The organism is Salinisphaera sp. RV14 (assembly GCF_052044135.1).
Lineage (GTDB): Bacteria > Pseudomonadota > Gammaproteobacteria > Nevskiales > Salinisphaeraceae > Salinisphaera.
Genome location: NZ_JBQDYF010000021.1, coordinates 1 through 54,945 on the forward strand (window position 1 = coordinate 1; position 54,945 = coordinate 54,945).

Annotated in this window: 56 protein-coding genes (1 of these 56 only partly in view); 35 read left to right on the plus strand and 21 right to left on the minus strand. The window is 66.1% G+C overall.

Going from position 1 to position 54,945, the window contains the following annotated elements; genetic code table 11:
- Positions 1-242 precede the first annotated feature (242 nt).
- Positions 243-1,109 carry a LysR family transcriptional regulator gene (locus ACS8Y6_RS15690; protein ID WP_440850876.1) on the minus strand — a complete coding sequence of 289 codons (867 nt, stop codon included), beginning with the start codon at positions 1,107-1,109 and terminating at the stop codon, positions 243-245.
- 189 nt (positions 1,110-1,298) lie between these two features.
- Here ACS8Y6_RS15690 and ACS8Y6_RS15695 point away from each other — a divergent pair, with 189 nt between their 5' ends.
- The 3 genes from ACS8Y6_RS15695 (at position 1,299) to ACS8Y6_RS15705 (ending at position 3,515) form a co-directional block, all read left to right on the plus strand.
- Positions 1,299-1,826, plus strand: a complete 528-nt coding sequence (locus ACS8Y6_RS15695) for a cysteine hydrolase family protein (protein WP_440850929.1) — start codon at positions 1,299-1,301, stop codon at positions 1,824-1,826.
- Between the two features lie 327 nt (positions 1,827-2,153).
- Positions 2,154-2,360 (plus strand): hypothetical protein, encoded by a 207-nt coding sequence (locus ACS8Y6_RS15700; RefSeq protein WP_440855970.1) that lies wholly within the window; start codon positions 2,154-2,156, stop codon positions 2,358-2,360.
- 489 nt (positions 2,361-2,849) lie between these two features.
- The gene (locus ACS8Y6_RS15705) at positions 2,850-3,515 is read left to right on the plus strand and encodes a VC0807 family protein (RefSeq protein ID WP_440855971.1); all 666 of its coding nucleotides are present in this window, start codon (positions 2,850-2,852) and stop codon (positions 3,513-3,515) included.
- A 118-nt stretch (positions 3,516-3,633) separates the two neighbouring features.
- Here the strand turns inward: ACS8Y6_RS15705 and ACS8Y6_RS15710 are convergent, their stop codons facing one another.
- Both ACS8Y6_RS15710 and ACS8Y6_RS15715 read right to left on the minus strand, forming a co-directional pair.
- Positions 3,634-4,074, minus strand: a complete 441-nt coding sequence (locus ACS8Y6_RS15710; RefSeq protein ID WP_440850879.1) for a hypothetical protein — start codon at positions 4,072-4,074, stop codon at positions 3,634-3,636.
- A gap of 150 nt (positions 4,075-4,224) precedes the next feature.
- Positions 4,225-4,680 (minus strand): hypothetical protein, encoded by a 456-nt coding sequence (locus ACS8Y6_RS15715; protein WP_440855972.1) that lies wholly within the window; start codon positions 4,678-4,680, stop codon positions 4,225-4,227.
- Here ACS8Y6_RS15715 and ACS8Y6_RS15720 point away from each other — a divergent pair.
- The 7 genes from ACS8Y6_RS15720 (at position 4,679) to ACS8Y6_RS15750 (ending at position 13,652) form a co-directional block, all read left to right on the plus strand.
- Entirely contained in the window at positions 4,679-5,200 is a 522-nt protein-coding gene (locus ACS8Y6_RS15720; RefSeq protein ID WP_440855973.1) for a hypothetical protein, read from the plus strand. The genes ACS8Y6_RS15715 and ACS8Y6_RS15720 overlap by 2 nt on opposite strands.
- 535 nt (positions 5,201-5,735) lie before the next feature.
- On the plus strand, positions 5,736-6,359 hold the full coding sequence (locus ACS8Y6_RS15725; protein WP_440850882.1) for a PEP-CTERM sorting domain-containing protein: 624 nt from the start codon (positions 5,736-5,738) through the stop codon (positions 6,357-6,359).
- 419 nt (positions 6,360-6,778) lie between these two features.
- Positions 6,779-7,807, plus strand: coding sequence for an L-glyceraldehyde 3-phosphate reductase (mgrA, locus tag ACS8Y6_RS15730; RefSeq protein WP_440850883.1), 1,029 nt, complete (start codon positions 6,779-6,781; stop codon positions 7,805-7,807).
- 576 nt (positions 7,808-8,383) lie between these two features.
- Entirely contained in the window at positions 8,384-10,153 is a 1,770-nt protein-coding gene (locus ACS8Y6_RS15735; protein ID WP_440850884.1) for a methyl-accepting chemotaxis protein, read from the plus strand.
- A 308-nt stretch (positions 10,154-10,461) separates the two neighbouring features.
- Positions 10,462-11,382 carry an oxygenase MpaB family protein gene (locus ACS8Y6_RS15740; RefSeq protein WP_440850885.1) on the plus strand — a complete coding sequence of 307 codons (921 nt, stop codon included), beginning with the start codon at positions 10,462-10,464 and terminating at the stop codon, positions 11,380-11,382.
- A 203-nt stretch (positions 11,383-11,585) separates the two neighbouring features.
- The gene (locus ACS8Y6_RS15745) at positions 11,586-13,007 is read left to right on the plus strand and encodes an amidase (protein ID WP_440850886.1); all 1,422 of its coding nucleotides are present in this window, start codon (positions 11,586-11,588) and stop codon (positions 13,005-13,007) included.
- A 159-nt stretch (positions 13,008-13,166) separates the two neighbouring features.
- Positions 13,167-13,652, plus strand: a complete 486-nt coding sequence (locus tag ACS8Y6_RS15750) for an N-acetyltransferase family protein (protein WP_440850887.1) — start codon at positions 13,167-13,169, stop codon at positions 13,650-13,652.
- 7 nt (positions 13,653-13,659) lie between these two features.
- Here the strand turns inward: ACS8Y6_RS15750 and ACS8Y6_RS15755 are convergent, their stop codons facing one another.
- The 3 genes from ACS8Y6_RS15755 to ACS8Y6_RS15765 form a co-directional block, all read right to left on the minus strand.
- Positions 13,660-14,229 (minus strand): cysteine hydrolase family protein, encoded by a 570-nt coding sequence (locus ACS8Y6_RS15755; protein WP_440855974.1) that lies wholly within the window; start codon positions 14,227-14,229, stop codon positions 13,660-13,662.
- A complete protein-coding gene (locus ACS8Y6_RS15760; protein WP_440850889.1) occupies positions 14,219-15,568 on the minus strand; it encodes an arylsulfotransferase family protein in 1,350 nt (449 codons plus the stop codon). The genes ACS8Y6_RS15755 and ACS8Y6_RS15760 overlap by 11 nt, the downstream gene beginning before the upstream one ends.
- A gap of 171 nt (positions 15,569-15,739) precedes the next feature.
- Positions 15,740-16,642 carry an EamA family transporter gene (locus ACS8Y6_RS15765; protein WP_440855975.1) on the minus strand — a complete coding sequence of 301 codons (903 nt, stop codon included), beginning with the start codon at positions 16,640-16,642 and terminating at the stop codon, positions 15,740-15,742.
- Positions 16,643-16,737: 95 nt separating this feature from the next.
- Between ACS8Y6_RS15765 and ACS8Y6_RS15770 the strand changes: the two genes are divergently transcribed.
- The 6 genes from ACS8Y6_RS15770 to ACS8Y6_RS15795 all read left to right on the plus strand — a co-directional run bounded on the left by ACS8Y6_RS15770 (position 16,738) and on the right by ACS8Y6_RS15795 (position 20,725).
- Positions 16,738-17,310 (plus strand): helix-turn-helix domain-containing protein, encoded by a 573-nt coding sequence (locus tag ACS8Y6_RS15770; RefSeq protein ID WP_440850891.1) that lies wholly within the window; start codon positions 16,738-16,740, stop codon positions 17,308-17,310.
- Positions 17,311-17,358: 48 nt separating this feature from the next.
- The gene (gene cytX, locus ACS8Y6_RS15775; RefSeq protein ID WP_440855976.1) at positions 17,359-18,549 is read left to right on the plus strand and encodes a putative hydroxymethylpyrimidine transporter CytX; all 1,191 of its coding nucleotides are present in this window, start codon (positions 17,359-17,361) and stop codon (positions 18,547-18,549) included.
- Positions 18,550-18,673: 124 nt separating this feature from the next.
- A complete protein-coding gene (locus tag ACS8Y6_RS15780) occupies positions 18,674-19,309 on the plus strand; it encodes a hypothetical protein (RefSeq protein WP_440855977.1) in 636 nt (211 codons plus the stop codon).
- Positions 19,310-19,315: 6 nt separating this feature from the next.
- Positions 19,316-19,960, plus strand: coding sequence for a LysE family translocator (locus ACS8Y6_RS15785; protein ID WP_440855978.1), 645 nt, complete (start codon positions 19,316-19,318; stop codon positions 19,958-19,960).
- A 10-nt stretch (positions 19,961-19,970) separates the two neighbouring features.
- The gene (locus ACS8Y6_RS15790; RefSeq protein WP_440855979.1) at positions 19,971-20,378 is read left to right on the plus strand and encodes a GFA family protein; all 408 of its coding nucleotides are present in this window, start codon (positions 19,971-19,973) and stop codon (positions 20,376-20,378) included.
- On the plus strand, positions 20,375-20,725 hold the full coding sequence (locus ACS8Y6_RS15795; protein WP_440850896.1) for a GFA family protein: 351 nt from the start codon (positions 20,375-20,377) through the stop codon (positions 20,723-20,725). The genes ACS8Y6_RS15790 and ACS8Y6_RS15795 overlap by 4 nt, the downstream gene beginning before the upstream one ends.
- A 385-nt stretch (positions 20,726-21,110) precedes the next feature.
- Here ACS8Y6_RS15795 and ACS8Y6_RS15800 read toward each other — a convergent pair whose 3' ends face one another.
- From ACS8Y6_RS15800 to ACS8Y6_RS15810, 3 genes are read right to left on the minus strand one after another with little or no spacing between them, the layout of a single operon-like run.
- Positions 21,111-22,583, minus strand: coding sequence for an AMP nucleosidase (locus ACS8Y6_RS15800; protein WP_440850897.1), 1,473 nt, complete (start codon positions 22,581-22,583; stop codon positions 21,111-21,113).
- Between the two features lie 59 nt (positions 22,584-22,642).
- A complete protein-coding gene (locus ACS8Y6_RS15805) occupies positions 22,643-23,128 on the minus strand; it encodes a GNAT family N-acetyltransferase (protein ID WP_440855980.1) in 486 nt (161 codons plus the stop codon).
- On the minus strand, positions 23,125-24,837 hold the full coding sequence (locus tag ACS8Y6_RS15810; RefSeq protein ID WP_440850899.1) for a thiamine pyrophosphate-dependent enzyme: 1,713 nt from the start codon (positions 24,835-24,837) through the stop codon (positions 23,125-23,127). The genes ACS8Y6_RS15805 and ACS8Y6_RS15810 overlap by 4 nt, the downstream gene beginning before the upstream one ends.
- 206 nt (positions 24,838-25,043) lie before the next feature.
- Here ACS8Y6_RS15810 and ACS8Y6_RS15815 point away from each other — a divergent pair, with 206 nt between their 5' ends.
- Positions 25,044-25,502, plus strand: a complete 459-nt coding sequence (locus tag ACS8Y6_RS15815) for a hypothetical protein (RefSeq protein ID WP_440855981.1) — start codon at positions 25,044-25,046, stop codon at positions 25,500-25,502.
- Positions 25,503-25,527: 25 nt separating this feature from the next.
- On the opposite strand, the gene ACS8Y6_RS15820 is transcribed toward ACS8Y6_RS15815, so the two are convergent.
- Positions 25,528-26,982, minus strand: coding sequence for an aminoacyl-histidine dipeptidase (locus ACS8Y6_RS15820; protein WP_440850901.1), 1,455 nt, complete (start codon positions 26,980-26,982; stop codon positions 25,528-25,530).
- 146 nt (positions 26,983-27,128) lie between these two features.
- A complete protein-coding gene (locus ACS8Y6_RS15825; protein ID WP_440850902.1) occupies positions 27,129-28,037 on the minus strand; it encodes a LysR substrate-binding domain-containing protein in 909 nt (302 codons plus the stop codon).
- A 101-nt stretch (positions 28,038-28,138) separates the two neighbouring features.
- Here ACS8Y6_RS15825 and ACS8Y6_RS15830 point away from each other — a divergent pair, with 101 nt between their 5' ends.
- On the plus strand, positions 28,139-29,119 hold the full coding sequence (locus ACS8Y6_RS15830; RefSeq protein ID WP_440850903.1) for a DMT family transporter: 981 nt from the start codon (positions 28,139-28,141) through the stop codon (positions 29,117-29,119).
- Between the two features lie 96 nt (positions 29,120-29,215).
- On the opposite strand, the gene ACS8Y6_RS15835 is transcribed toward ACS8Y6_RS15830, so the two are convergent.
- The 3 genes from ACS8Y6_RS15835 to dsbG all read right to left on the minus strand — a co-directional run bounded on the left by ACS8Y6_RS15835 (position 29,216) and on the right by dsbG (position 32,983).
- Positions 29,216-30,331: a Rieske 2Fe-2S domain-containing protein gene (locus ACS8Y6_RS15835; RefSeq protein ID WP_440855982.1), complete on the minus strand. Its 1,116-nt coding sequence runs from the start codon at positions 30,329-30,331 to the stop codon at positions 29,216-29,218.
- A gap of 84 nt (positions 30,332-30,415) precedes the next feature.
- The gene (gene lnt / locus ACS8Y6_RS15840; RefSeq protein WP_440855983.1) at positions 30,416-31,927 is read right to left on the minus strand and encodes an apolipoprotein N-acyltransferase; all 1,512 of its coding nucleotides are present in this window, start codon (positions 31,925-31,927) and stop codon (positions 30,416-30,418) included.
- Between the two features lie 246 nt (positions 31,928-32,173).
- Entirely contained in the window at positions 32,174-32,983 is an 810-nt protein-coding gene (gene dsbG, locus ACS8Y6_RS15845; RefSeq protein ID WP_440855984.1) for a thiol:disulfide interchange protein DsbG, read from the minus strand.
- A 392-nt stretch (positions 32,984-33,375) separates the two neighbouring features.
- Here dsbG and ubiE point away from each other — a divergent pair, with 392 nt between their 5' ends.
- The 3 genes from ubiE to ubiB are packed head-to-tail and all read left to right on the plus strand — an operon-like array spanning position 33,376 to position 36,409.
- On the plus strand, positions 33,376-34,149 hold the full coding sequence (gene ubiE, locus ACS8Y6_RS15850) for a bifunctional demethylmenaquinone methyltransferase/2-methoxy-6-polyprenyl-1,4-benzoquinol methylase UbiE (protein WP_109993415.1): 774 nt from the start codon (positions 33,376-33,378) through the stop codon (positions 34,147-34,149).
- Positions 34,146-34,772, plus strand: a complete 627-nt coding sequence (locus tag ACS8Y6_RS15855) for a ubiquinone biosynthesis accessory factor UbiJ (RefSeq protein WP_440855985.1) — start codon at positions 34,146-34,148, stop codon at positions 34,770-34,772. The genes ubiE and ACS8Y6_RS15855 overlap by 4 nt, the downstream gene beginning before the upstream one ends.
- Complete coding sequence (gene ubiB / locus ACS8Y6_RS15860) at positions 34,772-36,409, plus strand: ubiquinone biosynthesis regulatory protein kinase UbiB (RefSeq protein WP_440855986.1); 1,638 nt, start codon at positions 34,772-34,774, stop codon at positions 36,407-36,409. The genes ACS8Y6_RS15855 and ubiB overlap by 1 nt, the downstream gene beginning before the upstream one ends.
- 49 nt (positions 36,410-36,458) lie before the next feature.
- Here ubiB and ACS8Y6_RS15865 read toward each other — a convergent pair whose 3' ends face one another.
- A complete protein-coding gene (locus ACS8Y6_RS15865) occupies positions 36,459-38,081 on the minus strand; it encodes a S41 family peptidase (protein WP_440855987.1) in 1,623 nt (540 codons plus the stop codon).
- A 150-nt stretch (positions 38,082-38,231) separates the two neighbouring features.
- On the minus strand, positions 38,232-39,392 hold the full coding sequence (locus ACS8Y6_RS15870) for a murein hydrolase activator EnvC family protein (protein ID WP_440855988.1): 1,161 nt from the start codon (positions 39,390-39,392) through the stop codon (positions 38,232-38,234).
- A gap of 158 nt (positions 39,393-39,550) precedes the next feature.
- On the opposite strand from ACS8Y6_RS15870, the gene ACS8Y6_RS15875 reads away from it, so the two are divergent.
- The 5 genes from ACS8Y6_RS15875 to ACS8Y6_RS15895 all read left to right on the plus strand — a co-directional run bounded on the left by ACS8Y6_RS15875 (position 39,551) and on the right by ACS8Y6_RS15895 (position 43,115).
- A complete protein-coding gene (locus ACS8Y6_RS15875; protein WP_440850912.1) occupies positions 39,551-39,976 on the plus strand; it encodes a rhodanese-like domain-containing protein in 426 nt (141 codons plus the stop codon).
- Between the two features lie 32 nt (positions 39,977-40,008).
- Positions 40,009-40,503, plus strand: coding sequence for a protein-export chaperone SecB (gene secB / locus ACS8Y6_RS15880; protein WP_440850913.1), 495 nt, complete (start codon positions 40,009-40,011; stop codon positions 40,501-40,503).
- Positions 40,504-40,523: 20 nt separating this feature from the next.
- Positions 40,524-41,537, plus strand: coding sequence for an NAD(P)H-dependent glycerol-3-phosphate dehydrogenase (locus ACS8Y6_RS15885; protein WP_440850914.1), 1,014 nt, complete (start codon positions 40,524-40,526; stop codon positions 41,535-41,537).
- A 305-nt stretch (positions 41,538-41,842) separates the two neighbouring features.
- Positions 41,843-42,457, plus strand: coding sequence for a CDP-alcohol phosphatidyltransferase family protein (locus ACS8Y6_RS15890; RefSeq protein WP_158590681.1), 615 nt, complete (start codon positions 41,843-41,845; stop codon positions 42,455-42,457).
- A 1-nt stretch (position 42,458) separates the two neighbouring features.
- A complete protein-coding gene (locus tag ACS8Y6_RS15895) occupies positions 42,459-43,115 on the plus strand; it encodes an HAD family hydrolase (protein ID WP_440855989.1) in 657 nt (218 codons plus the stop codon).
- Positions 43,116-43,126: 11 nt separating this feature from the next.
- On the opposite strand, the gene ACS8Y6_RS15900 is transcribed toward ACS8Y6_RS15895, so the two are convergent.
- The gene (locus tag ACS8Y6_RS15900; RefSeq protein ID WP_440850916.1) at positions 43,127-43,573 is read right to left on the minus strand and encodes a tRNA (cytidine(34)-2'-O)-methyltransferase; all 447 of its coding nucleotides are present in this window, start codon (positions 43,571-43,573) and stop codon (positions 43,127-43,129) included.
- On the minus strand, positions 43,564-43,890 hold the full coding sequence (locus ACS8Y6_RS15905) for a putative signal transducing protein (RefSeq protein WP_440855990.1): 327 nt from the start codon (positions 43,888-43,890) through the stop codon (positions 43,564-43,566). Before ACS8Y6_RS15905 ends, ACS8Y6_RS15900 begins: the two co-directional genes overlap by 10 nt.
- Before the next feature lie 93 nt (positions 43,891-43,983).
- On the opposite strand from ACS8Y6_RS15905, the gene ACS8Y6_RS15910 reads away from it, so the two are divergent.
- The 5 genes from ACS8Y6_RS15910 (at position 43,984) to ACS8Y6_RS15930 (ending at position 48,794) form a co-directional block, all read left to right on the plus strand.
- Complete coding sequence (locus ACS8Y6_RS15910; protein ID WP_440850918.1) at positions 43,984-44,307, plus strand: hypothetical protein; 324 nt, start codon at positions 43,984-43,986, stop codon at positions 44,305-44,307.
- 205 nt (positions 44,308-44,512) lie between these two features.
- Positions 44,513-46,441, plus strand: a complete 1,929-nt coding sequence (locus ACS8Y6_RS15915; RefSeq protein ID WP_440855991.1) for an Lnb N-terminal periplasmic domain-containing protein — start codon at positions 44,513-44,515, stop codon at positions 46,439-46,441.
- Entirely contained in the window at positions 46,441-47,019 is a 579-nt protein-coding gene (gene ampD, locus ACS8Y6_RS15920; protein ID WP_440855992.1) for a 1,6-anhydro-N-acetylmuramyl-L-alanine amidase AmpD, read from the plus strand. Before ACS8Y6_RS15915 ends, ampD begins: the two co-directional genes overlap by 1 nt.
- The gene (ampE, locus tag ACS8Y6_RS15925) at positions 47,010-47,897 is read left to right on the plus strand and encodes a regulatory signaling modulator protein AmpE (RefSeq protein WP_440850921.1); all 888 of its coding nucleotides are present in this window, start codon (positions 47,010-47,012) and stop codon (positions 47,895-47,897) included. The genes ampD and ampE overlap by 10 nt, the downstream gene beginning before the upstream one ends.
- A gap of 87 nt (positions 47,898-47,984) precedes the next feature.
- Entirely contained in the window at positions 47,985-48,794 is an 810-nt protein-coding gene (locus tag ACS8Y6_RS15930; RefSeq protein WP_440850922.1) for an inositol monophosphatase family protein, read from the plus strand.
- A gap of 21 nt (positions 48,795-48,815) precedes the next feature.
- Here ACS8Y6_RS15930 and ACS8Y6_RS15935 read toward each other — a convergent pair whose 3' ends face one another.
- Entirely contained in the window at positions 48,816-49,493 is a 678-nt protein-coding gene (locus ACS8Y6_RS15935; protein WP_440855993.1) for an HAD family hydrolase, read from the minus strand.
- 195 nt (positions 49,494-49,688) lie between these two features.
- On the opposite strand from ACS8Y6_RS15935, the gene ACS8Y6_RS15940 reads away from it, so the two are divergent.
- From ACS8Y6_RS15940 to bfr, 3 genes are all read left to right on the plus strand, one after another.
- Entirely contained in the window at positions 49,689-50,174 is a 486-nt protein-coding gene (locus ACS8Y6_RS15940; protein WP_440850924.1) for an RNA pyrophosphohydrolase, read from the plus strand.
- 125 nt (positions 50,175-50,299) lie between these two features.
- Entirely contained in the window at positions 50,300-50,521 is a 222-nt protein-coding gene (locus tag ACS8Y6_RS15945) for a (2Fe-2S)-binding protein (protein WP_440850925.1), read from the plus strand.
- Between the two features lie 137 nt (positions 50,522-50,658).
- A complete protein-coding gene (bfr, locus tag ACS8Y6_RS15950; RefSeq protein WP_440850926.1) occupies positions 50,659-51,156 on the plus strand; it encodes a bacterioferritin in 498 nt (165 codons plus the stop codon).
- 82 nt (positions 51,157-51,238) lie between these two features.
- Here bfr and ACS8Y6_RS15955 read toward each other — a convergent pair whose 3' ends face one another.
- Together ACS8Y6_RS15955 and ACS8Y6_RS15960 are read right to left on the minus strand one after the other, a co-directional pair.
- Positions 51,239-51,667: a CopD family protein gene (locus ACS8Y6_RS15955; protein WP_440850927.1), complete on the minus strand. Its 429-nt coding sequence runs from the start codon at positions 51,665-51,667 to the stop codon at positions 51,239-51,241.
- A 93-nt stretch (positions 51,668-51,760) separates the two neighbouring features.
- The gene (locus ACS8Y6_RS15960; RefSeq protein ID WP_440855994.1) at positions 51,761-53,422 is read right to left on the minus strand and encodes a chloride channel protein; all 1,662 of its coding nucleotides are present in this window, start codon (positions 53,420-53,422) and stop codon (positions 51,761-51,763) included.
- A gap of 486 nt (positions 53,423-53,908) precedes the next feature.
- Between ACS8Y6_RS15960 and argC the strand changes: the two genes are divergently transcribed.
- Positions 53,909-54,945, plus strand: partial view of an N-acetyl-gamma-glutamyl-phosphate reductase gene (gene argC / locus ACS8Y6_RS15965; RefSeq protein ID WP_440855995.1) — the 5' portion only. It continues 4 nt past the right edge of the window; 1,037 of the gene's 1,041 nt are visible here — the first part of the coding sequence; its start codon is at positions 53,909-53,911; the stop codon falls past the right edge of the window.

The following is a 54,945-nucleotide window of genomic DNA, read 5'->3' on the forward strand; positions in this document are numbered from 1 at the left end:
GCCGGCAGATGAAATGGCCCGCTTGCTGGCAGCCAAGGTGGGCGGCTCTGTTTAGAGCCCGGTGCCGCTTTACGCACGCATGTCAAGAAGGCCTTGTGACATGCGCATGCGTGCGGGCGGGCTCGGTTATCTTGGCGATCGCGGATGCTGCGGTGGTTGGCTTGTCGGTGCCTCGGCGTTTGATGTTCGGGCTGTGATCGCGCGCGCAGTAACGCGAACGCGCCCCGGGCATGAAGGCATCATCAAGCAGGCGTCACGGTCACGCCGTCGCACAACGTGGCGGCCAGCCAATCGGCCACCACGCGGACGCGGGGCAGATGGGCCATGTCCTGATGGGTCAGTAGCCAGAGTTCGCGTCCGGCCGGTGTCATGTCGAGCCGACTCAAGCCTGCGACATGATCGCCAATACAGCGCGGCATCAAACAACAGGCGCCGGTCGCCAGGGCCAATTGCACCATGATGCCGCCGCGGTTGGCGCGTGCGATGGTTCGCCGATCGGGAAAATGCGCCGCCAGCCATTGTTGCTCGGGCTTGTCGATGAATTGCTCATTCAGATCCACCCAGGGTGCGCTGTCGGGGTCTGTGTCCGTGGCGGTGGCATAGACGCCGTAGGCGAGATCGCCGAGTCGTCGGGCATGAAAGACGCCGCTTGTCGGGCGTGCCAGGCGCAGGGCGATATCGGCCTCGCGTTGCGCGACACGAAAATTACGATTCCCGCCGACCAAGTCGAGCCGTAGACGCGGATGGGCCGACAGCAGGCTGTCGACCCTGGGCCCGACGGCGTATTCGAGCACACCATCCACCCCGGTCACGCGGACCACGCCGGCGATCCGTTCGCGCCGCGGTTCCGTCTGTGTCTGAATCAGGGTGGCGGCAAGTCGATCTTCCATTGCCCGGGCGGTCTGCAGCAGGGGTTCGGCGCGCAGCGTGGCGCGCAAGCGCTGACCGTCGCGGCGTAGCAGGGGGTACCCCAGCTGTGCCTCGAGTCGCTGCAGGCGGCGTGCCACGGTGGTCTGGTTGACGCCGATCTCACGGGCGGCGGCGCTCATCGTGCCGCCGCGACAAACCAGCGCCAGGGTTTTCAGTCCTTCCCAATCCAATGTGCTCATCGCGGTTCGTCTGGTCTAGCATCTGCGTGTACGCAGAGCATGCCTGCAAACGAACGGATTTGAATTGCCAATCAGCCGGATCATGATGTGCGCTCGCAATCAAGGAGACGAGACATGGCCACACACACAATGCTTGAGATTGCCGGCGCAAGCCTGCCTGTCGGTACGCCGGCAACCGCCGCGTTGATCGTGATCGATGCACAGGAGGAATACCGCAAAGGCGCGTTGCCGTTATCCGGTCTCGCCCCGGCGCTCGAGCACATCGCAGGGCTGATCGCGCATTGGCGCGCTCATGGCGGGACGCTGATCCATATCGCGCATCATGGGGAGGCCGGAGGCCCCATGTTCGATCCCGAGGGGCCGTACGTTTCGATCATGCCGGAAGTCGCGCCGCACGGCGAGGAGCCGGTTGTGATCAAGCGTGTGCCGAGCGCCTTCGGTGGCACCGATCTTCAGGCGCGCCTGCAAGAGCGCGGCGTCGGTCAGGTGGTGCTGGCCGGGTTCATGACGCATGTCTGCGTGTCGACCACGGCGCGGGTGGCAAACGAGTTGGGCTATCCGGTCACGATCGCGGAAGATGCCGTGGCGACCCGTGATCTGCCGCGTGCTGACGGTGACGGGATCTTGCCGGCCGCCGAGCTGCAGCGCGCCGAACTGGCGATGTTGTCGGACATCTTCGCCCGGGTGGTCGCTGTTGACGCGATAATCGCCGCTTAAATTAACCCGGCATGAAAATAGCTTCATGCCGGGTTAATAACGCGAGTATGGGCAAGCATTCTCGCCGCGGCCATCAGCCGTGAAGCCTTTGAAAATAAAAGACGGACAGGCACCGGCTTTTATTTTTGAAGGCGTTGAAAACAGCTGATGAAGTCAGCTGTTTTGATGCCGGATAAATAGTCGGGCTGTGCCCCGGTAACTGCCCCGGCGCATCGCCGTATGCCCAGGGGTGTGGCGCCCCGTGTCGTGCCGGCCGCCCGTTGCGTGCGTCGCGCCTCGAGTGGCGGGGCAGGTGGCCCTGAGTGCACAACCAACGCCGGCGAGGCGTTGAAAAAGATCGCCGGCGCGGGGTTTATTTCAAACGGGGGCGACGCGAAGGTCTATGTGACCGGGGCCGGGTTTGCGGCTGACGGGGGCTATCGCGGCGAAGACACGCTTAAAAGCCTCGAAGATTTCTGGCGGGCTTATTTCCAGCGCTCGCATGCCCGACTCGCGGGTTGGGGGCAGCCGGAGCTGATGACCGGCCTGCAGTAGTGTCGAAAGCGGCGTAGCGGCACCGGCGTCGGGGCAGCCACGGCCCGTCGTACGGCCGGCGCGGCATTGAGCAACCCGCGCCAGCGCATGTGGCCCACTCGGACGTGGCGACAGGCGAGGTGCCGTCTGCTCGGGGCGCGCCGGATATGCCGGCTCCATTCCCGGCCAGGCGCGGCCGGTCCGCTAAGGAGTGGTCTTGATTATGTGCGACACGCAGCTGGCTGAATACGCCAGGGCATCTTGTCCGCAAATGCACGCGAATGAGCGCAAACAAGAAGTGAAGTCAGCGCATTGCTGCTTCACATGCGCGAGCAAGCGCGTCGTCTAGCCTTTGACTGAACTTTATACATAATCAAGCGGGCGGTTGTCCGGGCGGCCGGCGGCGGTCGACGCGCTTCACCTGGCCGGGTCTGTATGGCAGCGTGGGTTGGGCGTACCATCGATCGGGGACTCGCCATTGATGGCGTGGCCGACGCGGGGCCAATGCTCATGAGCCGTTTCATCCATCCATTTTGGCATCACGGTGCGCGCCTCGCCGCGGAGCTCGGCGTCAATTGTGTGCTGCCGCTTTTGATCTACGATCAGCTGGCGCCGACCCTGGGGGATGTGCGGGCGCTGATGGCATCATCGGTGCCGCCGATGCTGTGGGCCATCATCGAGTTCGTGCGGCGACGACGGCTGGATGCCGTTTCCGTCATGGTGCTCGGGGGTATCGCGCTGTCGCTGCTTGCGATGATCGGCTCGGGGTCGGCGCGGTTTCTTCAGCTGCGCGAGAATCTGGTGACCGCACTGATCGGTATGGTTTTTCTCGGCTCGGTGCTGGTCCGGAGGCCGCTGATCTATTATCTCGCCCGGGCCGGCATCGAGCGCAGCGCTCCGGATCAGGCCGCCGTGTTCGAAGCGCTTCGCCACCAGCCGCATTTTCATCGAGCGATGACGGTCATGACACTCACCTGGGGCGTGGGCCTGCTGTTGTCGACCGCCGCGGCATGCGTGCTGGTTTTCTCGGTCAGCATCCACGAATACCTGATCGTCCAGCCCTTCATCGGTTACGGCACCATGGGTTTGCTGGTGCTCTGGACGCTCGGATACCGGCGCTATCTGCAAAAACGCGCCGACTGGGCCGCCGTGCTTGAAAGCGCGCAGGAGCCGTAGCCACGGGCCGGGGCAGATCGGCCGCCACGCTGCCCGGGCGTGAGTGATCGGCCGGCGTGAGCCGCATGTCGGTGCGGCGCCGGTTGCCGGGCGTGTCGTGGCGCTGCAGCTGGGCGCCTTATTGGCGCGGCTCCCGCTCGAATTCCTGCAGTGCACTCATCAGGTCGTCGAGCTCGCCGTCGTGTTCGGCCGCTGAATCGGCCATGGCATCGAGATCGTCGGTCGGGATATTTTCGGTACGGGGCGGCGCCGGCGCGTCGTCTTCGCGGGCTGGCGACGTTCCGGGGGCGCCCGCTCGGGACGGGCCGTTTTGGGCCGCAGGCTGGGTCTTCCCGGGCTGCGATGCCGCGGAGGGCTTGCTGTTCTCGCTGGCCGTTTCGCAGATGCAGGTCTGGTCGTCGGTCCACACGACCTGCGTGATCTCGGCGCGCCACTGCTTGTTGGCGCGTGTGACGATGCGCACGGTGTCGCCCACCTGGACCGGCTGCTGGGTCTTGCAGCCCCAGTTGCCATTGCGCAGTTTGCAGGGGCTGGCTTCGACGAGGTCGTTTTCACTCATGGGTCTTTTACGGCTCGGGCGTTGGTCTGCGATGGATCGGAAGCAACGCTATGGGCATGGGCGGGAAAATTCCAGTCGCGCCCCCGGCGTGCGCGGATCCACGGCTGCGAGCCGCGGAATCGAGGGGTGGCGCGCGGTGGGTTCGCCGCCTCAATGGTCGGCCACATCCCGGCGGGTCCAGTAGCGTTGCATTGCGAGGAAAAGAAACGACGCGCCGAATATGCCGAGCACGATACGCAAGCGATGCCGGACCGGCAGCCGCGGCAAGAGGAGTGTCATGTGATAGCGCAATTCGTAGTGGATACCCCTGACGAGGGTGACCACGACGATAATGCCGAGCACGGCAACCGGCCACAGCGCCTTGTCACGGTTATTCTGCCGTATTCGGCATGCCGGTGCGCGCTGGGTACAGGGGACGACGGCGGCGCCCGCCCTCGCAAGCGGTGCGCGGTCAGCGGCGCATGGCGTGCCGCGCCGCCCGGATATTGCCACCGCGCTCAATGCGGCGTATTCGTTGTTATCGAACGAGGCGGGGTGTTGAACGATTGCGTTGAGCGAGGCCCAACCGATGAAAGCGCCGTTCCCGATAAACGAGCTCGATCGCATGCTCCAGGCCTGTATCGATTTTACCGATCAGCACGAGCCGTACTTCTACTGGGCCCACATTGCCGACCGTTGCGGCATGGGTGACAACGGCGAAGGGGTCCAGCGCATGATCGCCTGGCTGGCCCGGGTTGATCCGGGGCTTTTGGAGGACTGCGGCCACGCGGAGGATAATATCCGCTACTTTCGCCTGGGCGTGGAGGCCAGGCGGGTGATGCGCACGGGCGGGCTCGGGCCGTATTTTCGCAAGAAGTCGCGCGCCGAGTCCGAGGAGAGGGTCCGCAACTGGACGCATATCGGTATCTCCACGCTGGCCGTGGTCGTGTCGCTGTTCGCGCTGAACAAGCCGGCGGCCAATTCGGCCGAGGTCGGACGCTTGCGTATCCAGGTTGCCGACCTGCAAAGCCACCAGGCTCGACTGGAAGCCGCGGTCAGGCAGCTGGCGGCCACGCCCGGCTCGGTGCCGCGGCACGACCGGTCGCCTCCGGCCGCGGGCAGGGCCGCGCCCGGCAGGGTTCTGTAACAAGCCGACGGCCGCCGGATCGGCACGGCATTGCGGCCCGATCCAATGGCATCATCGGCGGCGGGCGCCGCGCCTGTGGTGTCGGCTCGGCTGTCATGTGGCCCGTCAGCTCGATACGTTGGACCATGCCGGTGCCGGATTGTCGGGCGGCCAATAATTCGTTTTGGCTTCGAGGGTTGGCCCGCCCACTCGCCCGACTGAAGGCCGTAATCCGATCAGTACGGCCCGGCCGGGCCGATTCGGGTGATGCCCCGGGCGTCGGGTCATCTTACAGCGTCGTGCTGTGGTGGCGTGGGTTTGCCCTGTCCGCGGTTCGCCCATTCGGGAAAACAAGAGATCGATGCATCGCGCAACCTTATATCATGCTTATATCATATTGTTTTGTTTGTATATTTTCGGGGCGCTTGATTCCGGTCTCCGTCGATACCGATGCCGCACATAAAGTGATCGGTGTTTGGCACATTGCTTGCTCTACGCCCGGGAATGGCGCGCGGTATGCTGCCGCTTCAGCGCCGAAAATTCACGAGGGTTAAGCATGAAAATGTTGCAGTGGGGCGCGCTTGCGTTGTTAGTTCTGGTGTCGGTCAGCGCGAATGCGACGATGATCTCGTCGTCCTATAGCGTTACCGCCAATTCCTCCTATCCGGGGCTTGCGATTCATACGCAGGATTATTCGCACAACCCGTTCAGCTATGACTTGAACGTCGGACAGTCCAAAACGTTCGGTCTGTTCGATATCTGGACAAATGAATACAGCCTGTTGCAGGGGTTCACGTCTGAGCCGATCAGCGTGCAGTTTGGCTTCACGTCGCCGACGAGCGGTCAGGGTACGATCAACGGCCAAACCTACGGCACCTTCACTGGCTTCCTCGACTGGTATCAAGAGGGCGTCGTGCACTGGAATAACCCGCTGAACTTCGCCTTCGGCCCCAACGGCGACGGCCTGATCCAGGTCAGCTTGTCGGACGAGACGTTCAACCGCGGCCTTTGGGGGCTCGACAGTGGCCCCTGCGACGGCGCCACCGTCAAGGCGACGCTGAAGTATGTCTCTGACCCGAGCCCCGCCGATGTGCCGGAGCCCGGCAACTTCGCGCTGTTCGCTCTCGCCTTGGGCCTGCTCGGCTTCGCCGCCTATCGGCGCCGTTCGTTGTCCGAGTAGTACTGCTGCGCAGGCTGCGAATCGGCCGGTGCCCCCTCGGGCGCCGGCCGATTTGTTTTATTAATCCGGCATCAAAACAGCTGGCTTCATCAGCTGTTTTCAACGCCTTCAAAAATAAAAGCCGGCGCCTGTCCGTTTTTTATTTTCAAAGGCTTCGCGGCCAATGGCCGCGGCGAGCATGCGGTCGCATACTCGCGCTATTAACCCGAAAAATCATCTGTTTTTGTGCCGGGTTAATAGCGCATGGCCTGCCTCGGCCGCCGATGCGATCGCCTTCGCTTTGCGTGCGCCGCGCTGGAGGATCGTCGGTGATAGAGTCACCCGACCAATCCTGCATGTAGCGTGCGACCGGCAGCCGCAAGCGTTGGCGAAGATCGATCGGTCGCACGGTGCCTGTGTCGCGAACAGGAGAGCACGCGATGTCCTATACCCCGTCGGAGAGCCGCTACGAGTCCATGGTCTATCGCCGCTGTGGGCGCTCCGGGCTGAAGCTGCCCGTGGTATCGCTCGGGCTGTGGCACAACTTCGGTGAAGACACGCCGCACGAAACCAAGCGGGCGATCTGTCGCACGGCGTTTGATCACGGCATCACGCACTTCGATCTGGCCAATAACTATGGCCCGCCGCCGGGCTCGGCCGAGCGCGCCTTCGGCCAGATCCTGAAGACCGACTTCGCCGGCTATCGCGACGAATTGATCATCTCGTCCAAGGCCGGCTACGACATGTGGCCCGGCCCCTACGGCAACTGGGGCAGCCGTAAGTACCTGATCGCCTCCTGCGATCAATCGCTCCAGCGGCTGGGCGTGGATTATGTCGACATCTTCTATTCGCACCGGGTCGACCCGGAGACGCCGCTGGAAGAGACGATGGGCGCGCTCGACAGCCTGGTGAAACAGGGCAAGGCGCTGTACGTGGGCATTTCGTCCTACAACGCGGAGCGCACGCGCGAGGCCGCGGCGCTACTCGCCGAGATGGGTACGCCGTGCCTGATCCACCAGCCGAGCTACAACATGCTCAATCGCTGGGTGGAGCGCGACGGGCTGGCCGATACCCTGGCCGAAATCGGCATGGGCGCGATCGCGTTCACACCGCTGGCCCAGGGCATGCTCACCTCGAAATATCTCGGCGGTATCCCGCAAGGCTCGCGTGCCACGCAGGGCAAATCGCTGGATCCGGACATGCTCTCGGAGCGGGCAGTGTCGCATCTCAACAAGCTCAACGACATCGCCGGGCGCCGCGGGCAGACACTGGCCCAGATGGCGATTGCCTGGGTGCTGCGCGACGAGCGGATCACCTCGGCGTTGATTGGCGCCTCGCGGCCCGAGCAGGTCGAGGACTGCGCCCGGGCCGCCGACAATCTGTCGTTTACCGCGGCCGAGCTGGACGAAATCGACAACTATGCCACGGACGAGGACATCAATCTCTGGGCGGCGTCCAGCAACGCCTGATACGCCCGGTGTGCGCCGCGCCCGACCCGGGTCTTTAATGGTCCGCAGGCGCGGCGCCGTTATCCCGAATCGATTGCAGACGTCACGAAGCCGAATCTGGCCGACTGGCAATCGCTCGAGCGCGCTGCCGAGCGACATCTACGAAATCAGGGGCCGTGAAGGCCACAGTGGCTGGGAAGTCGAAGTCCGCTTCGATAACGGCACGTCGCCGAAGCACCCGGAGCGCAAGACGCCGAGCCGCGAAGAAGCGGTCCGGGTCGGACGCGAAATCGCCACCATGCGCGACTCCCGATGGTCTCGGGCCGCCCGTTCCCGGCATCGGGGGCGGCGCGGTCTGTTCTTCAGCGTCGGTCTTGATGGTGTCCGATACGCGGCGGGCTGAACAAGCCCGGGCATTGGTCCAACAATGCATGCGAATGAGCGCAAACAAGAAGGAAGATCAAGGCGCTGCTTCAGGCGCACGAGCAGTCGAGACGCTCAAGAAAAAAGCCCGTCCGCCGATACGCGACATATCGGGCAGGCCACCCGGACAAGGTTGTGCCTGTTCTGAACGCGAAGGGAGGAGCTGTGCAATTCTTGTCGAGTGTCAAAGCTAAAATCACCTGGGCCTTCGGGAGCACTATTCTGGCGTGGGTGGTGCTCTGCGCGCTGTCGCTCTATGCGGTGGCACAGCTCAATGCGAAAAACGACGCGTTGTATTCCACGAATCTGCGGGGCGTGAGTGCGCTGGCCGAGACCAGCCAGACCTACGCGACCATGCTGCAGAACGTCCGCGGCCGTCTGCATGCCGGCCAGCCTGGCGACATCAAGGCCCTGGCCGATGAATTGAAGGACGCGCGCCAGACGCTGCAGACTCACTGGAGCGATTATTACCCGGCGCGTGTTTCGTCGCCTGCCGAGCGCAAGCAGGCCGACAAGCTGCAGAAGACGTTCGACAAGCTCAATCCGAAGCTGGACAAGTTCGCGAAAGTGCTGCGCCAGGGCAAGACCTTTCTGGCCAAAGCCTATTACAACGCCCGGCTGTCGCTGCCGCTGACCATCGCCGCGCGCAAGCTCTACGATTTGCGCGATAGCGAAATGGCCGCCGCCAAGCGTGTACACGCCAGAAGCGGGCAGATTGCCCAATGGCTGTCGTTGCTGATCGCGGGCACGTGTGCGGGTGCGCTCCTGGCGGGCGTGATCGTGGCCGTGATCCTGGTGCGTCTGGTGACGCGGCCGCTGGCCCAGGCTCGGCGGTTGGCCGAATCGATCGGCGATGGTCACCTGGATAACGAGATCGCCCATTCGCGCCGCGACGAGTTCGGCGCCATGCTGACCGCCCTCGGCGGGATGCAGCAGCGCCTGGTCGATACCGTGAGCGACGTCCGGAGCAGTTCGGAGTCGGTCGGCGCCAGCGCGTCCCAGATTGCCAGTGGCAGCGAGGAACTCAATGCCCGGACCCAGCGCCAGGCGGCCAGTCTCGAGCAGACCGCGGCGTCCATGGAGCAGATGACGGCCACCGTGAAGCAGAACGCCGATAACGCGGTCGAGGCGGAAACACTGGCGCGTGATGTGCAGACCCGGTCCGACGACGGCAGTTCGGTGGCGCGCAGCGCCGTGGCGGCCATGGGCGAGATCGACGCCTCCAGCCGCCAGATCACCGACATTGTAAGCCTGATTGAAGATATCGCCTTTCAGACCAATCTGTTGGCGCTCAATGCCTCGGTCGAGGCGGCCCGGGCCGGCGAGCAGGGACGGGGCTTTGCCGTGGTGGCCAGCGAAGTGCGCAACCTGGCCAATCGCAGTGCCAGCGCGGTCGACGATATCAAGGCGCTTGTGGCCGACAGTGCCTCGAAAGTCGCGGATGGCTCCAAGCAGGTCAGCCTGTGCGGCGAAGCGCTGGAGACCATTAATACGCGCATCCACAAGGTGAGCGCGCTGATCGCCGAGATCGCCTCGGCCAGTCGCGAACAGGCCGGGGGCATCGAGCAGGTCAATCTGGCGATCGCCGACATGGATTCGAGCACGCAGGAGAACGCGGCGCTGGTCGAGCAATCCGCCGCGGCGAGCCACGATCTGCAAAGCCGTGCGCAGGAACTGTTCACCAAGATGTCGGTTTTCCACCTGGGGCAGCATGCGCCGACGACCCGCCAGGAACAGCTATCGGACGAGTCGGCCGATGCCGCCCCGGTGCACGAGGACAGGCAGGCTGGGGCCCCGCCTGCGGCGTCTTCCGAGTCTTCGGCGGCGTCCGAGGCGTCCGAGCAGCCCGAGACCCGGCGGGCGCCGACTCGAGCGCGCGAGTCCGCGCAGACACCGGCGGCCGCCGAGCCGGCCGCCGAAGCCGACGAGTGGGCGACGTTTTAGCGCGTTGTCCTCACGGGTATCGATCCATGCTCGTTCCGTCCACCAACGTTAAAGCAAGGCCCTGGCACTCCGCGTGTAATCCGGCGCGCAATGCGCGAGGTCGCGGTTCGTCGACTGTCGGCTTGCGCTGCAACAGGCCCTCGTATCTTGCCGCAGCTGACTGATTCGCGACCCGTCCGCGGTGCTCGGCCGGGTGAGCATCCTGCACAGCCCCCAGGGCGGTAGGGGCGCCCCGGCGAAAGGGACGGTGGGTTATAGTCATTGCCGGATTTTTCTTTCAGTGCGGAGAAACAGGCTTGCGCTCCGGAGTGCCTTGGCTACCTCGTGGCTGGCTCGACCCCATACACGAGCGCGTGCGGGGCTGGATCATCGATACCGTGGCCACGCACGACAAGTTCGGCATCGACTACGATGCGCCGGTCGGCGACCGCGGGCTGTTCGGCCCGGATTCGGTGACATGGAAGATCCATGCCGACTTCCCGGGCATGATGGCCGGCGGTATCGCCGCGCTCATGCTGCAGACGCTGCACCCCCGCGCGCTGGCCGGCGTGTGGGATCATTCACGTTTTCGCGAGGACCCGCTCGGCCGGCTGCGCAACACCACCACCTTCGTGGCCGCGACCAGCTACGCGCCGATGGCCGACGCCGAGCGCCTGATCGATATCGTGGATCGCATGCATGCCCGCGTGGTGGGCGAGACGCCGGAAGGCGAGCCCTACGACGCGCGCGATCCGGAATTGCTGACCTGGGTGCACTGCACCGAGATGGCGATGTTCATCGAAGGCTACAAGCGTTATCGCCGCGCCGCTCTGCCGGCCGGTGCGGAGGATCGTTATTTCGACGAGACGCGCCGCATCGCCGAACGCCTCGGGGCGCGTAACGTGCCGGCTTCGAAAGCCGAAATGACCGATTATTTCGCGGCCATCCAGTCCCAGCTGCGCTTCGACGAACGTTCGCGCGCCACATTGGCGGTGCTCGAGGCGATGGAACTGCCGGTGCCGGTGGCCGGCGTATCGCGCCGGACCTTTCTCGGCGCCGGGGGCGCCTTGTTGCCGGAATGGGCGCGGGTCCACATGGGGCGGACACGGCGCGAGCGGGTGCTCGACCGGGCCGCGGCGGCCGCGCTCGGGCGGGTTGCACCACTGATCCGGGCCGCCATGAGCGAAGGCGTGGCCATGCGTTCGGCGCGGCGCTGCGGCGCCGGTCGCGAGGCGCTGGTCTTCGACTAAGCGCCGATTGGAACAGGTACTACCCGTTCCCGGCGGTCAGTTGTACGGCCGGCTCGGCATGGGCCGGGTGAACGCGGTCGGCGCCGCGTCAGCGGACCACAGGCGCCTGTGTTGTCAAAGGGTTGCGTACCAATACGGATAGCCGGGTTGACATCCGGGCGTTACGGTCAGAATTGATCATTCGACCCGTCGAGCACGACACCATGAGCGATCACGATACCGATCTCGGCCTGATGGACGCCGGCCAGCTGTCCGAACTGTTTGCCTCCGGCGAGGCTTCACCCCTGGAGGCCACCCGCGCCGCGCTCGATCGTATCGATCGCTTCAATGACGACGTCAACGCCTATGTCTACGTCGACCGCGAAGGCGCGGAACAAGCCGCCGCCGAGTCGGCGCGGCGTTGGGGGCAGGGCACGCAACGCTCGGACATCGACGGTGTGCCGGTCTCACTCAAGGATCTGACCGAGGTCGCCGGCATGCCGGCTCGTGAGGGCTCGGCGACGACCGGTACGGCGCTGTGCGAGACCGATGCCCCGCCGGCTGCGCGCCTGCGCGAGGCCGGCGCCGTATTGCTGGGCAAGACCAACACACCCGAGTTCGGCTGGAAGGCGGTGACCGACAACCGTGTGTTCGGCGCCACCTGCAATCCGTGGGACACGCGTCTCACGCCCGGCGGCTCCTCCGGCGGGGCTGCTGCCGCCGCCGCGCTCAATATGGGCGTGCTGCATCAAGGCGGCGATTCCGGCGGTTCGATCCGTATCCCGGCGGCGTTCACCGGCGTGTTCGGTCTCAAGCCGAGCTTCGGCTGGGTTCCCCAGTGGCCGCCGTCGAAGATGGCCACCCTGTCACACATCGGCCCGATCACCCGGCATCCACGTGACGCGGCCCGTATGCTGAACGTGATCGGCCGCTACGATTTTCGCGACCCTTATGCCAAGCGTGGCCAGCCCAATGATTGGGGCGAGGATCTGGCATGTGATCTGCGCGGTCTGCGCATCGCCTATTCGAAAGATCTGGGCTATGCCCAGGTCGACCCGCAGATCGCCGCACGGGTCGCCGAAGCGGCCGAAAAACTGGAAGCTCTCGGCGCCGAGATCGTCGAAATTCACCCGGGTTTTTCGTCGCCGATCGAGGTGTTCCGTCGGCTCTGGTTCACTGCCTCGCTCGCGGTCTGGGCGCAATGCGACGAAGCGACCAGGCAGTTGCTGGATCCGGGCCTGGTGCGCAATGCCCGGAAGGCCGAGCGTTGGAGCGCGCTCGATCTGTTCCAAGCGTTCGACCAACGCGCCAAGCTGACCCAGCAATTGGAACATTTCAACCAGGACTATCATCTGCTGATGACGCCGTCGGTACCGATCGAGCCGTTCGAGATCAATCACGAAGTGCCGCCGGGCAGCGATATGACCGACTGGGAAGAATGGGCGCCATTCTCCTATCCATTCAATATCAGCCAGCAACCAGCGGCCTCTATCCCCTGCGGTTTCACGGATTCGGGGCTGCCCGTGGGCTTCCAGCTCGCCGGCGGCATGTTCGATGACATTCGCGTGCTGCGCGCGGCCAATGCCTACCTCGATGCGTATCCCGCGCGTTTGCCGCGCGTACCGGATCCGGCGCTTGACGGCTGATCGAACCGCTTGGCCGGGAGCGGAGAGTCTGGTCGCGCGCCGGCAGTGATGATCGACGTCACCTGCCGTGGCGTATACCACGCGATGCCTCCGGCTCGCGCTTTTGTCCGGTTTCCGGATAATGGGGCGCCTGATTGTCTGTTTCCGAGTCCCGCAACGATGTCTGAACTTGTGATTCGTCCCGCCGAACCCGCCGACGCCGAGCGTATTCTCGGCTTCATACGGGAACTGGCGATCTACGAAAAAGCCGAGCGTGAAGTCGTGGCCACGGTCGACGATATCCGCGAGCGTCTGTTCGGTACGGGTGCCACCGTGCATGCCCTGATGGCCGAGGTCCAAGGCGAGCCGGTTGGCTTTGCGGTGTATTTTCTCAACTTTTCGACCTGGCTCGGGCGCCACGGGATCTTTCTGGAAGATCTCTATATCACGCCCTCGGCGCGCGGCCAGGGCCATGCCACCCGGCTGTTGCGCCATCTCGCGCGCATGGCGGTCGAGTACGGCTATGGCCGCTTCGAGTGGAACGTGCTCGACTGGAACGCGCCGGCGATCGCTTTCTATGAGTCGATTGGCGCTACCCCGCAGAGCGAGTGGATCGGTTATCGGCTGGAAGGTGAGCGTTTGAAGGCGTTCGCCAGCGGCGCCTGACCGACTGTCACGACGCCTGGCCGGTCATCGAGTCGAGGATCGCGGCGGTACTGCGTACGCGACAGAACTCGCCATCGAGGCTGGCCAAGTGGACGCGTTGCACCGTGTCGGCATCGATCCGGGTGGGGTCGGCCGCCCGGCGTTCGAAGGTCGCGCTCGCATCGCCGGCCAGCACGACCTCGAAGCCGAGATTGCCCGCCATGCGAACGGTGGTCGAGACACAATGGTCGGTGGTCAGGCCGGCAACGACCAGGGATCGGCTGCCCAGGCGTTCGAGTTCGGCTTCGAGGTCGGTGCCGATGAATGCACTGTTGACGCGCCTGGTGAGCCACAGTTCGCCCGGCGCCGGGTCGAAACCGGCTTTGAACGCATGCCCGGGTCGGTTCGGGGCCAGCGCCGAGCCGGCTTCGGTGGAGCTGTGCTGGATATGCACCACCGTCGCGCCGGTGGTGCGCCAGAACGCGAGCAATGCGAGCGCGTTGTCTTCGGCCCGCGGATTGCTGCGCGGGCCGAGCCCGGGCGCGTCGAAGGCCCGCTGAAAATCCACCAGCAGCAGTGCCGTCGCGTTATTTGGCATGGGCCTGGATCTGTTTTTCCCGGGTTGCCAGCCGTTGGCGGAACGCCGGGTCCAGCGAGGCCGGATCGATGCGATACCCGCCGGAGAGCACCGGGATGAACTGGTTATGATCGCCGGCCCGGATCGGACTGACGTATTCCCACACGATCTGCCCGGCCTTGGTGACTTCGAGCATCCGGCCGCCGTCGGATTCAGTGATCAGCGTGTCGCCGTTGGCCAGGCGTTGGTCGGTGGAACGGATGCGGCTGTCCAGCGGCTGACCCGGGCTACCATCGTAGGACCACACGATCTTGTCGTTGCGCGGATTGAATTCGATCACGCGCGACGGGTTGTGCGGCTTCATGTTACCGAGGTTGTCGAACATCAGGATATTGCCGTTGGCCAGCACGTGCGGGTCGTGCGGCGCCAGCCAGTTACCGTGCATGGCCCAGACGATGCGTTGGGCCTCGGGATCGACCAGCGCCAGCAGGTTGATCTGGCGGAACATGACGAGTACGTCGCCGGGTTTGCCGAAACCGAGGGCGGCGATGTCCTTCGGGCCGAGCCAGTCGACCGTATTCACGTGCAGCGGGTCGAAATCGGCGAACCAGGGCTCGCCGCGACGCAGCGATATGCCGTAGGGCGAGCGTGCCAGCATACGGGTGAGCGACAGCTTTGACAGCTGTTTGCCGTTCGGTGACAGGGTGACCAGGAAATCCTCAAGATAAGGCGTGGGCACGAAGCGGTAGCCCGACAACGGTTGATCGGTGAAGTCGTGGGTCAGCGTAACGATGCGGCCATCGTTGGTGACATCCAGATCGTGATGCACATGCGCGAGATAGCGCCAGACGATGTGGGAATCGGCGTCGAGCTCGACCAGGCCATAACCCCAGGGCGTATCGTTGCCCGAGATATAGATCGCCAGCAGATGCCCGTTGGGCAGCAGCTTGGCCCGGCGCATGTAGATCAGGTCATCCTTCTGCGGATGCTGAACGGCGGCGTTTTTCGTCCACACCCTGGAAAACGGCATCTTCCATTCATGGACGACGCGGCCGTCGGCATCGATCAGGCGCGCGACGTTGCCGTCACCCGAGGTGAACAGCGTATAGCCCGGCTGCATCTTCGCGGCGTCGTGCACGGTGACACCGCGGGCATTGGTGCGCGCACGACGCCATAGATCGGTGGCCAGCGGGTTGACCGCGGTCTGCGACTGCGACCATTCGGCCATCCCGGCCTTGTAGGCATCGTGAAACAGCGGATAGGGCCAGACCTGGGTCAGACTGACGGCGATGCCGGCCGCGAAAGCCAGAAACAGGACCGCCAGGACATGCAATGCGTTTGCGAGATAGCTCAGTTTCATGATCCGCCGGGCTTGGCGTCATGAACCCGGGATCATGACGCGAAAACTAGCCAAAGAGTCTAGGGCCTGTGGCCGTTTCACGCGACGCCGCGGTGCCGTGTGAAGCGGCTACAGGCCCTGGCAAACCCCTGCACCGTCACCGCGACCGTCCGTCGCGGCGGGCGATCCGGGTCAGTCCGGCCGCGGCGGTTCCTCGACATGCGGCTCGGTTTCGGCGCCCGGTGTGAGCGTGGTGCCGATGGAAGCACACATCACCGCGCCGATCGCCAGCCATTGCCATAGATCCAGTTCCTGGCCGAGAAACAATAAGCCGGACAGGGCGCCAACCGCAGGCTCCAGGCTCATCAAGGTGCCGAACATGGCGGTGGGCAGCCTTGGCAGTGCGATCATCTCGAGCGTATAGGGTAGCGCGGTCGACAGAATCGCCACCCCGGCGCCCATCGCCAGGACATGCGGCGTGAGCAGGGTCGCGCCGGCCTGCCAGATGCCGATCGGGGCGACCACGATCGCCGCGATGGTCACGCCGAGTACCGCGCTGTGCATGCCGTGAACCGCGCCGGCCTTCTGCCCGAACAGGATATACAGCGCCCAGCAGGCGCCGGCCCCGAGCGCGCAGGCGGCCCCGGGCCAGTTGACCGCGCCCGTGGTGTCGGAGCCCGGCCACAGCAGCACGGCGAGCCCGGCGATGGCCAGCATGACCCAGAGCAGGTCGAATACCCGGCGCGAGGAGGCCACGGCCACGGTGAGCGGGCCGGTGAACTCGAAGGCCACCGCGATGCCGAGCGGAATCCGGTCCAGCGCCTGGTAGAACAGGAAGTTCATGGCACCGAGCGCGACGCCGTAGACCGCGATCGCCTTCCAGGCCTCGGCGGAGATGGTCTTGCGCCACGGGCGCAGCACGGCCAGTAGCAGTAGCGACGCGATGATCAGGCGCACCGATGTGGTACCGGCCGCGCCCGCGACCGGGAACAGCATCTTCGCCAGCGAGGCGCCGCTCTGGATCGCGCTCATGGCGATCAGAAGCAGCGCTACGGGCCAGCTCCGGGCAATGAGGGCACGATGATGGGCTTGCATGAGCGGTTCGACACCACGTCGTATCGCCGGCGCGCGGTGGCGCCGGAACCTCGATCCGGCTTGGCCGGTGGCGCATGATGGCGCAAAATAACGCGATGAGCAATATATTGCACAGTCCTGGTGAGCGGCCCGATGTGCTCGTGCATGTCGCGGCCAACGTGCGTCGCCTGCGCGCGGCCGCCGGCTTGAGCCAGGCGGCCCTTGCCGAAGCCGCCGGGCTGAGCCGGCGCATGCTGGTCAACATCGAAAAAGGCGACGTCAACGTCAGCCTCAATACCCTCGATCGGTTGGCGGAGGCGTTGGGCGTGGCGTTCTATGCGCTGGTGGCGCCGCCGGAAACCCCCGACGCGACCCGGATCGACGAGGTCGCCTGGGCGGGCGCGAGCGCCGACAGCCAGGCCCGGCTGCTCGCCAGCAAGACGGCGCGCGAACAAGTGGAGCTGTGGTCCTGGTCGATGGCGCCCGGCGAGGTTTATGCCTCGGCTGCCGATCCGGCGGGCTGGGCCAACATGATCGTGGTGCTGACCGGCGAACTGACGGTCACGCTCGGCGACGAGCACTTCGTGATCGTGGCGGGCGATTTCCGGGTCTTTCCCAGCGATCGGCCGCATCGTTATGCCAACGGGGGCGATATGCTGTTGCGTTTCGTGCGCAACGTCGTCTATTGATCTGGCCGACAGGCCGGCCCGGCCTGAAACTGTCTGGAGAGCATGCCCATGCGCGGGTTTCGCGACATTCCGTTCTTTTTCCTCTGGTTCGGCGCCGCTGTGTCGTTGTCGGAGATGCTCGCCGGCACGCTGCTCGCGCCGCTGGGGGTGGGCCGTGCGCTGGTCGCGATCGTGCTCGGCCATGTCATCGGCACCACGCTGCTGGTGGCCGCCGGACTGATCGGCAGCCGCGAAAACCAGAGCGCGATGGGTACGGCGGGCGCGGCCTTCGGGTCGGCCGGGCGGCGCCTGTTCGCGGCCCTCAATGTGCTGCAACTGGTCGGCTGGACGGCAATCATGCTGGCCACCGGCGCGCGCCAGTTCGCGAGCCTGGCCGGGCACCTCGGGGCGGTCGGGCCGATCGGTCTGTGGATCGGCGTGCTGGGGCTGCTGGTCGCCGGCTGGGCGGCTTTCGCCCGGGCCGGTATCGGTCGGCTCAACACGCTGGCCGTGGTGTTGTTGATCGGGCTGCTGCTGGCCGTGTTCGTGCGCCTGTTCTTCGTGGCCGGCGCCGCCCCGGCGCCGATGGCGACGTCGATGCGCTTCGGTGCGGCGCTGGAACTGGTGGTGGTCATGCCGTTGTCCTGGCTGCCGCTGGTGGCCGACTACAACCGCCACGCGACAAGCGGCGGCGCCGCGGCCGTGTTCACCTGGCTGGGGTACGCGATCGGCAGCGCGTGGATGTATGCGATCGGCCTGCTCATGGCGCTGCATTTCGGTGGGCTGGATCTCGGCGCGCTGGTCTCGGGCGCGCCGGCGCTCGTGGCGGCCCTGGCGGTGATCGTGCTCTCGACCGTCACCACGACCTTCATGGACACCTATTCGGCGGGCGTGAGCCTGCGCCATGTCGCGCCGGTCGCCTCGCCGCGCGTACTGGCGCTCGCGATGACGGCGATCGGCACCGTGATTGCGTTGGTGGCGCCGAACTCGGCCTACGAAGGATTTCTCTATACCATCGGCGCGCTGTTCTCGCCGCTGTATGCCGTGGTGCTGGCGCGCTATTTCGCGCTCGGCGAGCGCGTCGACGAGCCCGGCGTGCTGGCCTGGCCGGCGCTGGGCGTGTGGGCCATGGGTGTCGCGAGCTATTACGGTTTTCTGGCGCTGGATACGCCGATCGGCGCGACCTTGCCTTCGTTCGCGGTCACCGCGCTGCTCTACGTGCTCAGCCGCCGCGCCCGGGCCATCGCGCACGCGGTCTGACGCGTGTCGGGGGCCCGGTCGTGCGCGGCGGGCTGTTGTCGCGGACGATGAAGCCGCGCGCCAATACACGTCGCCGCACAGGCGGTAGGCTGGGCATCAGCCCCTGCGTTGATGTGGCCTCGCCATGAAACAAAGCGAATTGATCGACGCGCTGTTGGCCGAGCATGGCCGTACCTTCGCCGCCGAACTGGGCGCGCCGATCGCGAAGAACACACCGTCGCCGCTGTTTCGGCTGCTGTGCCTGGCGCTGTTGACCAGCGCGCCCGTGCAGGCCGACATTGCAATGCGTGCGGCACAGGCGATGGCCGCGGCCGGCTGGACCACGCCGGACAAGCTGGCGGCCAGCACGTGGCGCCAGCGCGTTGACGTATTCAACGGCGCCGGCTATGCCCGGGTGGACGAGAAGACCTCGACCCAGATCATGGATTTTAACGATCACCTGCGCGAGGCCTACGCCGGCGATCTGCGCCGGCTGCGCACGGAGGCCGATGGCGATATCGACGCTGCGAAGCGTGCATTGAAGCGCTTCAAGGGCATCGGCAATACCGGCGCGGCGATCTTTCTGCGCGAGGTGCAGGCGGTCTGGGGCGAGTTCTATCCCTTCGCCGACAAGGCGAGCCTGACGACCGCCGACAAGCTCGGTCTGCCGGCCGACGCGGCGAAGCTGGCGCGGCTGATCGGGCGGGATGATTTCCCGCGGCTGGTTGCGGCCCTGGTTCGAGTTAAACTCACTGGCGACATCGATCGCTTTCAGGATTGAAAAGCCATGTTCGATTACTCGCTGGCCCACTGGCTGACGTTCTTCGGCGCGGCGTTCGCGCTCGAGATCGCGCCGGGGCCGGACCTGCTGTTCATTGCTGCCCAGACCGGGCGGCACGGGCGTGGCCATGGCTTTGCGGCCATGTTCGGCGTATGGACCGGCGCGCTCGTGCATGTCGCGGCCACGGTGCTCGGCCTGGCCGCGATCCTCGCGCGTTCGGCGATGGCGTTCTCGATCATCAAGTATGTCGGGGCCGCCTATCTGGTCTGGCTGGGCCTTCAGTCACTGGTCTCGGCCCGGCGCGACGCCGACGCCGCCGACACGCCCTCGGCGCTGGCCGCGCCCAGCCGCCGGGCCGCCTATAGACAGGGCATTCTGGTCGATCTGCTCAATCCCAAGGTCGCGTTGTTCTTCCTGGCCTTCATCCCGCAGTTCGTGGTCGACGGCGCCGGGCCGGTAACGGCACAGCTGGCCTTGCACGGGCTGTTGTTGTTCGTGGTGGCGGGCATCATCGAACCGGCGCTGATCGTGGTCGGTGATCGGCTGATTCGATTTCTCAAGGGGCGGCGGCGTCTGGCGGCCTGGGCCGAGCGCGGCGTGGGCGTGATTTTCATCGGGCTCGGCGCGCGTCTGGCCGCCGCGCATCGCTGAGGCGGGCGCCATGAGCGAACATGAACACGCCGGCCGCTGCGCCTGTGGCGCCGTACGTTTCCGTCTGGTCGGCCGGCCGACCGACGTCATCGCCTGCCACTGCCAGACCTGCCGGCGCTGGTCGGGGTATTACTGGGCGGCCACCCATGTGCCGCGCGATGCCTTGATCATCGATGCCGAGGCCGAGCTCGCCTGGTGGGCCTCGTCGGAGTTCGCCGAACGCGGTTTCTGCAGCCACTGTGGGTCGAGCCTGTTCTATCGGCGGCACGACGCCGATCGTGTGTCGGTGGCGCCGGGCGCGCTCGACGCGCCCACGCATCTCGCCACCACGGCCCATATCTGTGTCGCCGAGGCCGGCGATTATTATGCGATCGACCCGAACACGCCGCGGTTTTCCGGTCCGGACATGGACTCGTGACGCATGCGGGCGGCTGTGCCTGTGGCGGCGTGCGTTTTGTGGTGCACGGCGATCTGGCGCCGGTCGGCGCCTGCCATTGTGAAAGCTGTCGGCGCTGGTCGGGCTACTACTGGGCCGCAATGGAAATCCCGCGCGGGCGATTCGAACTGACCGCGGCGGGCGCATTGGCCTGGTGGCGATCCTCGGCAGCGGCGGCGCGTGGCTTTTGCAGCCGTTGCGGCTCGAGTCTGTTGTTCGACGAGACGGACAGCCCGTGGATCGAAATCAGCCCCGGCGCCTTCGACGAGCCTACCGGCGAGACAACCACGACCCATATCTTCTGTGCCGAAGCGGGCGATTATTATTAATCCGGCATGAAAATACCTTCATGCCGGATTAATAACGCGAGTATGCGCAAGCACCCTCGCCGCGGCCATCGGCCGCGAAGCCGACACAAACAAAAGACGGACAGGCGTCGTCTTTGGCTTTGTCGGCGTTGAAAAACAGCTGATTTTCAGCTGTTTTTGTGCCAGGTTTTATTATCGTTTGGACGATGGCGCGCCGCATTATCCGGGGTTCGAACCGCGGGGCTGAAGGGCCCCGGACATTCGTGGCGCGCAGGCCCCGGGAGCTTCCATGGGGCCTGTTGGCCGGGCCGAGCGCCATCAACGACGGGCTACACGGCCGCGGAGGCGGCCCAATGGCCGGGCGCGCGCCCACGGCCTATGGCGTGGGCCCGAGGCTGGCGGCGGGTCAGCGAAACGCTGGCTCGTCGAACGAGCGCAGCTTGCGTGAATGCAGGGCTTCGACGCCCGACTCACGAATCAGCTTGAGTGTTTCCAGGCCGATGGTCAGATGCTGCTGGACCTGGCTCTGGTAGAAGGCATTGGCCATGCTGCGCAGCTTGAGTTCGCCGTGCATCGGCTTGTCGGACACGCACAGCAGGGTGCCGTAGGGTACGCGCAGGCGAAAGCCGTTGGCGGCGATGGTCGCGCTTTCCATGTCGATGGCGATGGCGCGCGACTGGGAGAAGCGCTCGTAGAGTTCGTCGTAGCGGAATTCCCAGTTGCGGTTGTCGGTGCTGGCGACGGTGCCGGTGCGCAGCCGGTTCTTGAGATCGCGCTTGGACAGCCCGGTCACGCCGGACACGGCCTGCTCGAGCGCGATCTGCATTTCGGCGATCGGCGGGATCGGCACCCACGGCGGCAGGTCCTGATCGAGGACATGATCCTCGCGCACGTAGGCATGGGCGAGCACGTAGTCGCCCAGCTGCTGGGAGCGGCGCAGGCCGCCGCAGTGGCCGATCATCAGCCAGCAATGCGGGCGCAGTACGGCCACATGATCGGTGATGGTCTTGGCATTCGCCGGGCCCATGCCGATGTTGATCAGCGTGACGCCGAGGCCGTCCTCGCGGGTCAGGTGGTAGGCCGGCATCGGCGGCAGATGCTTCGGCGTCTCGCCGCCGGCACTCAGATGATCGAAGCGGGGGTTGGGCTCGACCACGTCGCCCGGCGAGATGAAGCCGGTGTACTCGTCGTGGTGGGCGATCTGTTCATGGGCATAGGTGGCGAAATCGTCGACATAGCGCTGGTAGTTGGTCAGCAGCACGAAACCCTGGAAATACGACGGGTCGGTGCCGGTGTAGTGCGCCAGGCGCTGCAGGGCCAGATCGGTGCGCTGGGCATCGAACAGCGCCAGCGGGAACGGCTGGCCGGGCTGGGTGCGATGCGTACTGTTGGGAATCGCGTCGTTCATGTTGGCCAGATCCGGCAGATCGAAGGCCCGTTCCATCGCCCGTACCGCCGCCGGGGTGAGATTGGCCGTGGCCTGTTCGATCATGAACGGCAACGGGATCGGCTGATCCGACAGGCCGACCTGGATCGGCGCGCCGTGGTTTTCGATCAGCAACGACAGCTGCTCCAGCAGATAGTCGTGGAACAGATCCGGCCGGGTGACGGTGGTGCCGTGCACACCGCCCTTGCGCAGCGAGCCGTAGGTCGGCCGTACCGAGCTGACCAGTCGATCCGGCGTGGTTTCGATCCCGACGTAGGGGTAGTAGGCCGCCGGCAGGGGTTCCGGCGCGTGCTCACCGGCCACGAACCGACGATGCCGGTCGGCCATCTGCGCATGCGCGGCGGCATACAGCGATTCGATCCGGGCGAGGGCGGCCTCGGCGGTGTCGAAGGATTGCAGGTCGCGGGCGTTGCCATGTGCGGTGCCGGGCATTTCGTGGTGGTCCTTGTGCGTCGGTTCCGTTGTCGGGGCGAGATTAGCAGCTCGCGGCGTCAGTCGAACGGCTCTCGCTGCAAGGTCATGATGTCGTCGCCAACCGTCCCCCGGCAGATGCCAAAACCGAGCCGCTTGTATGCGCGGACTGCATGCGCATTGTCGGCAAACACGGCCAGTTCGAGCGTGTCGGACGCGCGATGCCGGTCGGCCTCTGCGGCAAGCCGGAAAATCAGTGTATCTATGATGCGCTGGCCACGCCGGGCCGGGTTCACGATCAGGCGGGCGAAGCGCACGATGGCGGGCGGCTTGAAATGGTATTCGCCGAAGGCGATCAAGCTGCCGGTTTCGTCGACCAACACGTGGGGGCAGGCTTGTTCGCGATACAACGCGAGCGCCAGGCCCGGACCGTCCAGCGGCCAGGGCGTATTCGGACCGGCCCAACGCTGCGCGGCATGGACATCCGGGATCCAGCCGGCCAGTTGCGCGTAGTCGCCGGGTTCGGGCTTGCGCTGCGCAAGCCCGGCGTCGGCGGTCGGGGTCATCGCGTCCAGAAGTTGTTGCGTACCAGATCAACCACTTCGCCCATGCGCCCGGACAGCACGGCCTTGGTCGAATACAGTGCGGTGGAGGCGACCTGGCCGAACTCGATGTGCGGCGGCATCACCAGTTCCATGCGATTGACCTTCACATCGAGAATGCCGGGCCCGTTGTGGGCGAGCAGTTCGGCCACGGCGCCGTCGAGCTCGTGCTTGGCCTCGACCTTGCGGCCCCACAGGCCGATGGCATGCGCCAGCGCGCCGAAATCCGGGTTCTTGAGTTCGGTATACGCATCCAGCAGGCCGTCGACCTTCTGTTCCAGTTCCACGAACCCGAGCGAGCTGTTGTTGAAGATCACGATCTTGAGCGGGATCTCGAACTGGGCCAGCGTGAGCAGATCGCCCATGAGCATGGACAGCCCGCCGTCGCCGCACATGGCGATCACCTGCCGGCCCGGATACGCCTGGCTGATGCCGAGCGCCTGCGGATAGGCATTGGCCATGGTGCCGTGGACCAGGCTCGGCAGGGTCCGGCGCTTGCCGTTGGCCTTGATATGACGCAGACACCACACCATCGGGCTGCCGCCGTCGGCGGTGAACACGGCATCGTCGGCCCCGTGTCGATCCAGCGCGAGTGTGAGTTCCTGGGGATGGATCAATCCGTCGTCGTCCGATTCGACCGCTGCCTCGTCGAGTGACTCGAGATAGGTCTGGCGGCAGGCGTTGACCCAGTCGCGGTCGTCGTGGGGCTGGATACGTTCGACGAGGGCGGCGCAGGTATCGCGCACCGAGCCGATCACGCCGATATCCACCGGATGGCGCAGACCGATCTGGCCGGCGGCGATATCGACCTGGATGAGGGTCGCGTCCTCGGGGTAGAACTGGGCCCAGGCGAAACTGCAGCCGAGCAGCAGCAGGGTGTCGCATTCGGAGACCGCACGATAACCGCCGGCCAGGCCGAACACGCCGGTCATGCCCACTTCCAGTTCGTTGTCGTATTCGATGAAATCCTTGGCGCGCGAGGTCCAGGCGATGGGCGCGCCGAGCTTGTCGGCCAGCGCGATCACTTCGTCATGCGCGTCGGCGCAGCCGTAGCCGGCATAGATGGAGACTTTCCTGCCCGCGTCGAGCGCGGCGACCACGGTGTCCAGTTCGGATTCCGACGGGCGGATGACCGGATCGAAGCGCATCGTGCGCCACGGCAGAGAGTTCTCCGGCTTGGCGGTGAAGATATCGCCCGGCACGATCAACACGGCGACGCCGCCTTCGTTGAGCGCCTTCTGCGCGGCGATCGCGGTCAGGCGTCTGGCGTTCTCGGGGCTGGCGACGTATTCGCAGAACACGCTGTACTGCGCGTACAGCGGACGCTGGTCCACGTCCTGCGGAAAGCCGACACCCATCTCGGCGGTCGCCACCTGCGAGGCGATGAACACCACTGGCGCGCCGTTGCGGTGCGATTCCAGCAAGCCGTTGATGAAATGGGTGCTGCCGGGCCCGCAGGTGCCCGCACAGCAGGCCAGCTCGCCGGTCATGTAGGCCTCGCCGCCGGCCGCGAAGCCGCCGACTTCCTCGTGGCGAACGTGGACCCAGTCCATTGCCGAGCGGCGGATGGCATCGGTGAGGTGGTTGATGGTGTCGCCGACCACGCCATAGCAGCGCTTGGCGCCCGCTTCAAGCAGGGTGGCGACCATGATTTCTGCGACGTTCTGACTCATTGCGCGGCTCGGGTCCGGGAATTTCTCGATCGCTCGATCATACAACCTGGGTCGGGCCCGGGTGCTATCCGTGGTGTTACGCGGCCCGGGCTGACGAGGCCTGCGCAGCCGTTGGCGGAATGCCGTTGATCTGGATCAAATAGCCCCGGACGGCGATCGGACAGGCTGTGCTGGACGTCCTTCCGGACACGATGGAGAGTAAGGCGATGGATATTGTCGACACCTTGCGTGCCGATCATGGCTATCTCACGAGTCTGGCGCGCCGGATCGTGGATGAGTTGCCGCGCTACGTGCGCGCCCGTCCGCATTCGGCGGCACGGCTTCGCATGCTGGTGGCCGGCTATGTCGCGTATGAACAGCGCGTGCACGAGCCGCGCGAGGCCTGGCTGCGCGCCTATCTGGCAGCGCGCGACGGGGTCGAGGTGCCGCCCGGGTTCGGCGAGCCGGCCCACGACTGGACCACGATCCGCGCATGGCTGGTGTCGGCCACCGGGGGCGCGGCCCGGTTGGATCTGCGCCATCAACTCACGGCCGCCCTGCGCGACGGCGCGGAATCGATGCAGCACGAGGAAACGGATCTGCTCGCCCGGGCCCGGCGGTGCCTGTCCGCGGTCGAACGGCATGCCCTGGCGTTGCGCACGATGGCCCGGGGCGCCCCGGTGTGAGAACCGGGCGCGCCGAACCCTTGTTTCAGTCCCGGGCCAGTTCGGTGAGGGTTGCGCGCAGGATCTCGTGGAAATTGGCGACCGCGGCGATATCCACCCGCTCCGCGGGCGAGTGTGCGCCGCGAATGGTCGGCCCGAACGAGATCATGTCCATCTTCGGGTAACGCGCTCCGATCAGCCCGCATTCCAGCCCGGCGTGGATGACCTTGACCTGCGGTTTTTGCCCGGTCACGCGCTCATGCACGGCCACGAAGCGCGCCAGCAGTGACGACTTCGGGTTCGGCGCCCAGCCGGGGTAGCCGCGTTCGCGCGTCACCGGAAAGCCGGCCAGCTCGAACATCGTCGCAATCCGGTCGGCCAGCGAGTCGCGCGCGGAATCCATCAGCGAGCGCACCATGAGCTGGGCGGTGAACACCCCATCGGCGACCTGCACTACGCCGATATTGTTGGAGGTTTCGACCACGCCGGGGGCCGCCAGGCTCATGCGCTCCACGCCATAGGGCAGGGCATAGAGCAGGCGCACCAGGCGCTTGGTGTCGCTGGCCGACAAGGCCTTGTCGGCGTCGGCGCGATCCTGGTCGACGCTGACATGGCCATCCACGCCGGCCAGTTCCTTCTTGAATACCGCTTCCAGCTCCACCAGTTCCGCCGTGGCTTCATCGAAGGCGGCATCCGGCAGCGCCACGGTCGCCCAGGCCGCCCGGGTGATGGCGTTGTCCATGCGCCCGCCGTCGTAGTCGACCAGGCGCAGGCCGAGCGGGAGCAGTTGATGCAGCGCACGCGCCAGCAGGCGGTTCGCACTGGCGCGTCCGGTGTGGATGTCCATGCCCGAGTGCCCCCCGGTCAGGCCGCGCACGCCGACCTTGAACACGGTGAGGTTACCTTCCAGCGGGTGCTCGGCCAGCTCGGTTTCGGTGGTGACGTTGGCGCCGCCGGCACAGCCGATACAGACCTCGCCTTCCTCCTCCGTGTCCAGGTTGAGCAGCAGGCGACCGTCGAGCCAGTGGGGCGCGAGGTTGGCCGCGCCCACCAGCGAGACTTCCTCGGCCACCGTCAGCAACACCTCGATGGGGCCATGTTCGAGTGTGTCGTCGTCCAGGATGGCCAGAGCCGCGGCGGCGCCGATGCCATTGTCGGCGCCGAGCGTGGTGCCGCGCGCCTTCAGCCAGCCGTCCTCGACGAAGGTTTCGATCGGATCCCTCTGGAAATCGTGGTCCACGCCGGCATCGGTTTCGGCGACCATGTCGACATGGCCTTGCAGCACCACACCCGGCGCGTTCTCGCGGCCCGGCGTAGCGGGCTTGACGATACGCAGGTTATTGGCTTCGTCGCGTTCATGCGCGAAGCCGCGATCATCCGCCCAGGCTTCGATCTTCGACAGGATCGCGTCCTCGTGCCAGGACGGGCGCGGGGTGTCGCAGAAGGTACGGAAATGCTGCCATAGCAGCGTCGGTTCGAGTTGCTCGAGGTGCGCGTTCACGGCGTCGTGGTTCCTTGATCAATACGATAGCGGCAGAGCATAGGCAATCGTTGGCCGCGAGGCCATGCTACGACGCTGTCATCACTTTGTCGGACCCGGGCGTCGGTTGCACGCCGCAAGCGCGGATCGAGCGCTGAACCGCCGCCTCAGGCCGTGGCCGCGGTCAGCGCATCGGACAGCCAGTCGACCACGGTCGCGGTGCGGGCCTCGTCGGCGTGGCCGGCCGCGGCATAGACCGACAGTCCGCGCGGCAGGGTCAGCGACGCCCGCATCGGGCGCACGAGTTGTCCGCGCGCCAACAGATGTTCGAGCCCGCGGCCCCAGCCGAGCCCGACGCCCTGGCCCATGACGGCGGCCTGCAGGACCACCGGGTAGCTGTCGAACATCACGCCCTCGGGCAGAGTGACGTGGAGCCCGACCGCCGACAGCCAGTCCGCCCAGCTCAGCCAGCCGTCCCGCGGGTCGTCCCGGCAATGCAGAATGCGATGCGCGCGCAGATCGGCCGCCGTCAACGAGTCCGCCTCGGCCACGCTCGGCGCGCACACCGGGAAGACCTCGTCGGGCACGGAAAACAGCGGTGTCAGCGCACCCGCGGGCCGGGTGCTGCACTGCAGGGCGAGATCGAAGGATTCCTCGGCATGGGTAAGCGGCTGGGTGGAGGCGTTCACCCGCAGGCGGATATCCGGGTGCGTGGCCTGAAAGGCCGGCAGGCGCGGAATGAGCCAGTACATCGCGACGTACATTTCCGCCAGCAGAACGATGTCGTCGCTTTCGCGTCGCGATCGCAGCCGTTCGGCGGTAGTCGCGATCGTTTCCAGGCCGTGGCCGATGGCGCGGGCCAGTTCGGCGCCGGCATCGGTAAGCGCGACCGAGCGATGCCCGCGCGTGAACAAGGCAAGCCCGAGGTCGTCTTCCAGCGCGCGAATCTGGCGACTGACCGCGGCCTGGGTCAGGTGCAGTTCGTGCGCGGCCCGGGTGAAGCTTTCCAGCCGCGCGGCCGCTTCGAAGGGCAGCAGCGTCGCCAGCGGCGGCAGGGTGTGGCGCAGTCGGCTCATGTCGTCACATTACCGCAGATTATGGCAGTCGGCGTATTCATCGCGTGACGACGCATCGGCACTGACCGAGTATCGGCTCTCCGTGTCGTGCAGGTGATGTCATGTCTTGGACTGGAATGCGTTCGTCGCCCGCGGCCGGCGGTGTCGGCTGTATTGTCCTGGCCGCGGTTATTCTGGCGCTGGGCGACGGTCTGGTAAAGATCGCCTCGGCCGAGATCAGTGTATGGCAACTGGTCTTTCTGCGCGCGTTGGTGGCGTTGCCGCTGATCGCCATCGTGATGGCATCGGGCGCAAGCCGGGGCGGGGTCTGGCCCAAACGTGTGTCATGGGTGGCGCTGCGCAGCCTGTTGCTGGTTTTGATGTGGCTGTTGGTCTATCTGGCGCTGACCCGGTTGCCGCTGCCGGTCGTCTCCGCCGGGCTCTATAGTTCGCCGATTATCATCGCGCTGATGGTGGCCGTGCGCCCCGGCCGGTCATTGTCGAGGCGGGAAACCGTGGGCGTGACACTCGGCTTCGCCGGTGTATTGATTCTGCTGCGTCCCGGCGGGGCGGCGTTCTCGCCGATGCTGCTGCTGCCGCTGGTGGCGGCGGCGCTGTATGCATTCGCGGCCGTGATCACGGCATCGCGGTGCCGCGAGGAGTCGCCCGTTTGTCTGGCGCTGGGCATGCAATTGCTGTTTCTCGTGGTCGGCGGGATTGGGCTCGTGATCGCGCCGATGCTCGCGCCCGCGGGTGACCTGGGCTCCGGCGTGGCCTTCCTGGCGCATGGCTGGCAGGCCATGGATATCGAGGTGTTCGTCCGGTTGGCGCCGCTCATTGTCGGGCTGGCCGTGATCGCGGTTACGGCGAGTATCGCCATGGCGCGGGCCTACCAGATGGCGCCGGCGCCGATGGTGGCAGCGGGCGATTACAGCTACCTCGCGTTCTCCGGATTCTGGAGCCTGGTGTTGTTCGGGCAGATTCCCGACCGGCTGGCCGTGCTCGGCATGGCGCTGATCGCGCTGGCGGGCATCGCAGCGACGCGCGGTGAACGCGGCCGCCATGCGGTGAACAGGGGCCGGTCCGAGCCAGGCCACCGATAACCCGGCGGCCACGCTGGCTGACGCGAACGCGCCGAAGCCAATGCGCCCCGGCCGGCCCGGTCATCTTGGCCGCCGCCGCCCCGCGCCGGCCGATGATCAGGTCCGGGCGCCCAGCGGCCGTCCCTGTTCGACCAGCAGATGGCGCAGCTTCTGGATGATGGGAAAGATCTCGTTGTTGCGGTCCTCGCCCTGGGCGTCGAAAGCGCGCTGCTCGGCTTCGACGATATCCTCGTCCTGGCCGAAGATGCCGTTGGTGAAGGCGATGATGAACGGCCACAGGACATGGATGGCGCCTGGGATACCGGGTTTTCTCACCATCATCAGGCCGAAGGTGTGGTTCTTGCGCTGCTCGGCGTCGATGGGCACGTAGGCGTTCCACAGATCCAGCGCCGGTTCGCTCGAGCCCGCGGTCCAGAACTGCAGCGTCTGGTACGGATAGCCCGTGCGGATGGTCATGATGTCCTTGTCCTCGCGCGCGTCCGATTTGGCATCGGGGGCCTTCGAGCGACGGCCGAGCATGAATTTCTCGCCGATCGGCTGCTTGCCGCGGGCGCGATGAAAGGTGTAGTCGACTTCCACCCAGCCGTCGCCTTCGCGGATATCCAGCGCGGTGGGGTTGATGCTGCCCATCAGGCTGCGATGCAGGAACTGATGATTCATGTCCATCAGGTTTTCGTGCATGAAGCTGTAGTGGCAGTCGATGCGCCGATCGAGGTAGCGGGTCTTGTAGTGGGGGTCGCCCCAGGTCGGGATAGACGGAAAGCGATCGATGCCGGCGGCGTTCACGTTACCCGGATAGACGAAGATCAGGCCGTAGGCTTCCACGCAGGGGTAACTTTTCACCCCGTTGGGCAGTGATTTGTCCTGGTCGAGATAGGGCACGTTGATGCAGGCGCCGGCGGTGTTGTAGGCCCAGCAGTGATAGCCGCAGAGCAGGCGCTCGCCGCGAACTTCGCCCAGCGACAGCGGCACCTGGCGATGGGCGCAACGATCCTCGAGCGCGAAGATATGCCCGGTTTCGGTGCGCGCGAGCACGATCGGCTCGCCGGCAAAGCTCACGCCCTTGGTGCCGGCACGCGGCACATCGCGCGAGCGCGCCAGCGGATACCAGTAGTCGGGGTCGATGGCGGTCTTGCGGATATCGTGGGGCAGCGGAGCGGCGATGCCGCGGTCCGCGCGACGATCCACGGGGGTGGGGGAAACCGATGACATGAACAACAACCTCCGAAGCGGTCGGCAGATAGAACTCGACTCGTTGTAGCAGGATTTGGGCTTTAGCTACAGTCCGTGATTGACCTACCGTCGGCGTAGCCGTCGACGATCGAGAACGCGCGCCATACCGGCCAGGCCGGCGACACAAAGCGCCAACAGCACCACACCATAGTTACCCCAGCGTGCGAATGGTGTCATGCCGGCATAGGGCCGGAAGTGGCCGGTGACGGCGGTCGCGGTGAAGTCCGGCGCACGCGCGACCACCCGGCCGTCCGGGGCGACGATGCCGGTGACCGCGCTGTTGTCGGCGCGCAGTAGATAGCGGCCGGTTTCGACCGCCCGCATGCGCGCCATCTCGAAATGCTGTTTCGGCCCGATGGACCGCCCGAACCAGGCATCGTCCGATACGTTGACCAGCACATTGGCCGGCGGCACGTCACGGGCGATCAGGCCGCCGAAGATATCCTCGTAGCAGACCGAGATGCCGAGCGCGACATGGCCGGCGACGATCGGCTTCTGGTGCGTCGCGCCCGGCGTGATGTCCGAATAGGGCATACCCCACTCGGCCATCCAGTGGCGCACGAATTCCGGTACCGGGAAGTATTCACCGAAGGGCACGAGATGGCGCTTGGAATACAGGCCCTTGCCGGCGCCGACCGCCACCACGCTGTTATAGATGCGTTGTCCGTTCTTGCTCGCGCTGAGCAGGCCGGTGATCAGGGTCGTATGGTGCTTGGCCAGGCGGGCGCCGAGATTGTCGAGCGCCGGTTTGACCGCGCGATAGTAGTCCGGGATCGCGGTTTCGGGCCAGATCACCAGATCCGACTGCCAGTGGCCGTGGGTGAGTCGGGAATAACGATGGATTGCATCGTCGACCGACTGCGGCGACCACTTGGCCTGCTGGGCGATGTTGCCCTGTACCAGGGTGACGGTGAGCGGCTTGCCGCTGGGGTGCGTCCAGTCGATACGGCCGAGCCCGAACGCACCCGCCCAGAGCACGATCAGCGCCGCGATCGCCGTTGGCGCCCGCTTGGGGCGCGCGCTCAGCCAGGCCAGCAGCCCGGCCGAAAGGGCGACTGCCCAGCTGGCGCCGAACACGCCGAATATCGGCACGATGCCGACCAGCGGCGAGGCGATCTGCGAATAACCGATCGACAGCCAGGGAAAGCCGGAGAAGACCCAACTGCGCAGCCATTCCACCAGCGTCCAAAGCAGCGGCAGCCAGACCAGGTATCGCAGCGCGCCCGGGGTCGGGGCGACGCGCGCACCAACGCCGAGCGTGAGGGCAATGAAGCCGGCCAGCACAACGATCAACCCCACCAGCAGGGCCAGGGCCAGCGGCAGGGGCGCGCCGCCCACCCCCGACAGTGCGATCAGGATCCAGTACGTGCCGGCGCCGAACTGGCCGATGCCGAATGCAAGCCCCACGCCGGCGGCGCGCCGCATATTCAGTCCGTCGGCGAGGCGAAACAGCGCCGCCAACAGGAGGGGCAGCGCCCAGAATGCCCCGAACGGGGCAAACGCGGTCACCGAGATCGCGCCCATGATCGCGGCGAGGGCAAGCGCCGGCCCGAGTGTCCTGTAACGCAAATTCATCGCCCTGTTTCGACTCTTTTTCGCGCCATGCGGCGTTGCGGCGATTCGCCGTATTCCCCGATACGGCTCATCACCGCGCCTTGCCTGGCACGAAAAATCACGCGAAACCCATGACGTGAACTTGCGTTACAGGACACTGGACGAGCGCGCAAGGTCGGTCCTGGCACGGTGGCAATCCTGAGAGTCGAGTGGCAACCGGCAATTCAGGCCGGTCGTCCGCGAAAACAGCGGGCCGCGCTAAGGCGATCAGCTCTGGTGGTGGATGTAGTTCTTGAGCCAGGCCTTGCCCGGCGCGCCGATCTTGGCCGCCCAGTGGCCGTCTTTCTTGTACAGCAGCGTCGGTGTGCCGTTGCCGCCGGCCGACGACATCTGCTTGTAGTGGCGGTTGATCACGTGCTTGAGTTTGGCCGAGGGTGAAGCGACCGGTTTGATGCCGCCTTCTTCGGAATCCTCATCGAACCCGTTCTCGTTTTCCACCAGCGCCCTGGCCGGGTCCTTGGCCGACAGGATCGCGGCCGCGCGGCCCATGCTCGATGACTTGAGGAAACCGACCAGGGCCCACTGCAGCTGCAACTTGCCGGCTTTGACCAGCGGCTCGGCCTGCTGGTAGAAGCGATGACAATAGATGCAGTTGGGGTCGGCGAAGACATAGATCACCGGCGCATCATTCGGGCCCTGCTGAACCAGATGCCCGGTTTTCTTGAGCTGATCGACCACCTTGCCCACATCCGGCTTGGGCACGTACTTGTCGGTGTACTGCGCCGACATGTTCTTGCCCTCGGGCGAGACCATCTGGCCCATGAACAGATAACCATGATCGCCATAGACGATCTGATGCTGGCCGTCGTTCTCCAGCACATAGCCGGTCACGCCCGGGACATCGGTCTTGAACTGCCGATCGACCGTCAGCGAGCCGTTTTTGACCGCCTTGGCGAGCACCGGTGGCAGGTCACTTGTCGCCGGTTTCTGGGTCGGCTGGGCGCTGGCGGCAAGGGTGGTGGCAAGCAGTCCGGCACCGGCCACGGCGGCCAGGCGCTTGAAAACGGCGAGGGTCATGCAGGGCTCCGATGATGACAATAACGGCTCGGCCCGGGGATTGCGGCGGCCCGGGCGCGACTCTGGACGCAATGTACTAGCCGAGGCGCGAGTTGGCGAGCACGAACGCAAGCCGTCACTCGAGCCTGTGCCTCGGGGCCGGCCGGGGCGTGCGGCCCGCTGCCTCACGCCGAACGGTCGCACGAGGTGGTCGTTCGCTGGTGTCGACGCGCCCCGGGCGCCTCTCTGCGAACCGGATGCGTCACCGGGCGACGCGCGGGCACCGGCCAATCGCGCGCGCTATCGCATGCCGGCGCCGAACAACGAAGCCGGTACCACCGGCGGGCATGCTTGGCCGCCACGCCCGCCAGTGCGGTAAGCTTGCCGCCACGCCCAACTGCCCGCACCCGGCCATGGTCGATTCCCGACAGCCGCCGTCGGACGATTCCGACACCATCGATTTCGGCTACGAACGCGTGCCGCGCGGCGCCAAGGCCCAGCGCGTGGGTGCGGTGTTCGATTCGGTGGCCGACAACTACGACATCATGAACGATCTCATGTCGATGGGCGTCCATCGGGCATGGAAGCGGTTCACGATCAGTCTGGCGGCGGTGCGCCCGGGCGAGCGCGTGCTCGATCTGGCCAGCGGCACCGGCGATCTCGCGGCCGGTTTTGCCCGCAAGGTCGGCGCCTCCGGCCGGGTGCTGATGTCCGATATCAACCACGCCATGCTCTCCAACGGCCGCGACCGGATGATCGAGCGCGGGCTGGTCTCGAACGTCGATTATTGCCTGGCCAATGCCGAGAAACTGCCGTTCGCCGACGACGCCTTCGACTGCGTGACCATCGGCTTCGGCCTGCGCAATGTCACCGACAAGCAGGGCGCGCTCAACGAGATGGCGCGCGTGACCAAACCGGGCGGGCGCACCATCGTGCTCGAATTCTCCAAGCCGGCGGTGCCGGGTCTGGGACGGCTCTACGATGTCTATTCGTTTTCGGTGCTGCCCTGGCTGGGCAAGAACGTGGCGCGCGACGAGGCGGCTTATCGCTATCTGGCCGAATCGATCCGCATGCATCCCGATCAGGACACGCTGAAGTCGATGATGGGCGAAGCCGGTTTCGTGCGCTGTGGTTATCACAACCTCACCGGCGGCATCGTCGCCGTGCATCGCGGTTACGCGCCATGAGTCCGGCGGGGGATTTTCGCGGCCTGCCGGGGCCGGCGCGGGCCGCCGCCGAAATGGCGCTCAATCGCTATATCGGTGCCGACGCGACCGCGCTCGAACGCGCGGCGGCGCTGTCCGGGCGTTCGCTGACCGTATGTTTCGCCGATCTGGACCTGGCGGTGACCTTCATCGGCGAGCGGCACGGCCTGCAGGTCGCGGGTTCGCCCGAAGGCGAGCCGGACGTGCGCCTGACCGGGCGCTCCACCGTGTTTGCCCGGGTGTTCTTTTCCGGCGGCCGCGAGGGGCTCACCGGCGGTGGTCTGCGCATCGAGGGCGATATCGGCATCGCCCAGCAGTTCGCGGATCTGTTCTCCGGCGTGGATTTCGATCTCGGCGATCTGCTGGATCAGCGCTTCGGGCCCGTGGTCGGGCATTTTCTCGAGCAGGGCGCCAAGGGCGCGGCCGGGCTGTTCTCGCGTCTGCGGCGCGAGCTGCCGGCGCAGGCGGCCGAGTATCTGCGCGAGGAAACCCGGGACGTCGTCGGCGCCTGGGAACACGAAAAACTGGCCGGCGAAGTCGCGGGGTTCCGCGACCAGGTGGAGCGCACCGCCGCTCGAATCAAGAGACTGGAGCGGCGACGCTGATGCTCGGACAATCCCGGCGTGTGCTGGAAATCCTGCGCACGATGCGCCGCTATGGCCTGGGCGAGCTGTTCGGCGACAATGCGCCGACCTGGCTGGTGGGCCGGCCGAAGCACTTCGACCAGCCGGTGGCGGTACGCCTGCGCCTGGCGCTGGAAGCGCTCGGGCCGGTGTTCATCAAGTTCGGCCAGACCCTGTCGACGCGCCGCGACCTGCTGCCCGACGGCATGGCCGAGGAACTGTCCAAGCTGCAGGACGATGTGCCGCCGTTCGAGGGCGCCGAGGCGCGCGCGTTGATCGAGGCGGCCTATGGCCACGAGCTGGAACGCTTCTTCGCCGAGTTCGACGAGCAACCCATGGCTGCGGCCTCGATCGCCCAGGTGCACGCCGCACGCCTGCACCCGGCCGCGGGCGAGACGCGCGGCGCGGCCGTGGTGGTCAAGGTGTTGCGCCCGGACGTGCACGCGCGTGTGGCGCGCGACATCGCGGTGCTCTACACGCTGGCGAAGATGGCCGCGCGCTTCCATCCGGAAGCCGAGCGCCTGCGCCCGGTGGAGATCGTGGCCGAATACGATCGCATCATCCACGACGAACTGGACCTGATGCGCGAAGGTGCCAATGCCAGCCAGCTCGGGCGCAACTGGCACGGCTCGGACCTGATCGTGCATCCGACCATCTATTTCGACTACAGCACCGAGTCGGTGCTGGTGATGGAGCGCATGGAAGGCGTGCCGATCGACGATGTCGATACGCTCGTCGCCGCCGGCGTGGACTTCAAGGTGCTGGCCGAGCGCGGCGTGGAGATATTCTTCAAGCAGGTCTTTCGCGATAATTTCTTTCATGCCGACATGCACCCCGGCAACATCTTCGTGCAGACCGACAATCCCGGGCGTCCGCGTTACGTGGGGCTGGATTTCGGCATCGTCGGCACGCTGACGGCCGACGACCAGCGTTATCTGGCCGAGAATTTCCTGGCCTTCTTCAATCAGGATTACCGGCGCATCGCCGAGTTGCACGTGGAATCCGGCTGGATGCCGGCGGATACCCGCATCGAGGATTTCGAGGGCGCGATCCGCACGGTCTCCGAGCCGATCATGAACAAGCCGCTGGCCGAGATCTCGTTCGGGTTGTTCCTGGTGCGCCTGTTCAAGATCGCCCGGCGTTATCGCTATCAGGTTCAGCCGCAACTCGTACTGCTGCAGAAGACCGTACTCAACGTCGAAGGCCTCGGGCGCGACCTGTATCCGCAGCTCGACCTGTGGGCGACGGCCAAGCCGATTCTGGAAGAGTGGATGCGTCGCCGCGCCGATCCGCGCATCGCGGCTGAACGCATTCGTCAGCAGTTGCCGCAGATCGTGGACGGTCTGCCCGATCTGGTGAATACGGTGGTGCGACGCACCCGCGCCGGCGAGGCGCCCGGCGCGCACCAGCTGGAAGCCGCGCTGACCGAGATCACCTACGAACTGCGCACCGCGCGGCGGGCCATGCGCTGGACGCTGGTGGGCACCGGTCTGGTCGTGGTCTCGGCCGCCGAGCTGGCTTATCCGCCGTTGCCGGTGTGGATGGCCATCATCACCGGGTTGGCCGGCATGATCAGCTGGGCCAAGGCCTGGCACGGTACGCCGCGCCCGTCGAGATAAGGCAACGCGGCCGCGCGCTGCCGTTCACGCCACCCTGTTGGCATCGGTTCTAAGAGCCGGCCGCGGCCGCCTTGCCGTCGTGCCGGGCACTGTTGTGGGCCTGTCCAGCCATCGGCCGGCTCGGCTTCGCCCCCCGCGTCTGGTTCTGATTGAGCGTGTTGAGCCCCTTGAGCAGGTTCAGGGCTTCATAGACACCGTAGTCCTTTTCCACCAGTGGCTTGCCGGAGTGGGGCTGGTCGGCGCTGCCATGGTTTCCGGAATCGGCAGCGGGCGTGCCGGACGCGTCCGCGCCGGTATCGGACGATTTGGCGCCCGTGTCGCTCTGCGGCCGGGTCTGCGACTCGGGTTTCGAGTGGTTGCCCTTGTCCTTGCCGGTATCGCTGCTGTGGCCGGCGTCGTTGTTGGCGTTGTTGGCCGCCGGGCCGGCGCCGGCTTCCGCGCCGGTATTCTTGAGCGCGCCGGGCAGGTCGGCCTCGGTATAGCCGAAGCCGCCGCTGGCCTGGGCCGGCGTGATCTTGACCGGCGCCAGCTTGATGTCGGGCGTGATGCCCTCGGCCTGGATCGAGCGGCCGGACGGGGTGTAGTAGCGCGCGGTGGTGAGCTTGAGCGCCGAGCCGTCGTTGAGCGGCAGGACGGTCTGCACCGAGCCCTTGCCGAAGGTCTGGGTGCCCATGATCACCGCACGGTGGTCGTCCTGCAGGGCGCCGGAGACGATTTCGGCGGCCGAGGCCGTGCCCTGATTCACCAGCACCACCATCGGCGCGCCGTTGAGCTTGTCGCCCGGCGTGGCCTTGAACTTGTGCTCGGTATCGGCGGCGCGCCCCTGGATCGAGACGATCGTGCCGCTGCCGACGAAATCGTTGGAGACGTCCACCGCGGCGCCGAGTACGCCGCCGGGATTGTTGCGCAGGTCGAGCACGACGCCCTTGAGCGGGCCGTTGGCCTTTTTCTTGAGCTGGGCCAGCGCCTTGTTCATGCCCTTGGCGGTGCCGTCGGTGAACTGGCTGATGCGGATGTAGCCATAGCCCGGGGCCAGCATGTGCGACTTCACGCTCGCGACCTGGATATCGGCGCGTTGCAGATGCAGGTGGATCGGTTTGTCGTGGCCATCACGCAGAATGGTCAGTGAGATATTGCTGCCCGGCTTGCCGCGCATCGCGTGCACGGAATCGCTCATGGACATGCCCTTGACCGGCTTGTCGTCGATGCGAATGATCATGTCGCCCGGCTGGACGCCGGCCCGGGACGCCGGGGTGTCGTCGATCGGCGAGATCACCTGCAGGTAACCGTTCTCCATCTGCACCTTCACGCCGATCCCGCCGAACTGGCCGGAGGTGGATACCGTGAGCTGCTTGTACTGGTCCGGATCGAGATAGGCCGAGTGCGGGTCCAGCCGGTCGACCATGCCGTGCAGGGCGTTGTCCAGGAGTGTCTTGTCCGACACTTTCTCGACGTAGTCCTGCTTGACCTGGTGCATGATCGCCACGAACTTGCGCAGTTCCGACAATGGCAGCTTCTGATTGGCCTGGCTGACATCACTGGCCTTTTGCAGGCTCTGGACATCGGCCGCCCCGGGCGCGCTGTCGGCGAAACTGTTCTCTCCGATCGTGATGACCGTGCCGACGATCACGCCGAGCACGATCAGGGATGCGCCGCGCAGTTTGGGGTCCATGTCTTTTTTCCAGTGTCTTGTCAGTCGGTTCCGGCGCCCGAAGGCGTTCGGTCAGGCGCTCGATAGGCTCGGGTCGGTCGGTTCGGTCCGGTGCGGGGCTCGGCCTGCCGCAACGACTATCGACGATAGCATACGGCTGTCTCGCGCCAATCAGCCCGCCAGCCAGCGGCTCGGATTCACCGGGTCCTGGCCGTGGCGGATCTCGAAGTAGATGCCGTTCTTGTCATGGCCGCCGCTATGCCCGGCGGTGGCGATCGGCTGGCCGGTGGATACCGCGTCGCCGACGTCGACATAACTCGCCGCGGCATGCCCGTACAACGAATAATAGCCGTGGCCGTGATCGATGATCACGATCAGGCCATAGCCTTTCATGTAACCGACGTAGACGACCCGGCCCCCGGCGACCGCGTGTACCGGCGTCCCCTGCGCGGCGGCGAACCAATCGCCCTGCCAGCGCAGCGGGCCACCGTTCTTGATCTGGCCGTAGCGCGCGAGCACGGATTTGGCCGCCACCGGCGGATGCATGCGGCCCTTGAGTTTGTAGAACGGCACGCCCGAGGGCACCGGCGGCAGGTTCGACAGCTGGCTCTGCACCGAATCGAGCAGTTTCTTGAGTTGGTGTTCCTGGTCGCGCATGTCCGACAGGCTCGATTGGTGCGATGACAGCTGTCGGTCGAGCGCGGCCAGCGTGGCCTTCTGTTTCTTTTCGGTGGCTTCCAACGCATCCAGCGTCCGGGCGCGCTCGGCGCGCTGGTCGGCGAGTTGTGAGCGTTCGTTTTCCAGCGATTGCTGCTTGGAGGCCAGGCGGGTGAGTACGGTCTTGAGGTGCGCGACCTGTCGGCTCTGCGCATCGGAAAAATACTGGTAGTAATTCAGCATGCGGCCGATGCGATCGGGCGCCGCCCCCGAGAGCAGCAGGCGCATCCGGCTCACGCGGCCGGTCTCGTAGGCCGAGCGCACCTGGGCGCGCAGCGTCTCGAGTTCGCCGGATAGATTGTCGCGTTCGGCGTTGCGCTGCTTTTTCAGGCGGGCGATGCGTTTCTTGTGCTCGGCGATGGCGTGGTCGAGCGTGTCCAGCCGCTTGCGCGTCGCGCTGATGCGCGATTGCGCCTTGGCCAGCGCGTCCGACAGGTCGCTGCGCTGATTCGAGGCGGAGGCGATCTGCTTGCGCACCTTGGCGATGCGATCGCGCAAGGCCGAGAGTTCGGCGCGGGCATGGGCGGCGCGCGAGTCGCCGTCGGCCAGGCCGGTCGCCGGGGCAAGAATGGACAGCGCAAGCAATAGGGCGCCGAGCACGTGGGTCAACCGCATCGGGCGATTGTAAGACAAGCGGCCGCGTGCGGGTCAGGGGGCGGCGGACTATGCAATAATCCCCGGCCGACGCCCGGGTTCCGGGCGATCTTCACCCCGCGCGGGCCCGCCGTCCGCGCGCCTCGGGCACGCATCTATTGAGACTCGGCACATCGTTTATGAATCAGTTGCTGGAATTCGTCGTCCATCATCCGTTTCTCTGGGCCGCGCTGGGCGTCATCGTCATCGCCTTCATCGCGAACGAGGTCTGGCGGGCATTGTCCGGCAGCGGGCCGATTTCGTCAGGAGAGGCGGTACGGCTGATGAACAGTGACGACGCGGTCGTGGTCGATACGCGCTCGTCGTCGGAATACAAGAAGCATCATATTCTCAACGCCAAGCATGTGCCCGCCGCCGGCATCGCCGAGCGCGCCAAGGAAATCTCGCGCGACCCGAACAAGCCGGTCATCGTCTATTGCGGCGCCGGCAATGCCGCGCCGGCGGCTGCGGCCAAATTGCGGGCCAAGGGCTATACCCGGGTTTATGCGCTCAAGGGTGGCATCAACGGCTGGCGGGCCGACGGTCTGCCGGTCACCAGTAAATAAGCGGCGCGCTTTCGCGCCCCACAGGAGGGATCATGGCCGAAGATAACGACAGCCAAACCGAACAGACCGAGGCCCAGCGCCAGGTCGGTCTGCAGAAGATATACATCCGCGATGCCTCGATCGAAGTGCCGGATGGCCCGCGCGTGTTCACAGAGGAGTACAACCCCGAGGTCAACGTCGATCTGAACACGCAGATCCAGTCGCTGTCCGAGGAGACCCATCAGGTGGTTCTGACCGTGACGGTCACCGCCAAGCAGGGCGAGCGCACGGCCTATATCGTCGAGGTGCAGCAGGCCGGCGTGTTCCAGCTCGAGGGCTTTTCGGCCGACGATGAGCGCGATCATGTGCTTGGCGCCTACTGCCCGTCGATCCTGTTCCCCTATATTCGCGAGTCGGTGGGCGACATGGTGCAGCGCGCGGGCTTTCCGCACTTCCTGCTGCAGCCGGTGAACTTCGACCTGCTGTATGCCCAGCATCTTGCGGGCGAGGACGGCACGCCCGGCGACGCCAGCCAGGCGACGCACTAGGCGTTTCTGCAGGCTTGATCGTGTCGGTGGCTCTGCCGCGCTGTTTCGCCGTCGTCGGCGCCGGTTCCTGGGGCACGGCGCTTGCGGTCCAGTTGGCACGGCGCGGCCATGCCGTGCGCCTGTGGGGCCGCGACGCCGCCGCGATCGAGACCATGGCCGGGACGCGCGTCAATGCGCGTTACCTGCCCGATGTGACCTTTCCGCCCACGCTGGAGCCCGTGGCCGATCTGGCCGCGGCGATGGACGGCGCGGACGATGTCGTGGTCGTGCTGCCCAGCCACGCGCTGCGGGCCGGCCTGGAAGCGCTGGCCCCATGGCTGGCCCCGCACCAGCGCGTGCTCTGGGCGACCAAGGGGCTGGAGCCCGATACGGCCCTGTTGCCGCACGAGGTCGCCACGGCCGTGCTGGGCTCTGCCCGCGCCACCGGCGTGCTGTCGGGGCCGAGCTTCGCCGGTGAGGTGGGGCGGGGCCTGCCGACCGCTGTCACCATCGCCTCGGCCGACCCGGCATTGGCCGCCGACATGGCGCGGGCGTTCCACGACGGCGTGTTCCGGGTCTACACCTCGAGCGACGTGATCGGCGTCGGCGTGGGCGGGGCGGTGAAGAACGTGTTGGCGATCGCGGTCGGCATGTCGGACGGCCTGGGCTACGGCGCCAACGCCCGCGCACTGCTGATCACGCGCGGGCTGTCGGAGATGATGCGCCTGGGCGTGGAACTCGGCGGCCGTCGCGATACGCTGACCGGCATGGCCGGTCTGGGCGATCTGCTGCTGACCTGCAGCGATGACCAGTCGCGCAATCGTCGCATGGGCCTGGCGCTGGCGGCCGGCGATGACGTGTCCACGGCCGAGGCGCGGATCGGCCAGGTGGTCGAAGGCGTGCGGGCGGCACGCGAGGTGCACCGCATGGCCCAGGCGCACGGCATCGACATGCCGATCGCGGCGCAGGCGTATCGCGTACTCCACGAAGGCGATTCGCCGCAGGCCGCGGCGCGCCGGCTGACCGATCGCCCGTCTCGAGCCGAGGCCGAATAGGGGCGCATTGCCTTTGCCATATCGCGGTCGAGGTCCAGCGCCAGCGCTGGTGCCGCTGATCGGCGGGCCGGCCGGGCTCCGGGAGCGGGACCGGTCGCGATGCGGGCGCAGCCGTGCTAACCCTTGGCGCGCGCCGCTCATGTAGAATGCGTATGACAGGATCGTGAAATCGTGCGGCCGGCGTTCAGCGCGGGCACGGCCGAGGAATCGAAAACCAAGCACCGCCCCGGGGGCGGTCGATGCGCCCTCGCCCCAACGGCATGGTGCGATATATCGACCAGTCCCGGCGAGACATAAACGGGCATATGGCGAACTGGGTCACTTTCGGGCGTTTTCTGTTGCTGTTCCTGCTGTTGGGCATCGTCTACTCGGGCGTTCCCGCCTTGCAGCTGGTCAATGCGCCGCTCACGATTCTGATCATCGCGCTCGACGGCGTGGATGGCTGGGTCGCGCGGCGTTTCAACGAGGAAACACTGTTCGGCGCCACTTTTGATATCGCCATCGATCGCATCGTGGAAACGGTGCTGTGGGTGGTGCTTGCGCATCTGGGCTTCATCGGGGTCTGGGTGCCGCTGCTGTTCATCATTCGCGGCAACCTGGTCGACGCCATCCGCAGCAAGGGGGCGGCGAGCGGCACGGCGGCGTTCGACATGATGCAGTCGCCCATCGGTCGTTTCCTGGTCGCCGGGCGTTTCATGCGCGGCTTCTATGCCGTGCTCAAGGCCGTGACCTTTGCCTGGATACTGCTCTGGCAGCCGTTTCCGGCGATTGCGCCCGAATTCTGGGCGGCCTGGGGCGGTGCGCTGTCGGCGACCGGTCTGGTGCTGGCCTGGGCCTCGGCGGCGATCTGCGTCGCCCGTGGTCTGCCGGTGATCGTGGAGTTCTGCGTGAATGAGCGGCCTGCCGCACAAAGAGGCTGACATGCGTCTGGTCATCTTCGACATCGATGGCACGCTCGTGCCGGGGGCCTCTTCGGAGATGCGCTTCGCGCGCTATCTCTGGCAGGTGGGCGCACTCGGGCCGCGCCAGTTACTGGCCTTCGCCGGGTTCGCGCTGCGCTACCTGCCGCGCTTCGGCAAGCATGTGATGCAGAAGAACAAGGCCTATCTCTCGGGCCATGAATACAGGCATATCGTCGAACTCGCACGTCGGTTCGTGGCCGACGTGCTCGTGCCGGTGCTGCATGCGCCGGCGGTCGAGCGTCTCAAGGCGCATCAGGCGGCCGGCGACACCGTGGTGCTGCTGTCCGGTACGCCCCAGTTTCTGGCCGACGCACTCGGCGAAGCGCTCGATATCGAACTTTGCATCGGGGCGGCCTGCTGTACCGAGAACGGCCGTTTCACCCCGGCGCCGCCGCGGCGCCATCCCTACGGGCCGACCAAGATCGACGCGGCGGAGACCCTGGCGAGCCGGGCCGGGTTGCCGCTGGCCGACGCCGTCGCCTTCGGCGATTCGATCAACGATGCCTATCTGTTCCGCATGGTGGGGCGGGCAGTGGCGGTCGCGCCCGACCGCAAGCTCTCGGCCGAGGCGGACAACGCCGGCTGGGAAGTGCTGGACCCGGGCGCGAAGGCCTGACGCGCGAGCGTTCAGGCGAAGCCGAGCTGGCGCCAGGCCTCGAAGGCGATCACCGCCACGCTGTTCGACAGGTTCAGACTGCGATTGCCGGGCTGCATGGGCAGATAGATCGCGGCATCCGCGGCGTTCACTCGCTCGGCGGGCAGACCCTTGGTTTCGCAGCCGAACAACAAGGCGTCGTCGGCGCGATAGCGCAGGCGGTCGTAGCGCACGTCGCCGCGCTTGGTGGCGGCGAACACGCGGTTGTCGGGATGCGCGGCGCGCCAGCTGTCGTAGTCCGGCCATTCGCGAATCACGGCGCGCTCACGATAATCCAGCCCGGCGCGGCGCAGGTGCTTGTCGTCGATCGAGAACCCCAGCGGATGGATGAGATGCAGCTCGGCCCCGATATTGACGGCAAGCCGGATCACGTTGCCGGTGTTGGGCGGGATCTCGGGCCGATGCAGGATCAGGTGCATGCGTGTGGGCGGGGATGCTGACAGTGCCAGCAGGCGTTGAACTGGCCCTCGACGGTTTCGCCGCAGCCGGGGCAGTGCCACGCCCGGCCGCCCTCCACCGGGCCCTGCTCGAACGCGGTCAAGAGCTCATGTGCACGCTCGAAGTCGGCCGGGTCGTCGATCCAGACTTGGGGATAGAGGTTGGCCGGCAACTCGCCCATGCCGCCCCAGAGATGCTGGCGACGAACGTGGGCGGGAATCCCCCGGTCGACGAGCATATCCTTGACGATCTCGGCGTTGACCGGATCGGCGGCCAGATAGACTTCGCGCGCGGTCATGATGGATCCCAAGGCTCGATTGGATTGACGGGCTTGTATGAAATGGCACCAGCGCCTAATCTTTCGGTGGTGCAGCACTCCGGGGGTCGCCACATGTCTATTCTCCTGATCCGGCGCGCGTTTGTCGCAAGCGTCGTCGCCCTGTCGCTGGTGGTCGCGGCCCCGGCGCTGGCGGCGAGCAACGATGATGCCGCAACCCCCTCGGCTGCCGCCATGACCTTCGACGCTGCGGTGGTACGCCCGTTGAGTCTGGTGGCCACGGTGGCAGGCACCGGGTTGTTCATCGTGTCCCTGCCGTTTTCGCTGCTTGGGCATAACACCGACAAGGCACGCGAACGTCTGGTCGCTGAGCCAGCCAAGTATACCTTTACCCGGCCGCTGGGCGATTTCGACGCCCAGACCCCGGGCAACGACTAGGGCCTGTTGCCGTTTCGTGCGAGCGCCGCGTTGGCGTCCGCAAATCGTGTCCGGCAAGGCGCGATTCGCCGCATATCGCCCCGCGAACGCGCCAGGCGGACGCATGGTGCGCTGTGGTCCGCCGGCTCCGGCGCTCGACCGAGCGGCGGCCGGCCGGTCGCAAGCGACGACGGCGGTGCGGTTCGGCCGGCGGCGTCGGCAGGGCGTGGCAGCGACGCTGGTGGCCGTGCTGTCACTGGTTGCCGGCACCGCCGCCGCGAAGGTGCCGGGCGGCGAACTGCAACGGCTCCAGGCGCGCGCTGCGAGCGCGCACCTGGCGGCGACCGACGAATGGCATGCGCTGTTGCATTATGAGCCGAACTGGCTGCACGGCGGCGTCCACAGCGAAGTGGCCTCCGGTTGGTTCTTTCTGGCCGCCGACGGCCGCACCGACCCGGCGGCGGAGCTCGACGCCACGCTGGCCGGGCTGTTCTCGAAGCGGCCGATCGGCCCGCGTCAGTTGCCGGTGTACTGCCTGTTCGTCGCGCGCCGCAAGTTTCTGGTCAAGGCGCTGGATATCGATACCTCGCATCTGCCGGTCCATGACTGCCCCGGTTATCGTCGCTGGCGCGCCTTGATCGCACTGTCTTCGGCGAGCCTGGTTTTTCCCACCGCGTTTCCGAACAGTCCGTCGTCGATGTTCGGCCATACGCTGTTGCGCATCGATTCGTCCCGCAAGGGCCCGGGGACCGAGTTGTTGTCGTACGCGGTGAATTTCGCGGCGGCCGCGCCGCAGGGCAAGCGCGGCCTCGGGTTCGTCTGGAAGGGGCTGACCGGTGGCTATCCGGGTGTGTTCGGCCTGTTTCCGTATTACAAGAAGGTCAAGCAATACGCCTGGATCGAGAATCGCGATGTCTGGTCGTATCCGCTGAACCTGACCCGGGCGCAGCTGTCGCGTCTGGTCGACCATGTCTGGGAGATGGACAGCGTCCATTTCGTCTATTACTTCCTCAACAAGAATTGCGCCTACCAGCTGTTGAGCCTGCTCGATGTTGCCCGGCCGCATCTGCATCTGACGCGCCAGTACAGCTGGTATGCGATTCCATCCGATACGATCCGGTCGCTGGCGGATGTCCCCGGTCTGATGGGGTCGGCGACCTATCGGCCGTCGATGGAAACGACGCTGCGCTGGGAGACCGAGCAACTCTCGCCGACGGCGCAGGCGTTGGCGCGCCGGATCTCGCGGCGCGAACTCGCGCCGGATGCGCCGGCCGTGCGGGCGCTGAAGCCGGAACGTCGGGCGGCGGTGCTGGAAGTGGCCTACGACGCGTTGAACTACCAGTTGTCGAGCAAGGAAGTGAAGGCGGCGGTGCCCGGCCGGTCCGGGCGCGACTATGCCAATCACATTCTCGCCGTGCGCGCCTCGATTCCGCGTCGTTCGCCATTCGGACGCGTGCCGGCGCCGAAGGTCTCGCCCGAGGACGGGCATCGCTCGCTGCGCGTGAATGCCTCGGGCGTCTATGCCGACGGCCGTTTTTCGCTCGGCTTTCGTATCCGGCCCGCCTATCACGACCTGCTCGACAATCCGGGCGGTTACACGCGCGGGGCGGCGATCGATTTCGCCGACATCGGCCTGCGCCTGGACCCGAGCGACGGTCGCGTCCGGCTCGGCGACATGCGTTTGTTGTCGATCACTTCGTTGTCACCGCGCAATGCCTGGTTCAAACCGGTCTCGTTCACGGTCGACACCGGCCTGCGGCGCCGGCCGTCGGCTCATGTGTTCACCGATGCGCGCAATGATCTCGGTTACTACCTGCAGGGCGGGCCGGGGCTGGCCTGGGGCGGGCGCGATCTGATCGGTTATACCTTCGGCCTGATGTCCTTCGACGCCAATCCGGGATTGCAGCCGGCGTGGGCGCTGGGCGCCGGCGGCAGCGCCGGGCTGTTGGCTTATCCCGTGCCGGGTGTCCAGCTCAAGGCCGAGGCCGGCTGGCTGCAATACGCCGCCGGCGCGAACGGACACTATGGCTGGGCGACGCTCGGCGCGCAGGTGCCGATCGTGGATAATTTCGCTTTTCGTTCCACCGTTGGCTATGAAAACACCCGGATAAGTGATGGTCTGCGCGTGGATTTCGGCATTCAGGCTTATTTCTGATGGACCCAACCGGCACCCGACTGCGGATCGACCAGCACGGCTGGCTGCGCGGCGTACGCCGTGTGCTCTCGCCCAACCACGACACGCGCCCGGCGGGCATCGCTGTGGATACGCTGGTGGTCCACGGGATCACCCTGCCGCCCGGGCGCTTCGGCCATGGCCAGGTCGATGCACTGTTCAGCCGCACGTTGAATCCGGCCGCACACCCGTTCTACGCCGGGATTGCGCATCTGCAGGTGTCCGCGCACCTGCTGATCGAGCGCACCGGCCGGCTGACTCAGTACGTCGGTTTCGACGATCGGGCCTGGCATGCGGGCTTGTCGCGATTCGATGGCCGCGAGCGCGTGAACGATTTCGGCGTCGGCATCGAGCTGGAGGGGACCGACGCCTGTCCCTACGCGCCGGCCCAGTATCGCGGGCTGGCGGCTGTCAGCGCCGCGCTTTTGCTTCATTATCCGGGCATGAATCGTTCGCGTATCGTCGGCCACAGTGATATCGCCCCGGGTCGCAAGACCGATCCCGGGCCGGCATTCGACTGGGCCGCCTTCAACGGCTTGCTGGATCGCGCATGCATCTGATCGTGATCGTGGCCGCGCTGCTCATCGAGCGCACGTTGGGCCAGCTCACGCGCTGGCGGCAGGTCAATGCGTTCGCCGCCTACGTGCGGTTGATCGAGCGCACCCGCATCGGCCGGCTCTGGCTGGCGCGGCCGGCTGGCGTGGCGGTCATTCTGCCGCCGCTGATCGTCGTCGGCGCAGCGCAATGGGCGGTCGATACCCATCTCTGGCTGGGTGCCCAGCTTCTTTTCGGCCTGGCCGGCCTGCTGGTCAGCCTGGGCCCGCGTGATCTGTGGGAAGACGTTTATGCGCTGGCCCACGCCCGCACTCAGGCCGCGCACGACGAAGCCGAGGCACGTGCGATCGCGCTGTGCCGACGGGCGACCGGGCGCCGCTCCGCCGATGTCACGGCGCCGACCATTCTCGGCGCGGTCCTGGTGCAGGGGCACGAACGCGTGCTTGGCGTGCTGCTGTGGTTCTTCGTTGCCGGGCCGACCGGGGCGCTGTTCTATCGGCTGGTGCGCGAGCTGCCGGCCCTGGCTGCGCGCGATCCGGCAACCCGGGCGACGGCCCGCGTCGCTGAATACGTGCACGGCATCGCCGCCTGGATCCCCGCGCGCATCGTCGCCGTGATCTATGCCGTCGCCGGCCAGACCCGACATGGGTTCGCCGCCTGGCGGACGGCGCGCGCGACGACGCATGTCAGTGGCGTGGCCAGCTGGCGGCTGCTGGCCGCGGTGGGGCGCGCCGCGCTGGGCGAAACCGGCACCGACGCCGCGGGCATGCCGGCCGAACGCTTCAACCAGGCCCTGATCGATGCGCTGTCGTTGATCTCGCGGGCAGTACTGATTCTGCTCGCCGTATTCGCCGCGTTCACGCTGGCGGGCGTCCTGCGCTAGGGCACGGCAGCTGGCGCGCGTCGGCCGGTCGCACGAAACGGTAACAGGCCCTAGCATAAGCCCCTTACATGCAACCAAGGAGAGACCGTGGCCGAGGATCTGAGCCGTTATCTGGAGACCGCGATCGAGGCGGCGCGCGCCGCCGAGGCTGTGATCAATCGTTATTATCACGGTGACTTCGAGGTCGAACGCAAGGCCGACGCCTCGCCGGTCACCATTGCCGATGTCGAGTGCGAGCGCGTCATCAAGCGCGTGTTATCGGACGCGTTTCCGGATCATGGCTTTTATGGCGAGGAACTCGGCCGCGAGTCGATCGACGCCGATTATGTCTGGCTGATCGATCCGATTGACGGCACCAAGAGCTTCGTGCGCGGTTATCCGTTCTTCTCGACCCAGATCGCGCTGCTGCACCAGGGCGAGTTGATCGTGGGCGTATCCAATGCCCCGGCCTTCGGTAACGGCGATATGGCCTGGGCGGCGCGCGGGCAGGGCGCGTTCCTCAACGGCGAGCCGATCCATGTGTCGGCCGTCGACGAGATCGCCGAAGCCAGCCTGTCGCTGGGCAACATCGCCGCGCTGGGCGCGTCTCCGGCCTGGGCGAAGATCGGCGAGTTGGCCGGTGACGCCCATCGCATCCGAGGCTACGGCGATTTCTACCACTACCATTTGCTGGCCAGTGGCGCGATCGACGCGATCATCGAGTCGGATCTCAATATCCTCGACATCGCCGCGCTCACCGTGATCGTGCGCGAGGCCGGGGGCGATGTCACCGAACTCGGCGGCGGCCCGATCGATCTGGAATCGTGCACCATCATGGCGACCAATGGGCGGCTCCGGCCGCAGCTTGTGCCCTACCTGGCCGCGTGGGATGAACAGCGCGACGCGCCGGGCGGCTGATCGGTCGACCGGCGGGTCTGTTCAGGCGAGTGTCGGCATGGTCTCGCCGCGCAGGCTGATCACCGGCCAGCCGGCTTCGCGCGCCGCCGCCGCGAGCCGCTCGTCGGGGTCGACCGCGACCGCGCGGTCGGCCCACCGCATCAGCGGCAGGTCGTTGTGTGAATCGGAGTAGAAGGTCACGTGCTCGGGTTGAATGGACAACGCCGCCAGGAAACTGCGGGCGCGGGTGATCTTGCCCTCGCGATAAGACGGGGTGCCGGCGATGGCGCCGGTATACGCGCCGTCGACGATCTCTGGCTCGGTTGCAATCAGGTGTTCGACTGCCAGCAAGTGCGCGATCGGTTCAGTGACGAAGCGGTTGGTGGCGGTAATGATCGCGACCAGATCCCCGCGCTGGCGGTGAAAATCGATCACCGAAGCCGCATGACGAGCCACGATCGGCGCGATTCGCGTGGCCACGAAGCGCTCGCGCAGCGCGGCCATGCGCGTCGCCGACTCCTGGATCAGCGGTTGCAGCACGAAGCGTTGATACGCATGGATATCCAGTACGCCAGCCTCGTACTGAGCCCTGAAGGTGTCGTTCGCGCGCGCGAATGTCGATTGATCGACCACGTCCTCGTCGACCAGGAAACGGCCCCATTCATAATCGCTGTCGCCAGCGAGCAGCGTATTGTCGAGATCAAAAAAGGTCAGTCGCACGTCGGCGCCCCGGCTGGAAATGAAATGGCAGATATCCAATGATGACGCCTGCATGGAGCCGTGGGAAGCGACCGAAGTGGAGCACAATAGAATTGCGCCCGGCGAAGCATGGGTTCCGTCGATTCAGCCTGTGTTTTTTCGTTTCTTGCGATTTTATGAAAGAATTGATTCAGTAGTTTTACCGAGGGTGGCGTCGTGATTGATGCACAAGGGTTCCGAGCGAACGTCGGCATCATCTTGAGCAATCAGCAAGGCAAGGTGTTCTGGGCCAAGCGCATCGGCCAGCAGTCGTGGCAATTCCCTCAAGGTGGTATCCGCGAAGGTGAAGCGCCGCGGGCGGCGCTGTATCGGGAGCTGGAAGAAGAGGTCGGGCTGCGGCCCGAGCACGTGGAGATCATCGGCGCGACCCGCAGTTGGTTGCGCTACCGCCTGCCCAAGCGCTATATCCGGCGCCATCGACAGCCGTTATGCATCGGTCAGAAACAGAAATGGTTCATGCTGCAACTGCTTGCGCCCGAGTCCTGCGTGCGCTTCGATGCCACCGAAAAACCGGAATTCGACGGGTACCGCTGGGTCGATTACTGGGACCCGGTCGATGAAGTCGTGTTCTTCAAGCGCCAGGTCTACCGCCGCGCGTTGGATGAACTGGCCAGCTATCTGAATACGGGCGCAGCCTCCTGACCGGCGCGGCAGCGAACCCCGTCCGCGCCGGCGGGACGGCAAATCGCCCGGCAGCAAATGGCGTCGACATTCGTAGTTGACAATAATTCTCATTAGCGTTGTACTGCGCGTCGGAGGTAACGCTCATGTACGTTTGTGTGTGCAACGCGGTCACCGACTGCCAGATTCGCGAAGCCTATTGCGAGGGCGTCTGCAGCATGCGCTTGCTGCGCCAGAAACTCGGTGTGGCCGGTTGCTGTGGCCGCTGTGCGCCCTGCGCACGTGACCTGCTCCGCGAATGTCGCCAGGAGCGCGACCGTGCGGAGGCCATTGCCACCGCCGAAGCGCCGGCGGTCGCGACCGCCTGATCGATCGTATTCGGAACGGCTGCCCGGCACGGGTCGCGGCAGCGCCGCGGCGGCCGATGGCGAACACGCGCCTCGTTTGTACGCCAACCTGACCTCCGCTAACCTTGACTGGAGTTCAGGCCGACACAGGACAGGCAATGAAAGGCGATGCGACCGTAATCAAGTATCTGCAGGATGCGCTCAAGCTGGAGCTGACCGCGATCAACCAGTACTTCCTGCATGCGCGCATGTACGAGGACATGGGCTTCTTCGAGCTCGGCAAGCACGAGTACAACGAGTCGATCGAGGAAATGCAGCACGCGGATCGCTTCATCAAGCGCATCCTTTTCCTCAATGGCCTGCCCAATCTGCAGGACCTGGGCAAGCTGCGCATCGGCGAGAAGCCGCAGGAAATGCTCGAATGCGATCTCGCCGCCGAGTACGAGGGCCACGCCCACTACAAGGAGGCCATCAAGGTCTGCGAGGACGCGGGCGATTACGCCACACGCGATCTGTTCGTCGAGATTCTCTCCGATGAGGAGGAACATATCGACTATATCGAAACCCAGCTCGATCTGATCAAGAGCATGGGCGAAGCGAACTTCCTGCAGTCTCAGACCGGTGCGAACATCAACCAGACGCCGGACGCCGAATAAGCAACGGCATGGTTCATGCCGGCCCGGCAGAAAACCCGCCGCGGGGTGCTCGCGGCGGGTTTTTTCATGTCGGGCACGGCGGTCAGAACGGCTTGATGAAGATCAGCAGCATGATCAGCAGCAGAATGACTGCCGGTACCGCGCTCATCATGCGATAGAACGCCGGCGTACCGGTGGCCCGCTCTTCACGCAGCTTTTTGGCCTGGACCTGACACCAGCCGTGGTAGCCGATCAATACCACGACCAGCGCGAGCTTGGCGTGGAACCAGCCATTGCCGGCGATCCAGCCGCCGCCCAGCATTGCCAGCATCCAGACGCCGAACGCAATCGTTCCGAGTGCGGCAATCGACATCAGCATCGATAGCTGGCGTTCCAGCGCGCTGAATCGACCGCGGTCGGTGGCACCCCGCGCCTCGGCGTGCGCGGCGAACAGCCAGGGCAGGCAGAGCAGCCCGGCGAGCCAGGCCACCATGAAAGTGACGTGGAAGGCCTTGATCCATAGAAAAAGCATGCGGTAACTCCTGCAGACGTGGGTGGCTCGGGCGACCGGGCCATTGTATCGGCGGTTGGCCGCCGACGGTCCGGCCACGACCCCGCGTCGCGGTCAGCGGCGGTAGGTCGCGGCCACCGTATCCGGCGTGAGAATGCCGTAGGGCGTCGGCCGGCGCCCGCTGAGCGCGCTCGCGCGTTGCACCACCAGCGCCTCGGCCTCGGTCGATTCGAACTGATCGTAGGCTTCTTGCAGCGTGGCGCGGACGTCGATCGGATAAGCATCGGCCCGGTGCGCCGGGATATCCATGAGATCGATCTCGCGGTCCGCGTCGCCATCGTCTTCGGCCAGTATGCGCTTGAGCTCGTCGGGGCGCATGAGTTGGGCGCGACCCTCGGCCGGCCGGATCAGCAGCCAGTCAATGCCGGCATCGAGCGCATCGGCGACCGCGGCTCGGGTGGTTTTCGCATCGAGCACACGGAAGCGGCGGTTCATGGTATTCAGCACACTGGCACGCCGCAGGTACTGCGACACCGGGTCGTTGCGATAGTCCAGTCCGCGACGGCGCAACAACAGTCGGAATATGGAATCCGACACCGCGATCCGGCGCGAGACGACGAGTGCGGCAATGATCACCAGCATGCCCGGCAGCACCATGTCGGTCTGGCCGGACAGTTCCAGCACCGCCACCAGCGCAGACAGTGGCGCCTGCAGCACCGCAGCCATCATCGCGCCGATGCCCAGCAGGGCGTACAGCCCGGGGCCGCTGACCGGGATCGGCAGCACACCGGCGGCGGCGGTACCAAACGCGCTGCCGAGTGCGGCGCCGCAGACGAACATCGGCAGGATGACGCCGCCCGGAATCGCCGCGGCGACGGCGAATAGCGTGGCCACCAGCTTGGCCAGGCCGATGCCGAGCGATAGGGTAGCGCCGTAGTCGCCGTCCAGCGCGCGGTTCACGGTCTCGAAGCCCAGGCCCATGATCTGTGGCAAGACGGTCGCGAGAATGCCCGTGACCAGGCCGGCCGATGCCATGCGCAGGCTGATGCGCACCTTGGCGAGGTGCGGCATGATCTGGCCGACCATGCGGGTAAAACCGCCGCCCAGAACGCCCAGCACCAGCCCCATCGTCGTCATGGCGGGCAGTTCGGCGGCATGGAAATGCTCGGCGGCGCCGATCAGGCCCGGGTGGACGTTGGGCAGGTTCAGCGTCACCAGGGAGCCCGTTACCGCCGCCAGGATGATCGGTGCGAAACCGGCGATGGTGTATTCCATCATCACCACTTCCATGGCGAAAATCACGGCCGCCAGCGGGGTATTGAACGACGCGGCAATGCCGGCGGCCGTGCCGCAGCCGACCAGGGTGCGCACGCTGTTGTTGGGCAACGACAGCCGCCGGGCCAGCCAGCTGCCGGTGAATGCGCCCGCATGCACGGCCGTGCCTTCGCGGCCGACCGACTGGCCGGTGGCGATAGAGATTGCCGAGGCGGCCAGATCGACCAGCGCCGCGCGCAGCGGCAGCAGGCCCTGGTAATACATCAGCCGTTCGATCACGTGCACGATGCCATTCTCGAGCGGCTTGCGGCGCCATTCGACCAGCAGGCCGAGCACGAGTGCGCCGAGAATCGGCGCCGCCAGCCGGAAGGCGAGACCGGATGCCACGAACGTGGACTGGTGGTCGCCGAAGGCCGCAAACAGTGGCAATTGCAGGGCCTGAATGAGTCCGTAGAGCAACAGGATCGCCGAGCCCGCCAGGCCCCCGGTCGCCGCGCCCATCAGGCAAAGCAAGCCCAGGCCCGGCGTGTTTTCGGTATCGGTAAGCGGGCTGCGCCAGCGCTCGGTGCGGCGGGATCAGGCCTGCCGGGCTTGCCGGCGCCAATGCGAGACTAGGGCCTGTTGCCGTTTTGTGCGAGTCCGCGCCAAGCGCTGTTTTGCGGCAAGACGAGGCGTAGTGCGCGCCGTGCAGTCACTCTGCACAAGCGGGCTACAACGCTGGATTGCCGCAAAACAGCGCTTGTCCCTTCGGGTTGGGCCGCAAATCGCGCCCGGCGGCGTTGCAAGTCTTGATCGTGGCACGCCACGACGCGGCGACTCGCGCCTTGCCGGACACGATTTGCGGTCTCCAACGCGGCGCTCGCACAAAACGGCAACAGGCCCTAGGCACCTGGGCGGCATACGGCTTTGGTGATCTCCCCGGCTGGGGTTCGGCGAATTGCGGGTGTAGTATGCGGCTACACTTTTCACGGTGACAGCGATCGCGTCATGGCAGGCAGGCAGAAAATAGGTCTGGTGGGCGGCACGGGTTATGCCGGGGCCGAGCTGCTGCGGCTGTTGTCCGCCCATGCCGACGCCGAGATCGTGGCGGTGACCTCGCGCAGCGCGGCCGGGACTCCGGTGGCCGAGGCCTACCCGCAGCTGCGCGGCGTGGTCGATCTCGCCTTCGCGACCCCGGACGCCGGCCGACTCGACGAATGCGATGTGGTGTTCTTCGCCACGCCGCACGCCGCGGCCATGCACGACGTCCCGCGGCTGCTCGCGGCCGGCGTGCGCGTGATTGATCTGTCCGCCGATTTCCGCCTGCGCGACGCCGCGCTCTGGGCACAGTGGTATCACACCGAGCATGCCGCCCCCGAGCTGATCGAGCGCGCGGTTTACGGCCTGCCTGAACTCGGCCGGCGCGAGGCGATCGCTGCCGCCGATCTGGTCGCCTGCCCGGGCTGTTATCCGACCGCGGTCCTGCTGGGGTTCAAGCCGTTGCTCGATGCCGGCATCGTGGATCCCGACCGGCTGATTGCGGACGCCAAGACCGGTGTCTCCGGCGCCGGCATGAAGCTCGCCCCGGGTTTCCTGTTTGCCGAGGCCACCGATTCATTCAAGGCCTATGGCGTGTCGGGCCACCGGCATCTGCCGGAGATTCGACAGTTTCTCGGCGAGCTGGCGCAGCGCGAGGTGGGGTTGACCTTCGTCCCGCATCTGGTGCCGATGGTACGTGGCATCCATGCGACGCTGTATGCGACCCTGGCCGGCGACGCGGATTTGCAGGCGCTGTATGAACAGGCCTACGCGGACGAGCCGTTCATCGACGTGCTGGCCGCGGGCGGCACGCCCGAAACACGCCATGTGCGCGCGACCAACATGTGCCGCATCGCTGTGCATCGCCCGCTCGCAGGCGATCAGGCGGTGGTGCTCTCGACCCTCGACAATCTGGTCAAGGGCGCGGCCGGGCAGGCGGTACAGTGTTTCAATCTGATGATCGGCGCGCCCGAAACGCGGGGACTCACCGCGACCGCGCCCGTCCC

Bases quoted from the DNA above. Each gene is read 5' to 3' on its own strand.
- ACS8Y6_RS15870 (WP_440855988.1), bottom strand. From the start codon at position 39,392: ATGCGGTTGACCCACGTGCTCGGCGCCCTATTGCTTGCGCTGTCCATT.
- ACS8Y6_RS15790 (WP_440855979.1), top strand. From the start codon at position 19,971: ATGAGCGAACATGAACACGCCGGCCGCTGCGCCTGTGGCGCCGTACGT.
- ACS8Y6_RS15725 (WP_440850882.1), top strand. From the start codon at position 5,736: ATGAAAATGTTGCAGTGGGGCGCGCTTGCGTTGTTAGTTCTGGTGTCG.
- ACS8Y6_RS15705 (WP_440855971.1), top strand. From the start codon at position 2,850: ATGAGCCGTTTCATCCATCCATTTTGGCATCACGGTGCGCGCCTCGCC.
- ACS8Y6_RS15755 (WP_440855974.1), bottom strand. From the start codon at position 14,229: ATGCCAAATAACGCGACGGCACTGCTGCTGGTGGATTTTCAGCGGGCC.
- dsbG (WP_440855984.1), bottom strand. From the start codon at position 32,983: ATGACCCTCGCCGTTTTCAAGCGCCTGGCCGCCGTGGCCGGTGCCGGA.
- ACS8Y6_RS15960 (WP_440855994.1), bottom strand. From the start codon at position 53,422: ATGGGCGCGGCGACCGGGGGCCTGGCGGGCTCGGCGATCCTGTTGCTC.
- ACS8Y6_RS15910 (WP_440850918.1), top strand. From the start codon at position 43,984: ATGTCTATTCTCCTGATCCGGCGCGCGTTTGTCGCAAGCGTCGTCGCC.
- ACS8Y6_RS15720 (WP_440855973.1), top strand. From the start codon at position 4,679: ATGCTCCAGGCCTGTATCGATTTTACCGATCAGCACGAGCCGTACTTC.
- ubiB (WP_440855986.1), top strand. From the start codon at position 34,772: ATGCTCGGACAATCCCGGCGTGTGCTGGAAATCCTGCGCACGATGCGC.
- ACS8Y6_RS15855 (WP_440855985.1), top strand. From the start codon at position 34,146: ATGAGTCCGGCGGGGGATTTTCGCGGCCTGCCGGGGCCGGCGCGGGCC.
- ACS8Y6_RS15865 (WP_440855987.1), bottom strand. From the start codon at position 38,081: ATGGACCCCAAACTGCGCGGCGCATCCCTGATCGTGCTCGGCGTGATC.
- ampD (WP_440855992.1), top strand. From the start codon at position 46,441: ATGGACCCAACCGGCACCCGACTGCGGATCGACCAGCACGGCTGGCTG.
- ACS8Y6_RS15710 (WP_440850879.1), bottom strand. From the start codon at position 4,074: ATGAGTGAAAACGACCTCGTCGAAGCCAGCCCCTGCAAACTGCGCAAT.
- ACS8Y6_RS15835 (WP_440855982.1), bottom strand. From the start codon at position 30,331: ATGTCATCGGTTTCCCCCACCCCCGTGGATCGTCGCGCGGACCGCGGC.
- ACS8Y6_RS15810 (WP_440850899.1), bottom strand. From the start codon at position 24,837: ATGAGTCAGAACGTCGCAGAAATCATGGTCGCCACCCTGCTTGAAGCG.
- mgrA (WP_440850883.1), top strand. From the start codon at position 6,779: ATGTCCTATACCCCGTCGGAGAGCCGCTACGAGTCCATGGTCTATCGC.
- ACS8Y6_RS15905 (WP_440855990.1), bottom strand. From the start codon at position 43,890: ATGACCGCGCGCGAAGTCTATCTGGCCGCCGATCCGGTCAACGCCGAG.
- ACS8Y6_RS15770 (WP_440850891.1), top strand. From the start codon at position 16,738: ATGAGCAATATATTGCACAGTCCTGGTGAGCGGCCCGATGTGCTCGTG.
- ACS8Y6_RS15945 (WP_440850925.1), top strand. From the start codon at position 50,300: ATGTACGTTTGTGTGTGCAACGCGGTCACCGACTGCCAGATTCGCGAA.
- ACS8Y6_RS15745 (WP_440850886.1), top strand. From the start codon at position 11,586: ATGAGCGATCACGATACCGATCTCGGCCTGATGGACGCCGGCCAGCTG.
- ACS8Y6_RS15690 (WP_440850876.1), bottom strand. From the start codon at position 1,109: ATGAGCACATTGGATTGGGAAGGACTGAAAACCCTGGCGCTGGTTTGT.
- bfr (WP_440850926.1), top strand. From the start codon at position 50,659: ATGAAAGGCGATGCGACCGTAATCAAGTATCTGCAGGATGCGCTCAAG.
- ACS8Y6_RS15785 (WP_440855978.1), top strand. From the start codon at position 19,316: ATGTTCGATTACTCGCTGGCCCACTGGCTGACGTTCTTCGGCGCGGCG.
- ACS8Y6_RS15955 (WP_440850927.1), bottom strand. From the start codon at position 51,667: ATGCTTTTTCTATGGATCAAGGCCTTCCACGTCACTTTCATGGTGGCC.
- ACS8Y6_RS15800 (WP_440850897.1), bottom strand. From the start codon at position 22,583: ATGCCCGGCACCGCACATGGCAACGCCCGCGACCTGCAATCCTTCGAC.
- ACS8Y6_RS15760 (WP_440850889.1), bottom strand. From the start codon at position 15,568: ATGAAACTGAGCTATCTCGCAAACGCATTGCATGTCCTGGCGGTCCTG.
- ACS8Y6_RS15780 (WP_440855977.1), top strand. From the start codon at position 18,674: ATGAAACAAAGCGAATTGATCGACGCGCTGTTGGCCGAGCATGGCCGT.
- ACS8Y6_RS15900 (WP_440850916.1), bottom strand. From the start codon at position 43,573: ATGCACCTGATCCTGCATCGGCCCGAGATCCCGCCCAACACCGGCAAC.
- secB (WP_440850913.1), top strand. From the start codon at position 40,009: ATGGCCGAAGATAACGACAGCCAAACCGAACAGACCGAGGCCCAGCGC.
- ACS8Y6_RS15765 (WP_440855975.1), bottom strand. From the start codon at position 16,642: ATGCAAGCCCATCATCGTGCCCTCATTGCCCGGAGCTGGCCCGTAGCG.
- lnt (WP_440855983.1), bottom strand. From the start codon at position 31,927: ATGAATTTGCGTTACAGGACACTCGGGCCGGCGCTTGCCCTCGCCGCG.
- ACS8Y6_RS15815 (WP_440855981.1), top strand. From the start codon at position 25,044: ATGGATATTGTCGACACCTTGCGTGCCGATCATGGCTATCTCACGAGT.
- ACS8Y6_RS15805 (WP_440855980.1), bottom strand. From the start codon at position 23,128: ATGACCCCGACCGCCGACGCCGGGCTTGCGCAGCGCAAGCCCGAACCC.
- ACS8Y6_RS15825 (WP_440850902.1), bottom strand. From the start codon at position 28,037: ATGAGCCGACTGCGCCACACCCTGCCGCCGCTGGCGACGCTGCTGCCC.
- ACS8Y6_RS15890 (WP_158590681.1), top strand. From the start codon at position 41,843: ATGGCGAACTGGGTCACTTTCGGGCGTTTTCTGTTGCTGTTCCTGCTG.
- ampE (WP_440850921.1), top strand. From the start codon at position 47,010: ATGCATCTGATCGTGATCGTGGCCGCGCTGCTCATCGAGCGCACGTTG.
- cytX (WP_440855976.1), top strand. From the start codon at position 17,359: ATGCGCGGGTTTCGCGACATTCCGTTCTTTTTCCTCTGGTTCGGCGCC.
- ACS8Y6_RS15750 (WP_440850887.1), top strand. From the start codon at position 13,167: ATGTCTGAACTTGTGATTCGTCCCGCCGAACCCGCCGACGCCGAGCGT.
- ACS8Y6_RS15830 (WP_440850903.1), top strand. From the start codon at position 28,139: ATGTCTTGGACTGGAATGCGTTCGTCGCCCGCGGCCGGCGGTGTCGGC.
- ubiE (WP_109993415.1), top strand. From the start codon at position 33,376: ATGGTCGATTCCCGACAGCCGCCGTCGGACGATTCCGACACCATCGAT.
- ACS8Y6_RS15895 (WP_440855989.1), top strand. From the start codon at position 42,459: ATGCGTCTGGTCATCTTCGACATCGATGGCACGCTCGTGCCGGGGGCC.
- ACS8Y6_RS15875 (WP_440850912.1), top strand. From the start codon at position 39,551: ATGAATCAGTTGCTGGAATTCGTCGTCCATCATCCGTTTCTCTGGGCC.
- ACS8Y6_RS15715 (WP_440855972.1), bottom strand. From the start codon at position 4,680: ATGCGATCGAGCTCGTTTATCGGGAACGGCGCTTTCATCGGTTGGGCC.